Origin of the sequence: Halomonas sp. G15 (genome assembly GCF_021282295.1) — a bacterium.
GTDB lineage: Bacteria > Pseudomonadota > Gammaproteobacteria > Pseudomonadales > Halomonadaceae > Halomonas > Halomonas alimentaria.
In genome coordinates, this window is sequence record NZ_JAJSPA010000030.1 from 1 (window position 1) to 44,184 (window position 44,184).

Here is a 44,184-nt window from a genome sequence, read left to right on the forward strand (position 1 = left end):
ATTGCGAGGCGGGGTGGCGGGAGTGGCGTCGCTTCGACATGGGAACTGATTCTCCGTCGGTGGATGACGGGATCAGCGTAGGGGGGCAGGCCACCTCGGGAAACCACGCGCCAGAATGGCCGCTTACAGCGCCAGCGCCCTATGGGTCTCCACCATCGGCGCAATAACCGGCTTCCTGTTCATCAACTACCTGATCATCAACGCCCTTCGCCAGCCCGCCATCTTCTCGGGGCTGAGTGCCGAAGAAGCCCTCCTCGCCCAAGGAGAGGAGGACCGGAATTCGTCAGACAGAGGCGTCGATGCCGCACTGCTCCGTCGACTCGAGATCCACATGGCCGAAGCCAAGCCCTATCTAGACGCCAACCTGACGGTGGAGCAACTGGCCCGGCAACTCGGCATGCCCACCCGCGAACTGTCACGAACCATCAATCAGGGGCTTGAGAAGAACTTCTTCGAGTTCGTCTGCGACTTCCGCATCGCGGAGGCCCGCCGTCAGCTGAAAACCACCGAAGCCGGCACCACCATCCTCCAGGTGATGTATGACTCGGGCTTCAACTCCAAGTCGGTCTTCAACACGGCATTCAAGAAAGCCACCGGGATGACCCCCAGCGCCTATCGCGCCCGCTCATGACCGCCCGACGCGCTCATCGAGCTGGCCTCGAAGTTCGACTTTCCGAAATACGCCGCAAGAACCATCAAAATATTGATATCAAAGGACTTATGACGAGGTTCGACCGCAGGCCTTCGAACGACCCCGGCGTCTTCACTCCCTAATATGGAAGCACAGTCGATCAGTACCTCGACTGGCCCATCCACGATTTCGGAGCAAGACACCATGACCCTGCCACTTCGCAAACACCTTCTGGCCATCGCTACCACTTCCGCCCTCGCCCTGCCGCTGGCCACCCCCGCATTCGCCCACTGCGATGCCTTGGACGGCCCGGTGATCTCGGAAGCACGACTCGCGCTGGAGTCGGGCGATATCACGCCGGTTCTCAAGTGGATCCCCGCCGACGATGAGGCAGAGCTCGCGTCCATGTTCGACAAGACCCTCGAGGTGCGCGCGCTCGGTGACAATGCCCGGGAGCTGGCTGACCAGCAGTTCTTCGCCAAGTTGGTAGCAACTCACCGCGCCTATGAAGGCGCGCCTTTCACCGGCATCAAGCCGGCCGGTGAGATTGACCCTGCGGTTCAGCTCGCCGACAGGGCGTTGGAAGAGGGCGAGATCGATACCTTTCTGGCCCGCCTCGTCGAGAAGTTCGAACAGGAGACACGCTCGGCCTTCGAGACCACCCTGGCAGCCAGGCAGCGAGCCGGTGATAACCCCGAGCTGGGACGAGAGTTCGTCGATCACTATGTGCACTACGTCCACTATCTGGAGGATGTACACAATGTGATCGCGGGCAACGCCAGTGCTCATGATCACTGAGCGCCAGCCCCCAGAAACGCCATCGCCCCGGGCCACTCTCGTGACCCGGGGCGGTGCGCTCTAACGGCTGACGGCCAGCGGTGCACTCAGCGTTTTTTCAGTTCTCCTTATTTTTCCCTTCCCCATGGCCCATCACGAACGATCAGAGATCATGCAGCGTGACACCGAGCCCCCGCGACCATTCCTGCAGCTTGTTGCGGTGCTCAGTGACGGCGTTCTGCGGTAGCCGGGACATGGGCTCAGGGGAAGACGACGTGGCCTTCACGACGGGCGCTGGCGCAGCCGCCAGGGGCAGCGTGACGCCCAACCCCCTGGACCACTCCTGAAGCTTGTCGTGATGCTCCATGAAGGCGACCTGCGGTATTCGGGGCGTGGTCTCCCAGGAAGCCTGCTCTGCTGCCGCGGGGACGACAACGCCAGCCAGGAGCATTACACCGCTAACGAGACCAATGATATGACGACGGCTCATGATGTTATCCTCCTTCCTCATCGATCGAGGAAGTTTGACTGCCGAGCGGAGGGTTCCACCCGGCTCATCAACAGTCTGGCAAGGCAGGCTTACACGGCGCTGAAAGAACCCAAATATCGATGCATTTTTTCGGCTCGCGCCATGCGCAGTGTCTACCGGATGGAATCGCGACTGCCTATCAGGCCATAGGCTTGCGAACATGCGGGACACTGCCAGCGCCGAGCGCTCCTTGAGCCATGAAGCGACCATAGCAGGTCCATACCGCCGCCCTTAAGGAAGACGTCGTGCATGATGATCAGGTGTCGGGTTTCCATCAGCATACCTTTGACACTTGTCAAGGCTCACGGCGGTAACCGCAGACTCGCCTCGAAACCATCCTTTCGTCCTGACGCAGGGGCGAGGAGCGTCAAGGTGACACCAGCCCCCTCGGCGATCGCCTGGGCGATGGCGAGTCCCAGGCCGGAGCCGCCGGCCCGGGTATTGCCCCGGGTGAAGCGGTCCGTCAGCCGAGCGAGCACCTCCGCCGGAATCACCGGTCCCGCGTTGACCACCCGCAACACGCCTTCGCTCGACAGGGCGACCTCGACGGGCCGATCGTCCTGCCCATGCTTCAGGGCATTTTCGATCAGATTACGCAGCAGAATCGCCAAGGCATCCGGATCGATCGATGAAAGGATTCGCGCTTCCTTGGGCAGTGAAAGTTCGAGGCGCACCGCGGAAACACGGCGAAAGTCGTCGACGACATGAGCGATGATCGGCCGGACGTCCTGGGGTGTTTCGGCCAGGAGGTCACTGCCCTCCGCCTTGGCCAGCTGCATCAGCTTCTCCGACAGCCGCGAAAGCTGGCGCAGCGACGCCTCGATGCGAGCCGCCCGATCCTGCAGCCGCCCCGGCGGCGCTTCATGGCGCAGACGCTGCACCTGGGCCAGGGTCGCCGCCAGGGGCGTGCGCAGCTCATGGGCGCTGTTAGCCGTGAAGCTGCGTTCGGACTCCAGGGCGCGGCGCAATCGCTCCAGCAGATGGTTCACCGCCTCGGCGATGGGCACGAGTTCCGCCGGCAGGCGCTTGCCCTCTACCAGCGACAGATCCCCTGCTCCGCGCGCCTCGAGCGCATCACGATACGCTCTGACTCCACTCAAGGCATGACGCACGAACCACCAGATGCCCATCAGGCTCAGGGGAATCAGACCCGCCAAGGGCAAGAGCAGCATCACGATCGCTTGCCCTTTTGCCTGGCGTCGAGAGGCAAGCGGCTCGGCGACCTCGATGAAAAGGGTATCGCTGATCGCGGTGGTGCCGTAGAGCCGATGCGTTGCCGTGCTGCGCAGCCCCGCCTGAGGCGTCTCCGGGAAAGTGGACGGATCGATGTCATGCGAGGCGAGCAACGGCGTGCCATCCATTCCCCGAACCAGGTAGGTAATGTACTCCTCGTGAGGGCGCAGGGCGGCCACCTGCTGGAGCAGGCCGGCATCTTCACGGTTGTAGATTTCGACGACGGCCAGGGACAGGATGCGTTGCGCGGTCTCTTCCAGGGAACTATCGAGGGTCCTGTCGATGGTATGTTCGACGATCAGCGCCGTGACCGTGGTGGCGACCAGCCAGAATAGCGTCACCCCGAGGGTCAAGCCGAGGCCGAGACGACGCTGCAGGCTAATCGGCCGGCTCATCTCCGCCCCAGCCGATAGCCCATGCCACGTACGGTCTCGATGCTGGCATGTCCCAACTTCTTGCGCATGCGGCTGATATGAACCTCTACGGTATTGCTTTCGATCTCCGCGCCGAAGGCATACAGGTGATCCTCGAGTTGAGCCCGGGACAACAGCGCTCCGGGATGTTGCACGAGCGACTCGAGCAGCGCCCATTCCCGTGCCGTCAGCTCGACGCCGTGTCCGGCCCGGAGCACCGAATGATTGACCAGATCGATCTCCAACTCACCCACGCGGATCAGCGGATTGGGATTGCCACTGTAACGCCGCGCCACGGCGGCGATCCGAGCGGACAGCTCCGACAGGTCAAAGGGCTTGACCAGGTAGTCGTCCGCGCCGGCGTTCAGCCCTTCAATACGGTCAGATATCTGATCCCGTGCGGTCAAGATAATCACCGGCGTGGTATCGCCTGCCTTGCGTCGGCGCCTCAGAAAATCGAGTCCTCGGCCATCGGGCAGCATCAAGTCAAGCAGAATCAGATCGTAGGCGGTCGTCGCGACGCTCGCTTCAGCGTGCTTCAAGCACTGCATCCAGTCCACGGCATGGCCATCTTCGCTGATCTGTTCGCGCACCGCCTCGCCCAGAGAGGGCGCATCCTCGATCAGTAATATGCGCATATCCCATTTTCTCCTGAGGTCACAGACACCCTGAGCCTAACGGGTCTGCCAGACGGCAACCTGAACGGGACCGACTCGCCCATACATCGAAGCAGTCGTATCCACGTCAGATTCCTGTCAGGTGATCCGCTTACAGTGACAAGGTGAACATCATCTGGAGAAAACCATGAAAACGCCACTGTTTGTCACCACCACGCTGGCCACCATCCTGGCGAGTGGAATGACCCTAGCCGATGACGACTGTCGTGATCCGGTCGCCGACTGGCAGCCTCACGACGCCCTGCGCCAGCAGCTCGAGGCCAAGGGCTGGGAGGTACGCCGCATCAAGGTCGATGACGGCTGCTACGAGGTCAAGGGCCTCGATCAGGAGGGCAACGAGGTCGAGGCGGAGTACGCCCCGGCATCGCTGCGCCTGCGCAAGCTGGAAATCGAATACGACTACGACGACAAGGAATATGACCGCTCCGACGACGACGACGACGACGACGACGACGACGACGACAGCGAAGTTACCAGCCGGCGCTCGGAGTCTCGCACCGGCCCCGACAGCGGCATCGTCAGCGGCAAGCCGTCCGTCCGCATCGAGTGATGCGTTGTTTCATACGGACGCTAGATGGCCCGATACCAACATGTGACGGAGACAGACGATGAAAAGACTCACCCTTGCTCTTGCCTTCGGCCTTGCCGTTGCCATCGCGCTGCCGGCCCTCGCCCAGGCGCGGGAGGTGACCTTCAATACCGAGCTGAAAAACTACGGAGGCGACGGCGCCTATGTGGCGCTCTACCTTACCGACGCCGACGGCCAATACCAGGGTACGCTCTGGATCGCCGGAGAGAAGTCGAAATACTACAAGCACCTGCGCGACTGGGCGCGAGGCAGCGGTCAGCGCAGCAGTGAATATGACGGACTGACCGGAGCCAGCGTCGGCAGCGGACGCTCCCTGACCATCACCCTGGATCTTGCCGATGAGCTGATCGACGCCGGGTATGAGGTGCGGGTCGACACCGCCGTCGAGGACATGCGCGACAATCGCGCCGACGTCGTCGTCCCGCTGACCACCGAGGGTGCAGGCAAGCCGGTCTCGGGCCGTGGCTACGTCCAGTCATTCAGCTACACCCTCTGACCGCACAAGGAGCACAGAATCCATGCTACGCCAGTTTCATTCGCTACCCGGCCTGATCGCGGCGCTGTTCGTCATCGTTCTCTCGGTGACCGGGGCGATCCTATCGCTCGATCCGGCCCTCGAGCGGTCGGGAGCCGTGGTGCCCGCCGCCGGGCAGGTCAGCGTCGCCGAGCTGGCGGGCAAGGTAGCGGAGCATTACCCGGGGGCCGAGCAGATCGAGCGCACGCCCTCGGGCACCCTGATCGTCTATTACACCCAAGACGGACAGGTGGGCGCCGATCGGGTGGATCCACGCACCGGGCAGGGTATCGCTCCTCATGAGCCGTCGTCGTTCTCGCGCTGGGTGAAGAACCTGCACCGTTCCTTGCTGCTCGATATGCCCGGTCGCGCGGTGGCCGGCATCACGGCGCTAATGATGGTCGTGCTGGCGGTCTCCGGCGCCATGCTGCTGGCCGCTCGCCTGGGCGGATGGCGCCAGTTGCTGCACCCGGTGCGCGGCACGCTGAGCCAACGGCTGCATATCGAGCTCGGCCGGGTAGCGATTCTCGGCCTGCTGCTGTCGGGGCTGACCGGGGCCTACCTCTCCGCGACCACCTTCGGCCTGGCCTCGGAGGGCGTGGCGGCCGAGCCCGAATTCCCGCTGGAGGTCGATGGTGGCCCTCCCGCCGCCATCGATGCCCTGCCGGCCTTGAAGGCAACGGACGTAAGCGACCTGCGAGAGCTGGTCTACCCCTACCCAAACGATCCCATGGACATGTACTCCCTGAGTACCCATCAGGGTGCCGGCTATATCGACCAGGCCAGCGGCGAGTGGCTCTCCTATCAGTCCCATGACGCCACTCACCAGTTTTATGAGTTCATCTACATGCTACACACTGGCGAAGGCCTCTGGTGGCTTGGCCTGATCCTCGGCCTGGCCGCCCTGATGGTGCCGGTGATGGCTGTGACCGGCCCGATCATCTGGTGGAAGCGTCAGCGGTCCAAGCCGAAACTCGCCGCCAACAGCGGGCCGAACACCGCGGATAGCGTGATCCTGGTCGGCAGCGAAAGCAACACGACCTGGGGCTTCGCCAGGACCCTGCACGACAGCCTGGTTCGAGAGGGCCACCGCGTGCATACCGCCCCCATGAACCAGCTGGCCTCTCGCTATCGCGGCGCGAAACGGCTGTTCATCCTCACCGCGACCTACGGGGATGGCACGGCACCGTCCTCGGCCAACCGTTTCCTGGCGCGGCTAGAGAAGATCACCAGGACCCCGGAGCTCCCGGTAGCCGTGCTGGGCTTCGGTGATCGACAGTTCCCGCAGTTCTGCGGGTTCGCGAAGAAGGTCGAGACGGCGCTCACCGCCAAGGGCTGGCCGCAGCTGCTGCCGCTCGACACCATCGACCGACAGTCAACCCAGGAGTTCGCCCGCTGGGGCAACGCGGTGGGCAAGGTACTCGGCATCGAGCTGACGCTGGTCCATACTCCAGTGCGACCACGCACCACCCCCCTGGAACTCGCCGAGCGGGTGGATTACGGCGCCGACGTGCAGGCCCCCACCGCCGTGCTGCGCTTCAAGGCGCCTGAAGGTGGTGGCAGGAGCGGCCTGCTTAGTCGTCTGTTGGGGCGCACCGGCCTGCCGCCTTTCGAGGCCGGCGACCTGGTCGGCATCCTGCCACCGAACAGCCCGGTGCCGCGCTTCTATTCGCTGGCCTCGGCCTCAAAAGATGGCACCCTGGAGATCTGCGTGCGCCAGCATCCCAGCGGCCTATGTTCAGGCTTCCTTCATGCGCTGCCGATAGGCGGCACCATCGACGCCTTTATCCAGCCCAACCCGAACTTCCGCCCCGCCTCCGGCAAGGCGCCGATCGTGCTGATTGGCGCGGGTACCGGCATCGGACCGCTGGTCGGTTTCATCCGCCACAACAAGGCGCATCAAGCCATGCACCTCTATTGGGGCGGCCGCAATCCGCAGTCCGACTTCCTCTATGAGCCCGAACTGAACGTCTATCTCGAGGACAGGCGGCTGACGAAGCTGAACACGACCTTTTCCCGCGTCGATGAGCGCGCCTATGTACAGGACAAGCTCATCGCGAATGGCCCCGAACTGCGCTGGCTGATCGAGAAGGGCGCGCAGATCTTGGTTTGCGGCGGCCGGGATATGGCAAAAAACGTCATGGCGGCGCTGAATGACATAGTCGCACCGCTGGGCATGGACGTGGCGACGCTCAAGGCTCAGGGGCGCTATCGTGAGGACGTTTATTGACCTAAGCCCCTGAGCCACCATGGTGGCATGGCCGCCAATAAAGACGCCCCAGGTCGCTTGCGTCCCGGGGCGTAAGCAAGGCCATGAGGGCAGTTCAGGTCGTCCGGACTGCGTTATCTTCACTCGGAACAGCCTCAGGCCGGAGTGACGGTTTCGAAGCCTGGATTCATAGAGACATTTAAGGCTGGTGTCAGGTTAAGGCTTCAGAATTTAAACAAACTTAAGCCGGAGTTTGTTTTATGCCTAACATACGTACCAGCATCACCCTTTGCCTGCTTTTGGCAACTCAAATCAGCTTCTGGGCCCCGGGGCTGAGCTATGAGCAGTTACTGACACTCAGTGGATACCTTGCCATCAATTTCATGTCCATCACCATGGTGCTGGCTACCCGGCCTGGATGGCTGGAGTCGCCGTTGGGTGGTCTGGACAGCATGTATCAGCTGCATAAATGGACCGGTATTCTGTCCGTAAGTTTTGCGCTGACACACTGGCTGACCGAAATGGCGGATGATGGTCTCGAAGCGCTGTTTGGCTCGGATCGGAGCTTGCAGGAAGCACACTTTTCGGGCCTGCTGGACGGCCTCCAGGATGGCGCTGAAGACTTGGGCGAACCCGGCCTGTATCTGTTGCTGTTTCTGGTTGTCATTACCCTGACCCGGTTGGTGCCCTACTATTACTGGCGTTACCTGCACCGGGTGATGCCGCTGATTTATCTGGCACTGGCAGCCCATGCAGTGTTGTTGGCTCCGCTGAAGTGGTGGCAACAACCCACCGGCTGGCTGATGGCACTGTTGATTGTGGGTGGTGCCGCCGCAAGCCTGCAATCGCTGACCGGGCAAATTGGAAGGACCCGCCGCTACAAAGGACTGGTTCAGGCCATCAAGCAGACATCATCCAACATCACGGAAGTCGTCTGTGACATGGGCAGGCGGTGGCCAGGGCATCAAGCCGGACAATTCGCCTTGGTGACCTTCGACCGGATTGAAGGGGCGCATCCTTTTAGTCTGTCCAGCGCTGACAACGGCAGCGGGCAGCTCAGTTTCCACATCAAGGCACTGGGAGACTACACCCGCGATATTCCGCAACGGCTCAGCAGTGGCCAGGCAGTTACGATCGAAGGCCCTTATGGTCGTTTTGATCCCGCCAGCGGCAGAAAAAACGCCCAGCAGATCTGGGTGGCCGGTGGCATAGGGGTCACGCCGTTTCTGGCGGCGCTGGAGAAACGCCTGTTCGATGCCGACCCCGCACGCCCGGCGATCACGCTGCACTACTGCACCGCCGGCGCCGTGGATGATCCGATGGTGGCTCGCCTGCAACGGCTGACGGAACAACTGCCGGATGTCTCGCTGCATCTCCACGACAGCCGGCAGGGACAGCGATTGACCGCGGATCGACTGCGTCTCCACGACCGCCGAGTGGATCTCTGGTTCTGCGGACCCAAGGGCCTGGCCAGCACCCTGCGCAGTGGCCTGAAGCAGCGCTCGCTTTCCCTACGTTTTCATCAGGAAAGCTACCAGTTCCGCTGAACGGCCGGGGCGCGGCCACGACGCGCTACACTGCGGCCAGCCACAGCCGGAGTCGCCGCCGGGGCAGCCATCCAGCATGCTCGGTTCGGCGTTGCATTCCGAGCAGTGGCGAGCACGGGAGGCGTCGCCGCCAGCCGGCGATGCTCGCCTCGTCCCGCGAGGCTGTGGAAGGGCTGGCGCGACTGAGCGTAGAGGAAGCGGAGAAGCAATATGTACCTGACATTGGTCGATATCCTGCTGATCACCAGTATCGTGCAGTCTCTGGCCCTGTCTGCTTTCCTGCTGCTGCCGGAGACGTTCCGCGTGGTCAGCAACCGCCTGCTGGCAGCCAGCGTTCTCACCTTTGCCGCGGGCCTCGCCGAGGTCTTCCTCTATTCCACCGGGCTCGCCCTCGAGCATCCAAACCTGGCCTATCTGGGCACCCTGATCGGCCTGCTCCAGGTGAGCCTGCTCTATCTCTACGCGAAGTCGCTGATGTATCGTGACTTCCGGCTCGTTCCTGGGCACGCCATCCACAGCCTGCTGTTCTGGGTGATCTCAGCCATCTTCGTGGTGGAGTACTACCTGCAGCCCGGCGAGGTGAAGCTGCAGATCCTGATGAGCCGCGACCACCCGGGAGTCCTCGCCTCACCACTGCTGGCGGTCGCCATCCATCTGGTATTTCTCGGCTACCTGTGGGCCACCATCCGTGAGCTCGGCAGCTTCGGCACCACGCTACGACAGCTCTTCTCCAATCTCGAAAGCAAGCAGCTGGCCTGGCTGCGCACGCTGTTGATCGGCTACGCCTGTGTCTGGACCGTCAGCCTGTTCTACTGCCTCTTTGCGCATATCTACAAGGATCTTGTGAGTGCCACGGCGGTATCCGCCGCCGGAGCCATTTCCGGCTTCCTGTTCATCAACTATCTGCTGATAAACGCCCTCCGCCAGCCGAGCATCTTCTCGGGGTTGAGCACCGACGAGGTGCAGCTGGCGGAAAGTGAAGCGCCGGGCCGCCCTGGTCAGCGCGGAGAACGCCGCGCTGCTGCGCCACCTTGATCGCCACATGGCCGAGGCCCGACCCTACCTGGATGCCAACCTCAGCGTGGACCAGCTGGCCCGCCAGCTCGGCGTCCCCTCCCGGGAGCTGTCGCGGGCCATCAACGAGGGGCTCGGCAAGAACTTCTTCGAGCTCGTCAGCGACTACCGCATCGCCGAGGCCCGCCGTCAGCTGGAAGCCGCCGAAGCCGGCACCACCATCCTCCAGGTGATGTATGACTCGGGCTTCAACTCCAAGTCGGTCTTCAACACGGCATTCAAGAAAGCCACCGGGATGACCCCCAGCGCCTATCAAGCGCAGCACTCCGCCTAGCCAGCCCTCCCCCCTCCCTCTTTCCGGTTCGACTTTCATCAAACTGAACCTAGAACTCATATCCCATTGATATATAAGAAGTTTTCAGCAACAAAGAAAAAGGTTCGAGTCCGCACTACCGAACGACCCGACAGGGTCCGCTCGCTATGATGGAGTCAACGCTGAGCAGCCAACTTCTGGCCTGGCTCATGACTTCACCATGACGGAGCAGACGACCATGACGACTTCCACTCTGAAAACCACCACCCTGCGTTCCGACGAGTTCTCCTGCCCCAGCTGTGTCGACAAGATCGAAACCCGGCTCAAGGGGCTCGAGGGCGTCGAGTCCGCCGAGGTGAAATTCGCTTCCGGCCGGGTACTCGTCAGCCACGATCCGGCAAAGGCCTCGGTGCGCGCCCTGGTCGATGCCGTGGCCGAGGTCGGCTTCAACGTCAAGCCTTCGGCCATCTGATCGGAGCGTTCGCGCAGGCAGGGGGCACTCCCGCCCCCCGCCAATCGTCCAGGAGAGACTCATGAAACAATGGAACACCTGGGGCGTGGTCATCGCCTCTGGCCTGTTGATCATCGCGTCCTGGCTCACCGGCTCGGACCTGCTGATGATCGCCGCCGCCGCGGTGGCGGGCTACCGGATTGCCATCTCCGCCTACCAGGCCCTGCGCATCAAGACCATCTCCATCGACCTGCTGGTCATCGTCGCCGCGGTCGGCGCCCTGTTCATTCACAACTACTGGGAATCCGCCGCGGTGACCTTTCTCTTCGCCCTCGGCGGCGCCCTGGAAAGGGCCACCCTCAACAGGACCCGCCAGGCCCTGTCGGACCTGGTGGACGCCGCCCCCGAAACGGCGACCGTGCTGCGCGACGGTGAGCCGCAAACCGTCGAGGTGTGGGAGCTGGTGCCCGGCGATACCGTGCTGATCAGGAACGGCGAGCAGGTGCCCGTGGATGGCACCGTCGTCTCCGGCCATGGCGGGGTGGACGAAGCCAGTATCACCGGCGAGTCGGTGCCTGCCGAGAAGGCCGAGGGCGTGGAGGTATTTGCCGGCACCTGGCTACGCTCCGGCGTGCTGCGCGTCAAGGCCGTCGGCATCGGAGCCGACACTGCCCTGGCCAGAATCATCCATCGCGTCGAGGACGCCCAGGATGCCAAGGCCAGGACCCAGACCTTCATGGAGAAGTTCTCCCGATACTACACGCCCGGGGTGATGCTCACTGCGCTGATCATCGGCCTGCTGACGCGCAACGTGGAGCTGGCCCTGACCCTGCTGGTCATCGGCTGTCCGGGCGCACTGGTCATTTCCATCCCGGTGTCCATCGTCGCTGGCATTGGCCGCTCGGCCCGGGACGGTGTGCTGATCAAGGGCGGTGAATACCTTGAAACTGCCGCCCGGGTCAGCGCCGTGGTCATGGACAAGACCGGGACCCTGACCAACGGACGGCCCGAGCTGACCGATGTAGTGGTGCTGGATGACGCCTGGAGCGAGGATCAGGTACTCGCCCTGGCCGCCCGAGCGGAAACCGCCTCGGAACACCCCCTGGCAGAGGCGATCATTCGCGGCGCCGAACAGCGCCAGCTGGCCGTGGCGATGGTCGAGCGCGCCGAGCCGGTGACCGGCAAGGGCATCCGCGCCGACGTCGATGGCCATACCGTCACCGTGGGCTCCGCCGACCTGCTCGACCACACTCCCGACAACGAACGCATCCTGGCACTGAATGCCGCCGGCAAGACCGCCATGTTCGTCGGCGTGGACGGCCGCGCCGTGGGGATCGTGGCGGTTGCCGACACCATCCGCGACGACGCCCCAGCCGCCATCCAGGCCCTGCATGACAGCGGCATCAAGGTGGTCATGGCCACCGGTGACGCCCGGCGTGTCGCCGAAAGCGTGGCGACGGAGCTTGGCGTGGACGAAGTGCACGCCGAGCTGCTGCCCGAGGACAAGCTGACGCTGGTCGAGGCGCTGCAGCGCCAGGGACATACCGTGGCCATGGTGGGCGACGGCGTCAACGACACCCCGGCGCTCGCCCAGGCCGACATCGGAGTGGCCATGGGCGCCGCCGGCTCACCCGCCGCCATCGAAACCGCCGATATCGCGCTGATGGCCGACCGCCTGCCCCGCCTGCCCTATGCCCTGGGCCTGGCCAGGCGGACGGTGAACACCATGCGACTCAATATCGCCATCGCCCTGCTGACCGTGGCCGTGCTGCTGGCCGGGGTGCTCTTCGGCGGCGTGACCATGGCCATCGGCATGCTGGTTCATGAAGCGTCGGTACTGCTGGTCATCCTCATCGCCATGCTGCTGCTGCGTCCCACCCTCAAGGAGAACAGACAGACAACAACGCAGCACCATGAACCCGCGGATGCCCTGGCGTCATGATCACCGGCAGCATCCTTCCTTACCACCACCAATCCATCCATACCGAGAACGGGAGATTCAAGATGTCGATCAAGGTTTCCACTGCCCTCATCCCCTTTACCCTGGCGGCCGCACTGGCGGTTTCCGGAGCCGGCCTGGCGGCCGATACGGCGGTGCACGACCATGACCATGGTGACACCCCCTTCGAACTGCAGCTCAACGACGGCGAAAAGTGGGCAATCGACGCCCCGCTGGCTAAGGCCATGGGCGATATCAGCCTGGTGATGCGCGGTTCCATCGACGCCATCCATGAGGACCAGCTGCCGGCAACGGAGTACGTCCCCCTGGCCGAGCAGATCAATGACAGCGTCGCTTACATGGTGGAGAACTGTGAACTTCAGCCCGAGGCCGACGCCCAGCTGCACATGATCATCGCCCAGCTGGTGACCGGCGCTGACAAGATGGCCGGCAACAATGTCGACGCCACACCCCGGGGGGGAGCGGTTCAAGTGCTGGGGGCACTAGAGGGCTATGAGCGCTATTTCGATGACCCGGACTTTGTGGCTGTCATTCACTGAGTCACACCCCGGCAACAACGAAATCCGGCGTGCCTTGCACGCCGGATTTTCTGGTTGCTGCCTGTCAGGAAAGGCGACTCACCCGCCGAGCCGATGGCTCAGCCGCACTTCGACCAGCCGCAGCCGGAGTAGCAGGTGGGGCAGCCGTCCATCATGATCAGCTCGCCGTTGCACTCGGGGCAGTGGCCGACCACGGTGGGGCCGTCGCCCTTGGCATGGGCGGCCTCCTCGGCCTTGCGCTCGGCCTGCTCGATCTCCTCGGCGGTGGGCGGCACCCACAGGTGGCCGCTGGCTTGGCGCTGGGCGTAGCGGGCGACCAGCTCCTCCACCGGCACCTGGTTGCCGTCCTGATCGAGGAAGCCGCGGCGGTAGAGGATCTGCTGGATCGACCAGGCGATGGCCGCCACCTCGGAGTCGTGGAACACCGGCTTGCCCCAGCGGTTCATGCCGCAGCGCACCAGTCCCTTGTCCCAGGCTACCTTGCGCAGGTCGGCCACCGCCTGGGTGACGTAGCCGCCGCGGGCGGCCAGCGACAGGCTGCGCATGGTGGCGGTGATCCACTGGTGCTCGCTGGAGAGCTGGCCGGAGGGGAAGAAGAACTCCACCGGACGCTCGATCACCACCCGCTTGCCGTTGAGCACGCCCTCCACGGGCATGAAGGAGACCAGCAGGTAGACCTTCTTGCGGCCCTCGGCGCCGACGTAGGAGATCTTCTCCGACACGGCCTCCAGGGTGCCCTCGGGACGCGACGGTATGCGCACCGTGAGCGGGTTCTCCTCGGGCAGCGGCGGCTCTTCCACCGCCTTCTTGACACTGTAGGAAACGATCTTGGAATTGATCTCGACGGCCATCAGGGGGCTCCTCCGGAAAGTTGTTGGGTGGCACTGGGCATCCATCGCTCGGGGCTGATCCGGCGAAGAGCCTGCGAGGAGGCGCTGTAAACCCATCCCTGGGCGCTACCGACGCCATCCCTGGCGTAGGACCTCCTCTTCGGCTCTTCCCCGGCGCCCCTTGCTAAAGGCAACCAGGGAAACAATGGCTTACCACTTGCCATAGGTGCCTTCCTTCAGCGCGTCATAGAGGTTCGCCGCGTTGTGCTCCTCGCCGTCGTAGATGACCTTCTCGTCACCGGCCAGCTCCACGCTCTCGCCATTCTCCAGCTCGAAGACGTAGGTGGTGTTCTTGAGGTCGTCCTCGCGCACCAGCACGCCCTGGAAGGCCTCCGGATTGAAGCGGAAGGTGGTACAGCCCTTGAGCTTGCTCTGGTAGGCGTCGAGGTAGAGGTCCTTGAACTCCTCGAAGGGGAACTCGGTGGGCACGTTCACCGTCTTGGAGATCGCCGAGTCGACCCAGGCCTGGGCGGCGGCCTGCACCGCCACGTGCTGCTTGGGGCTCACCGCGTCGGCGGTGATGAAGTAGTCGGGCAGGTCACTCTCCACGGCGTCGGCGGCGATGAAGTGGCGGTAGGCCGCCAGCTCGAAGGAGACCACCTCGACCTGCTCCTTGGTCTTCTTGCCCGACTGGATGACGTTGCGGAAGTAGCGGTGCGAGAACGACGGCTCGATCCCGTTGGAGGCGTTGTTGCCCAGCGACAGCGAGATGGTGCCGGTCGGCGCGATGGAGCTGTGGTGGGTGAAGCGCGCACCATGCTCGGCGAGCTGGGCCACCAGCTCAGGCTCCACCTCGGCGACCTTCTGCATGTAGCGGCTATAGCGCGCATGCAGGATGCGACCGGGCACCTTGTCGCCGATCTCGTAGCCGTCCTTCTTGAGCTCCGGGCGCTCGCGCAGCATCTTCGGAGTGATCTCGTAGTCCTCGGCCAGTGCCGGGGCCATGCCCTTCTCGCGGGAGAGTTCCAGCGCCTGCTTCCAGCCCTCGATGGCCAGGTTGCGGCTCACCTCCTCGGTGAAGGCCAGCGACTCCGGCGAGCCGTAGGGGATCTTGAGCATGGTCAGGGTGGAGCCCAGGCCCAGGAAGCCCATGCCGTGGCGGCGCTTGGCCTCGATCTCGCGACGCTGGCCTTCCAGCGGCAGTCCGCTGATCTCCACCACGTTGTCGAGCATGCGGGTGAAGATCGCCACCACCTGGCGATAGCGCTCCCAGTCGAAGCGCGGCTTCTTGCCGAAGGGGTCGATCACGAAGCGCGTCAGGTTCACCGAGCCCAGCAGGCAGGCGCCCTCGGGCGGCAGCGGCTGCTCGCCGCAGGGGTTGGTGGCGCGGATCTCCTCGCAGAACCAGTTGTTGTTCATCCGGTTGACCTGGTCGATCAGGATGAAGCCCGGCTCAGCGTAATCGTAGGTGGAACGCATGATGGTGTCCCACAGCTCACGGGCTTTAATCACCTCGACGATGCGGCAGGCCACGCGGCCCTCGGCGTCGACGGTGTAGCCCTCTTCCACCACCGGCCAGTCGCGGTAGATCAGCTCGCTCTCCTCGACGTCATCCTTCTCGCCGGCGTGCAGCGGGAAGGCCAGCGGCCAGTCGGTGTCCTTCTTCACCGCTTCCATGAACTCGTCGGTGATCAGCAGGCTCAGGTTGAACTGGCGCAGGCGACCCGACTCGCGCTTGGCCTCGATGAACTGACGCACGTCGGGGTGGCCGACGTCGAAGGTGCCCATCTGGGCGCCGCGGCGGCCACCGGCGGAGGCCACCGTGAAGCACATCTTGTCGTAGATATCCATGAACGCCAGGGGGCCGTTGGTGCCGGCACCGGCGCCGAACACGAAGGCACCCTTGTGACGCAGGGTGGAGAAGTCGTAGCCGATGCCACAACCCGCCTTGAGGGTCATGCCGGCGTCCACCACGGAGTCGAGGATATCGTGCATGGAGTCGCGGATGGTGCGCGACACCGTGCAGTTGATCAGGCTCACCGCCGGCTTGTAGGCCTCGGCACCGGCATTGGACATGATGCGCCCGGCGGGAATGGCGCCGTTCTCCAGCGCCCAGCGAAACTTCGGCAGCCAGGCGTCGGCCTGCTTGTCTTCCACCGCGGCCAGCGCCCGGGCCACACGATCCCAGGTGGCAGCCACGTCCTGGTCCACGGCCTTGCCGTGACGGTCCTTGAGGCGGTACTTGGAGTCCCAGATGTCGCGGGACGGCCCCTGCAGGGGCACCTCGTTGGATGACTTCACTGCCTTGGTGGAAGTGCTCATTCGGATGGCTCCGGAAGAAGTTCGTTAATCGAAAAAATTCAGTTCGTACGTCTCGCCAGTCGCTCCAGGCGAACCAGCAGTTCACCGAAGGGCCCCTGGGCCAAGCCCTCCTCGCGACCGTCGAGCAGGTTCTTGACCATCAGGCCCAGTTCGGTGTCGCCCTCGATCAGCAGCCGGCGCTGAAAGAACAGCGCATCGGGGTCCTCGCGCCGGGTGGCCAGGCAGAGAAACTCCCGCCAGCCACCGCGGATGGTGGCCTCGCCAGGCTCGGTGCACACCGTCAGGCACTCGCCCTCCAGGGTGAGGGTCAGCGCCACGCCGATATCCTCGATGGCCAGGGTGATGCGACGCCCCTCCAGGGCGTCGAACTCCCCCTCGGCCAGGGGCTCGGCGAAGGTGCGGTTGAGCAGCGGTTCCACCAGGCGGCGCTTGAGACCGACCGGCACGCGCGGATCGAGGGCGCGAATCAGGCGGGCGGGTGCGGGAGGACGCGGCAGGGCGTGTAACGGTAAAGGCAACAACGGCAGGGACATGACAGCTCTCCTGAAGGGTAACCATGCGGCCAGGGCCGCCGAACCGTTCATCCTAGGCCGGTGCTCCCGGGGCTGCACTGACATGCATCATGTCGGTGTCAGGCCCTCTGTTCACCCGCGGCCCGACTACCATATATAGACCATATCTCGCCGGCAAGCCCCATATCTGGTGCAAGCCGGCGAACATCATGATCCATTTTCATTTGACAGCCTAACCGCTTGAAGCGGCGGCAGAATCACCCGACGCGGCGGTAGATGAGATCCCAGACGCCGTGGCCGAGCTTCTCGCCGCGGGCCTCGAACTTGGTCAGCGGACGGAACGCCGGGCGCGGCACGTAGGGCGCGGTCTCGGGCTCGGCGGTATTGGCGAAGCCGGGGGCGGCGTCCATCACCTCGGCCATCCACTCGGCGTAGGCCTCCCAGTCGGTGGCCAGGTGGAAGGTGCCGCCGACCTTCAGCCGCGAGCGCACCAGCTCGACGAAGGCGGGCTGCACGATGCGCCGCTTGTGGTGCTTCTTCTTGGGCCAGGGATCGGGGAAGAACAGCTGCACGGTATCCAGGCTCGCCTCGGGCAGGCACTCCTCGAGCACACGCAGGGCGTCCTCGCGGTAGACGCGCAGGTTGCCGAGGCCGCGCTTGTCGGCCTCGTCGAGCAGCTTTCCGACACCCGGCGCATGCACCTCGATGCCGATGAAGTCGGTATCGGGGTGGGTCGCGGCCTGCTCAACCAGCGAGGCGCCCATGCCGAAGCCGATCTCCACCACACAGGGCGCGCGGCGCCCGAACAGCATCTCGAGATCCTGGCGACCGTCGGCCAGGGTCAGTCCGAGACGCGGCCACACCTCCTCGAGCCCGCGGGTCTGGGCCTGGGTCATACGACCGGCGCGCAGCACATAGCTCTTGATGCCGCGGCGGTGCAGCGGGGCGTCCGCCCCCTCCGGGCCGGTGGTCTTGTCGTCGTGTCGGGGATCGGTCATGGCGCGGGGCAACCCTTCTCTTGGCTTGAATCTTCTGGGCTTGAATAAACCGGGGGCGCGTATTGTAGCGGCTGAGGCTCGCCCGGGGTACGGTAGCGGCCGATTCTACCGGCACGGAGGAGACCGATATGCAGGACAGGGGATGGTGGCTGGGGGCGGCGCTCTCCGGCGCCCTGGTGGTGATCGCCGGCGCCTTCGGGGCCCACGCCCTGGAGGGGCAACTGGCCCCTCGGCTGGCAGCCGCCTTCGAGACCGGGGTGCGCTACCAGGCGTGGCACACCCTGGCACTGCTGGCGATGCTGGCCTGGCGTGCCTCCCAGCCGCTGACCGGCCAGCGGCTGGCCATGGCGCTGTGGGCGGCAGGCATCACGCTGTTCTCCGGTTCGCTCTATGCCATGGCGCTCACCGGCGTGACGGGGCTGGGGATGATCACGCCCATGGGCGGGGTACTGATGATCGGCGGCTGGTTGGCCCTGGCCGCCGCCATATTGCGCGCCCGCTGAGGCGCTTCAGTCGTCGCGATCGGGCAGGGCGTAGGTGGCGGTGACCAGCGCCACCGGCTCCTCCTGCCCGGCTGAGAACAGCTGGACCTCGCCCACCGCCAGGCGGCGGCCCAGCTTGAGGATACGCGCGGTGGCGATGATATCGCGGTCGCCCCGGGGACGACGCAGGAAGCGGCAGTGCAGGTCGCTGGTGACCGCCATGGGTTCGGGGCCGATCTCGGCGAGGATCGCCACGTAGAGGCAGACGTCGGCGAGCCCCATCAGGGTGGGGCCGGAGACGCTGGCGCCGGGGCGCAGGTGCTCGTCGTCGATGGCCAGGCTCATGGTGGCCCTCATGTGATCGACGGCCTCGATGGTGCCGAAACGCTGGGGGAACACCTCGTCGAGGAAATCCTCGATGGCGGCGGCGGTCATCACGGGCATGGCAAGCCTCCCTGCTGTGGCGAACGAAAACCACCACCTTAGCCGACCCGCGCCGACGCCGACAGTGCCCGAACGTCGAGCACTCACGAAAGCGCCCCCGCGGCATGTCCGCGGGGGCGCTCCCCGACGCCTTTCGTTGTTTTCCTTACTTCGCCTTGTGCACGGCGCGCCAGTGATGCAGCAGCGGCTCGGTGTAGCCGGCAGGCTGCACGCGGCCCTTGAAGATCAGGTCGCTGGCGGCCTGGAATGCGCTGGAGCCCTGGAAGTTCGCGCTCATCGGCGTGTACTCCGGGTCATCGGCGTTCTGCTTGTCGACCACCTTTGCCATGCGCTCCAGGGTCTCCTGGACGCGGGCGGCATCGACCACACCGTGGTGCAGCCAGTTGGCGATGTGCTGGCTGGAGATGCGCAGGGTGGCACGGTCTTCCATCAGGCCCACGTCGTGGATGTCCGGCACCTTGGAGCAGCCCACGCCATGCTCGACCCAGCGCACCACGTAGCCGAGGATGCCCTGGCAGTTGTTGTCGAGCTCCTGCTGGCGCTCCTCGTCGCTCCAGTCGGCGCTCTCGGCCACCGGCACGCTGAGCAGGTCATCCAGGACGTCCGGTTCGCCCTGCCCCTCCAGCTCACGCTGGATGGCGGCGACGTCCACCTGGTGGTAGTGCAGGGCGTGCAGGGTAGCGGCAGTGGGTGAGGGCACCCAGGCGGTGTTGGCGCCGGCCTTGGGGTGGCCGATCTTCTGCTCCAGCATGCCGGCCATCAGGTCGGGCATGGCCCACATGCCCTTGCCGATCTGGGCGCGGCCGCGCAGGCCGCAGGCCAGGCCGACCTGGACGTTGTTCTTCTCGTAGGCCTGGATCCAGGCGGCACCCTTCATGTCGCCCTTGCGGATCATCGGGCCCGCCTCCATGGCGGTGTGCATCTCGTCGCCGGTGCGATCGAGGAAGCCGGTGTTGATAAACACCACACGCGAGGCCGCCTCGGCGATACACGCCTTGAGGTTCACCGTGGTGCGGCGCTCCTCGTCCATGATGCCCATCTTGAGGGTGTCGCGGGCCATGCCCAGCAGATCCTCGATGCGGCCGAACAGCTCGTTGGCAAACGCCACCTCCTTCGGCCCGTGCATCTTGGGCTTGACGATGTAGACCGAGCCCTCGCGGGAGTTGCGCGCCTCGCCCTCGCCCTTCTTCAGGTCGTGCAGGGCGATCAGGCTGGTGACGATGCCGTCGAGGATGCCCTCGGGCAGCTCGTTGCCCTCGGCGTCGAGCACCGCCGGCGTGGTCATCAGGTGACCGACGTTGCGCACGAACATCAGCGAGCGACCCGGCAGGGTCACGCTGCCGCCAGCGGTATTCTGCCAGGTGCGGTCGGCGTTGAGGCGACGGGTGAAGGTCTTGCCACCCTTCTCGACCTCTTCTGTCAGGTCGCCCTTCATCAGGCCCAGCCAGCTGGCGTAGACACCTACCTTGTCCTCGGCGTCCACCGCGGCCACGGAGTCCTCGCAGTCCATGATGGTGGTCACCGCCGCCTCGACCACCACATCCTTGACGCCAGCCGGGTCGGTCTTGCCGATCGGGTTGCTCGGATCGATCTGGATCTCCAGATGCAGGCCATGGTTACTCAGCAGGATGGTATCGGGGCTCTCGGCCGGGCCGTTGAAGCCCACCAGCTTGCCGGCATCCTTGAGGCCGGTCTCGCGACCACCCTCCAGGGTAACCACCAGATGGCCGTCACGCAGGGCATACTTCACGGCGTCACGGTGGGAGCCGGTGGCCAGCGGTGCGGCGCGGTCAAGCACGCCACGGGCGTAGGCGATGACCTTCTCGCCACGCTTGGGATTGAAGCTCGTGCCCTTCTCGGCGCCGTCCTCCTCGGAGATGGCATCGGTGCCGTAGAGGGCATCATAGAGGCTGCCCCAGCGGGCATTGGCGGCATTCAGCGCATAGCGGGCGTTGTTGACCGGCACTACCAGCTGGGGGCCGGCCTGGACGGCAATCTCGCGATCGACGCTGGCGGTGGTCACCTTGACCGAGCTCGGCGCCTCGGCCAGGTAGCCGATCTCCTCGAGGAAGGCGCGGTAGCCAGGCATGTCCCGCACCGGGCCGGGATTCTCGCGATGCCAGCTATCGAGCTTCTCCTGCAGGCGATCGCGCTCGGCGAGCAGTTCACGGTTCTTCGGGGTCAGATCATGGAAGAGCGCATCGACGCCGGCCCAGAAGGCCTCGGCGTCGATGCCGGTGCCCGGGAGCGCCTGTTCGGTGATGAAGCGGTCCAGTTCGGCGGCCACCTGGAGGCGGTGACGCGTGACACGTTGAGTCATGGTGAATCTCCTCGCACGGGGCAGGCGGCGGGTGCACACCGGACTGCCATCAACAGGGTTGGGTGACTGCGTAGCTTCGATTTTGTGGAAAACCGTTCCATATGTAAAGCCGGAATAGCCTTGCCTCCCCCGGGACTCGACCAAAAGATAAGGCAGCGAGGCCCGCCCGTCCGACAAGCATGGTGCCGCCTCCTGCTTGCCGCTAGCATGGTGGAGCACCGTGGAGAATGCGATGAGCGATTTCACCCCCCTGCAGGCACTCGGCCCCTTCCGCTGGATCGATCCAGCCGACGAGTTGCCCGGCGGCGACCACCTGGAACGCTATCTGGGCCACTACGGCCTCGCGCCCCTGCTCGCCGAGCATGTGGGGCTGCACCTGGGGTTCCTGGACGCCGGGGGCTTCCGCCTGTGGGCCTCGGTCTGGAGTCCTGCCGAGCCCATCGGCACCGCCTTCGTGGTGCACGGCTACTTCGACCACCTGGGGCTCTATCGTCACCTGCTCGAACGCCTGCTGGAGCGCGGCTGGCGCGTGGTGCTGTGGGACCTGCCCGGCCACGGGCTCTCCAGCGGCCAGCGCGCCTCCATTGCCGACTTCGACGACTATGGTGGCTGCCTGCACGCCCTGCAGGACCACCTGGAAGCCGAGGGGCTGGCCCCGCACCCCTGGCTGGGCATCGGCCAGAGTACCGGCGCGGCGATACTCGCCACCGATGCCCTGACCCGCGGAGAGGACGGCAGCTGGGCCGGCCTGGCCCTGCTGGCGCCGCTGGTGAGGCCCTGGGGTTGGCGCCAGTCAAGCTGGCTGCATCTGCTGGTGGGCCCCTTCGTGCGCTCCATTCCGCGCAAGTTTCGCGACAACTCCACCGACGCCGATTTCGCCGCCTTCCTGCGCGACCAGGACCCGCTGCAGGCCGACCGCGTGGCGGTGGACTGGGTCAGCGCCATGCGCCGCTGGATGCCGCGGCTGCTGGCACTGCCCCCCAACCCGGTGCCGACCCTGATCCTGCAGGGCGAGCAGGACCTGACCGTGGACTGGGAGTGGAACCTGGAGGTACTCAAGGAGAAGTTTCCCAATGCCGAGGTGCATCTGCATCCCGAGGCCCGGCACCACCTGGTCAACGAGGCGGAGCCCATCCGCCAGGCGCTGTTCGAGAGCCTGGATCGCTTTATCGATGCTCTGGCGCCCGGCGCCACTGTGGAGAAAACGACATCATGAAGACCGCGCCCTCCCGTCTGGTCGCCCTCCTGGCGCTGACCCTGCTTGCCGGCTGCGCCGGCGCTCCCGAGCGTCCCGACAGCAGCATCCGCCAGGCGCTCTTCAACCTGGGCGAGCGCGCCGCCGCCCTGGTGATGACGGCCCCAGACCTGCCGCAGCCACCCAGCGACCAGGTGCTGCTACTGTCTCGCCCCGAGGTCAACGCCGGCCTCGGCATCGAGAACGAGCGCTTCAACGAGAGTCTGGTACGCGCCCTGCTGGCAATCAGCGATGGTCCCCAGGTCCTCGACTGGAACACCAACCTGACCGACAGCGGCGATAACCAGTGGCGCCTGGAGAGCCGACTGATGGCCGACGGCCCACGCCTCTCGCTATCCGACCGCGAACTGCTTCCCTACCGCCTGACGCTGACCCTGCGCCGCCCCGGCGAGGAGGCAGCACGCTGGGAGCAGAGCCTGCAGGGCGCTCTGGACAGCACGGCGCTATAGCGAAAGGCGCCGCTCACCCCTTGAGGAGTCGATCGAGCTGGCGATAGCCCACCGCCTCGATCAGCTGATCGCGCTCGGGGCGCGAGACGCCGGCGAGATCGGCCAGGGTCAGTGCCACCCGCAGCACGCGATGATAGGCCCGGGCCGACAGCTTGAGTCGCTCCAGCACCGCCGCCAGCCAGGCGCGGTCCGCCGCCGAGAGGCCGCAGGCCGCCTCCAGCTCGCGCCCTGCCAGGTGAGCGTTCAACGCACCCCGGGCCAGCTGGCGCTCGCGGGCCGCCAGCACCCGCTTGCGCACCGTGGCGGAGTCCTCGCCGGGCTGGTTGGCGGTAAGCTGCTCCGGGGGGAGTGCCGGCACCTCCACCTGCAGGTCGATGCGGTCAAGTAGCGGCCCGGAGAGCCGCGCCTGGTAGCGCTGGATCTGCGCCGCGGTGCAGTGACAGGCCTGGCGCGGATCGCCCAGGTGGCCGCAAGGACAGGGATTCATCGCCGCCACCAGTTGGAAACGCGCCGGGTAGCGACGCTCATGGCTGGCCCGGGCGATATGGATGCGCCCGCTCTCCATGGGCTCGCGCATCACCTCCAGCACATGGCGCGGGAACTCCGGCAGCTCGTCGAGGAACAGCACCCCGTGGTGGGCCAGGGAGATCTCGCCGGGGCGCGGCCGCGCGCCACCACCCACCAGGGCCACCGCGCTGGCGGTATGGTGCGGGGCACGGAAGGGTCGGCGTCCCCACTCAGCGCGCAGTGGCAGGCCGCTGACCGAGCGCACCGCCGCCACCTCCAGCGCCTCGTCGTCGGTGAGCGGCGGCAGGATGCCCGGCAGGCGGCTGGCCAGCATGGTCTTGCCGGTACCGGGTGGGCCGGCGAAGAGCAGGTTGTGGGCACCCGCGGCGGCGACCTCCAGGGCACGGCGGGCCTGGAACTGGCCGCGCACCTCGGCGAGATCGGGCAGCGGCTGGGTGGCTGCGGGCGGGCGCGTCAGACGATGGGGAGCAATGGGGGCCTGGCCCAGCAGGTGGGCGACCACCTCCAGCAGGTGAACGGCGGGCAACACCTCGAGCTCACCGGCCAGGGCCGCCTCGTCGGCGTTGGCCCGGGGCACGATCAGTTGCCGCCCGACACGCCGCGCGGCCAGGGCCAGCGGCAGCACGCCCTCCACCGGGCGCAAGGCACCGTCCAGCGCCAGTTCACCGACACTCTCGGTCGCTTCCAGGCAACCGGGCGGCAGCTGACCGGAAGCGAGCAGCAGCCCCAGGGCGATGGGCAGGTCGAAGCGGCCACCCTCCTTGGGCAGGTCGGCGGGGGCCAGGTTGAGGGTGATGCGCCGCAGCGGGTACTCGAAGCCGGCGTTGACCAGGGCGCTACGCACCCGCTCCCGGCTCTCCTTGACCGCCGTCTCCGGCAACCCGACCAGCGTCATGCTGGGCAGGCCATTGGAGAGGTGCACCTCCACCTGCACCTCGGGTGCCTCCAGGCCGAGCCCGGCCCGGGTGTGCACGATCGCCAGCGTCATGGGCGCTCCCTCGCGAATGGACTGCTCTCAGGCTAGTCCAGAGCGCGGCGAGGCGCCCGACGCGACCTCAGGAGGCGGCGCCCTCGCCCTTGTGCTCGTCGCGCTTGCCTTCACCGCTCGGGGCGCTCGCCGCCGGGGCGTCGGCGCCCTCGGCCGCTGCGGCGGTGCCGCCGGCCTGGGCTTCCACCAGCGCCTCCAGGGAGGCGACCTGCTTCTCCAGAGCCTCGACCCGTGACCGGGTGCGCTGCAGTACGTCCATCAGGATGTCGAAGTCCTCGCGGGAGACCAGTTCGAGACGGTCGAAGGCTCCCCTTACCACCTGCTGGATACCCTTCTGCACCTCTTCGGGGGCCTGGGAGGCGCCCTGCAGGCGCTCGCCGATCTGCTGGGCCAGCCGACCGATTCTATCGTGGGTCACCATGACGCTTCTCCTGGTTGGGGATGACGACCTACAGGATACGCGTGGCACCCATGAGACGCATGCCCTCTTGCAGGGCGCGTGGGACGTGCACAGGCACCATCGGAGTGCATGGGGCCTGACAGCAAGCCGATGCAGGAGCTTCCCTCATCCAGTAAAAGTGGCTCAAGCCTCAGATATAAAAGGATTTTTCTCCTCACTGGCACGCCGCGCGCATTGTACAGGTCAGCCGCCCCATCGGGTCGCCTCCCATCGCAACGAGGAGACAGGACATGAAGCTGATCACCGCCATCATCAAGCCCTTCAAGCTGGACGACGTCCGCGAGGCGCTGGCCGACAACGGCGTGCAGGGCATCACCGTCACCGAGGTCAAGGGTTTCGGCCGCCAGAAGGGCCACACCGAGCTCTACCGCGGCGCCGAGTACGTCGTCGACTTCCTGCCCAAGGTCAAGGTCGAGATCGCCGTGGACGACGGCCGCCTGGAGAGCGTGCTCGACGCCATCTGCGAAGCCGCCGGTAGCGGCAAGATCGGCGACGGCAAGGTATTCGTCACGGCCCTCGAGGACGTGATCCGTATCCGCACCGGCGAGCGCGGCGCCGATGCCGTCTGAGCCATGACCGACTGCCGCTTCCCCGACTGGAGACTCCACCATGAGTGAACTGACCGAACTGAGCTATGCGCTCGATACCTTCTACTTCCTGATCTGCGGCGTACTGGTGATGTGGATGGCCGCCGGCTTCGCCATGCTCGAGGCCGGCCTGGTGCGCGCCAAGAACACCGCCGAGATCCTCACCAAGAACATCGCCCTGTTCGCCATCGCCTGCACCATGTACCTGCTGGTGGGCTACTACCTGATGTACTCGAGCCCCGAGGGCGGCATCCTGCCCAACCTCGGCGTGCTGCTGGGCAGCGAGAACGGCATCGACGCCGTGCTGGCCGGCGGTGATGACGCCCCCTACTACTCCATGCGCGCCGACTACTTCTTCCAGGTGGTGTTCGTGGCGACCGCCATGTCCATCGTCTCCGGGGCGGTGGCCGAGCGCATGAAGCTGTGGGCCTTCCTCGCCTTCGCGGTGGTGATGACCGGCCTGATCTACCCGGTCTCCGGCTACTGGACCTGGGGCGGCGGCTGGCTCTCCGCGGCCGGCTTCTCCGACTACGCCGGCTCCGGCATCGTACACATGGCCGGTGCGGCCGCGGCACTCGCCGGCGTGCTGGTCCTCGGCCCACGCAAGGGCAAGTACGGCAAGGACGGCAGCATCTACGCCATCCCCGGCGCCAACCTGCCGCTGGCGACCCTGGGCACCTTCATCCTGTGGATGGGCTGGTTCGGCTTCAACGGCGGCTCAGAGCTCAAGGTCTCCGACGTCGCCTCCGCCAACAACATGGCCCAGGTGCTGGTCAACACCAATGCCGCCGCCGCCGGCGGGGTAATCGCCGCCCTGGTGATTGCCAAGCTGTGGTTCCGCAAGGCCGACCTGACCATGACCCTCAACGGCGCCCTGGCCGGCCTGGTGGCGATCACCGCCGACCCGCTCTCTCCCTCCGCCCCGGGCGCGGCGCTGATCGGCGCCGTGGGTGGTGTCATCGTGGTGGCCGCCATCGTCGGCCTGGACAAGCTGAAGATCGATGACCCGGTGGGTGCCATCTCGGTGCACGGTGTGGTCGGTATCTGGGGCCTGCTGGCGGTGCCGCTGACCAACGGCGACGCTACCTTCGGCGCCCAGCTCCTCGGCATCGTCGGCATCTTCGCCTGGGTCTTCCTGGCCAGCCTGATCGTCTGGGGCATCCTCAAGGCGGTGATGGGCGTCCGCGTCAGCGAGGAGGAGGAGTACGAGGGCGTCGACCTGACCGAATGCGGCATGGAGGCCTACCCCGAGTTCAGCGTCGCCAAGAAATGAAGGCAACGCGTAACGAGTGAGCTGGCGTGCTCCACTTGGCCCCCGCAAGGGGGCCTTTTTTCTTCCCCGCCGGCGGGGTGTATCCTAGGGACAATCCGCCTATCGCCGGCGGCATGCCCGCCCCAGAATCGACGAGGAACCGACCATGAAACTGGTGACCGCCATCATCAAGCCCTTCAAGCTCGACGACGTGAGGGAGTCCCTCTCGGAGATCGGCGTGCAGGGTATCACCGTGACCGAGGTGAAGGGCTTCGGCCGTCAGAAGGGCCACACCGAGCTCTACCGTGGCGCCGAGTATGTAGTGGACTTCCTGCCCAAGGTGAAGCTCGAGGTCGCCGTGGACGACGAGATGGCCGAGAAGGTGATCGATGCCATCACCAGCGTCGCCAATACCGGCAAGATCGGTGACGGCAAGATCTTCGTCACCCCGCTGGAGCAGGTGATCCGCATCCGCACCGGCGAGACCGGCAAGGACGCGGTCTGACAGCTGGAAGCTGGAAGCTGGAAGCTGGAAGCTGGAAGCTGGAAGCTGGAAGCCAGTTAGCGTGTTGCCAGCTCTTCCCTACTGAAAACCCCCGTGGTCTAGACCACGGGGGTTTTCTCTTCCAGCTTCCAGCCGCGAAGCGGCGCTCTTCAAGCTTCCAGCTTATTTCTCGACGAACGCCCGCTCGATCACATAGTCCCCGGGCTCGCCCATGCGCGGCGAGATCTTGAAGCCCAGTTCGTCGAGCAGTTCGCTGGTGCTCTCCAGCATGGCCGGGCTGCCGCAGATCATGGCGCGATCCTGCTTGGGATCCAGCGCCGGCAGGCCGGTGTCCTCGGCGAGCTTGCCGCTGCGGATATGGTCGGTCAGGCGGCCCATGGTGTGGAACTCCTCACGGGTCACGGTGGGGTAGTAGACCAGCTTCTCGCTGATCTCCTCGCCCAGGTACTCATGGGCCGGCAGCTCCGTCTGGATGAAGTCGGCATAGGCCAGCTCGCTGACGTTGCGCACGCCGTGCACCAGCACCACCTTCTCGAAGCGCTCGTAGACCTCGGGGTCCTGGATCAGGCTCATGAAGGGCGCCAGGCCCGTGCCGGTGGAGAGCAGGTAGAGGTTGCGCCCCGGCAGCAGGTCGTCGGTGACCAGGGTGCCGGTGGGCTTGCGACTGACCATGATCTGGTCGCCCACCTGGAGATGCTGCAGACGCGAGGTCAGGGGGCCATCGGGCACCTTGATGCTGAAGAACTCAAGGTGATCCTCGTAGTTGGGGCTGGCGATAGAGTAGGCACGCATCAGCGGCTTGCCGTTCACCTCGAGGCCGATCATCACGAACTGGCCGTTCTTGAAGCGCAGGCTGCGCTCGCGGGTGGTGCGGAAACTGAACAGGGTATCGTTCCAGTGGTGGACGCTGAGCACCTCTTCCAGGGCAAACTTGCTCATGCCGGCTCCTCTATGCGGTCGAAGGCTTTATATGCCTATAAAGAATAAAAGCGATTCCAAGATTTGCATTGAATTCTAAGGCAGGAGGCGTTATCTGTTAAATGGATTGTATGGATAACCTTTATCCATAACCTTGATATACGTCATCGGAGTTTGCCCTCATGCGCTTCACCCTGCGCCAGCTGGAGGTCTTCGTGGCGGTGGCCCAGCACGAGAGCGTATCGCGGGCGGCTCGCGCCCTGGCACTCTCCCAGTCGGCCACCAGCAGCGCCCTGGCCGAACTGGAGAAGCAGTTCGACTGCCAGCTGCTGGACCGCCACGGCAAGCGACTGCGCCTCAACGCCCTGGGCTTCCAGCTGCTGCCCAAGGCGGTGGCACTGCTCGACCGCGCCGAGGAGGTGGAGGAGCTGCTCCACGGCCAGCAGGGCATCGGGGTGCTGGACGTCGGCGCCACCCTGACCATCGGCAACTATCTGGCCACCCTGCTGATCAGCGACTTCATGCAGCGCTACCCCGGCAGCCGGGTACGCCTGGCGGTACGCAATACGCGCACCATCATCGACAGTGTGCGCCACCATCGGCTGGACCTGGGATTGATCGAGGGGCAGTGCGAGGAGGAGGACGTGGTCACCCAGCCCTGGGTGGAGGACGAGCTGGTGGTGTTCTGCTCGCCCCGCCACCCCCTGGCCGGAGCCGGCGAGGTGGAGCTCAGCCGCCTGCTGCGCGAGGCGTGGATCATGCGCGAGGAGGGCTCGGGCACGCGACTGACCCTGGAGCAGGCAGCACGCCACCGTCGCGGGCGTTTCAACGTGCTGCTGGAGCTGGAGCACACCGAGGGGATCAAGCGCGCGGTGGAGTCGGGGCTGGGCATCGGCTGCGTCTCGCGCCTGGCACTGCGTGACGCCTTCCGCCGCGGCAGCCTGGTGCCCATCGCCACCCCGGAACTGGACCTGAGCCGTCAGTTCACCTTCATCTGGCACCGCCACAAGTATCTCGCCACCGGCATGCGCGAGTTCCTCAAGCTGTGTCGGCAGATGACCGAGGGCGTGACCCGCAGCGACCAGATCGACCTGCCGCCGGTGCCCTGACGACGTGGCACGAGGCTGGCTCCGAACGGCATCGGGCCCGGCAGTGCCGGGCCCGATGCCGAAGGGAAAGCCAACCCATCAGCGCATATCGCTGACCGCCTCCTGGATCTCCTCGAGGCTCGCCTTGGTGAGGTCCTTGGTCAGGGAGTGGATCACCAGCTTCGCGGTGGGGCCATCGAGCTTGTCGCGCAGCTGGCCGAGGAAGCGGGCCGGGGCGACCAGGATCAGCTTCTCCATGCTGTTGTCGATGCGGGCCTGATAGAGACGATCGGTCACCTCCTTGGCGAACACCTGCTCCTCATGGGTGCGCGCCGTGCTCTCGCCACCGGAGGAGCGCGAGCTGTTCGACGTCGACTCATGCACGTCGGAACCGCGATCCGTCACCAGGTCGCCCTCGTGCAGCCGACTCGCCGAATGCACCAGGCTATCCTGTTCGACCAGCTTGAGTGCGTCGCGGGTGAAGATCCGCGCCCGCGCCGCATCCGCCACCACGATATAGGTTGTCATAGCCACTCCTCGATACCGGTGGTACGGCGGCCGGCGATGCGCCGGCCGCTTCTGGATCAACCATGGCAAGTGCCTTGACGCGGGTCAACCCGCCACCGACGTCGATCGGCGACAACTGCAGGGAAGCTTGATCTGGGGTAGCATCCCAGCTGGCCGGCAGGGATGTCGGCACGTCTCATCTCCACGATGTGCCCCCGGGAGGACCCCGATGCGTCAGTTACTGTTTCCCCGCCGCCCGTTATCACGCGGCACCCTGCTCACCTGCCACCTGCTGCTGCAGGTCGGCCTCGCGGCTGGTGCGGCACTATGGCTTGCTCCGCGCACGCCATGGCTGGCGGCCACCACCTGGCAGGTGGCCTGGCCCAGCCTGGCACTGGGCGGTGGCCTGTGGCTGCTGGCCGCCATGCTGCTGCGCCTGATGGCCGAGCTGTGGCTGCTGCCCCACCACCTGGCCGGCCAGCTGGGCGCCGGGCCGGTGATCACCCGCTCCTGGGAGCGCCGCCCGGCGGTGCATGACCCCCAGGCCGCCTGGACCAGCGAGGCACGTCCCCTGTCCAGCGAGGGCGAGGCGGTAGGCAGCGCCCGGGTAACTCGTCCCGCCGAACCGCTGCGCTCCCGCGGCGGCCGCGAGCCCTCCCTGGACCTCGCCGGCGCCTCCCCTGCCGAACCGAGGGCCGGGGAGCCACGCCTCTAGGAGACTGTCCCTTCGCGGCGGAGAAACCTGGCGTCAGGTGCGACGAGGGAAACGCATGAGCCGACGCAGGCCGGCCAGCATCAGCACGGCGGAGCCGGCGCCGAGGCCGTTGGCCAGGATATCGGCCCAGTCACCGCCACTGCGCCCCGGCACCAGAACCTGGGCGAACTCGACCATGCCGCCGTAGCCCGCCGCGAGCAGGAAGGCCAGCGGCAGGCGGACTCCGGCCAGGCCGATCAGGCCGCCGAGGCCGGCATAGCCGACGAAGTGATTGAGCTTGTCCCAGGGCAGCTGGCTGGGCATCTCATCGCCCGGGGTCAGACTGCCCAGGGCGATGACCAGGGCCGCCACAACGGCCAGCGCCGCCCACAGGCGGCGCCGGTCGTGCAGGCGTTGCAGCCAAGCGAGCCCCAGCCATTCAGGCATGGGCGATATTGCGGTGATAGGCCGGGCTCAGGTCATGCAGCGCCTCCATGAAGGCAGTGACGTGATCGGGATCGGTGAACTGGCTGATACCGTGCCCCAGGTTGAAGACGTGACCGGGGCCCTCGCCATAGCTTTCCAGGATGCGCGCCACCTCGGCACGAATCGCAGCCGGGCGGGCGAACAGCACGTTGGGGTCGAGGTTGCCCTGCAGCGCCACCTTGTGACCCACCCGGGCACGGGCATCGGACAGCTCGGTGCTCCAGTCCAGTCCCACGGCGTCGGAACCCGCCAGGGCGATGTCCTCGAGCCACTGGCCGCCGTTCTTGGTGAACAGGATCACCGGCACACGGCGCCCCTCGTGCTCGCGGATCAGGCCGGCGACGATCTGCTCCATGTAGCGCAGCGAGAACTCCAGGTAGGCCGGCGTGGAGAGGGCGCCACCCCAGGTGTCGAAGATCTGCACCGCCTGGGCGCCGGCGCGGATCTGGGCGTTCAGGTAGTCGGTTACCGCCGCGGCCAGGGTGTCGAGCAGGTCATGCATCACGCTGGGCGTGTCGTAGAGCATGGTCTTGATATGCCGGAAGTCCTTGCTGGAGCTGCCCTCGACCATGTAGGTCGCCAGCGTCCAGGGGCTGCCGGAGAAGCCGATCAGCGGCACGCGTCCGTTCAGCTCGCGGCGGATCGTCGAGACCGCGCGCATCACGTAGTCGAGGTCGCGCTCGGCATCGGGAGCACTCAGCGCCGCCACCTCCTCGGCCGTGCGCACCGGCTTGCGGAACTTGGGCCCCTCGCCGGTCTCGAAGTAGAGCCCCAGCCCCATGGCATCGGGGATGGTGAGGATATCCGAGAACAGGATCGCCGCATCCAGCGGATAGCGCTCCAGGGGCTGCAGGGTCACCTCGCACGCCAGCTCCTGGTTGCGACACAGGTCCATGAAGTTGCCGGCCACGGCGCGGGTGGCGCGATACTCCGGCAGGTAGCGTCCGGCCTGGCGCATCATCCAGACCGGGGTGCGGTCCACCGGCTGACGCGCCAGGGCGCGCAGAAAGCGATCGTTCTTGAGTTCCATGCAGGCGGTCATCCATGGGAAATGTGTCCGCCATTGTACCCGATGCTTGCGTCCCGGTCGTGAGCCTCGCCGGCCTTCCTGATAGAATACCGCCCACTCCTGCGGCGCCGCCCGCGGCCTGATACCGAGGTAACCCGTGACGATTCGCTTTATCGCCGCCTCCCGTCTGCCCACCCCCTGGGCCACCTTCACCATGCACGGCTTCGAGGACGAGGCCACCGGCAAGGACCATATCGCCCTGACCCTGGGCGACGTGGCCGACGGCGAGCCAGTACTGGGACGGGTGCACTCGGAGTGCCTGACCGGCGATGCGCTCTTTTCGATGCGCTGCGACTGCGGCTATCAGCTCCAGGAGGCTCTCAAGCGTATCGCCGAGGAGGGCCGCGGGGTGCTGCTCTACCTGCGCCAGGAGGGGCGCGGCATCGGGCTGCTCAACAAGATCCGCGCCTATCACCTCCAGGATCAGGGCGCCGATACCGTGGAGGCCAACGAACAGCTGGGCTTCGCCGCCGACCTTCGCCGCTACGACCTCTGCGTGCCGATGCTCGAGCACCTGGGCATCGCGGGCCTGCGCCTGATGACCAATAACCCGCGCAAGGTCGACGCCCTGACCCAGGCCGGCGTCAATGTCGTGGAACGCGTACCGCTGACCACCGGTCTCAATCCTCATAACGAGCACTATCTGTCCACCAAGGCCGGCAAGCTCGGCCACATGATGGTGCTGGGCGATTTCACCCAGGCCGACGATGTGGATATCGAACGCAAGCCCTGAGGACGGGAGCCCCCATCCCTCGATCGGGGAGGCTCCTGGACAGGGGAGAGACCCGATGACCCAACCATCCCACGACAGGGAAAGCTTCAGTGCCACCGAGGAGTGGCTGCACAGCATCAGCCACGGAATCGGTGTGCTGCTGAGCCTGGCCGGGGTCACGGTACTACTGGTGATGGCCAGCCTGGCGCCCCACCTCGACCCCTGGAAGCTGGCCGGGGTCGGCCTCTACGGCACCAGCCTGGTGCTGCTCTATACCGCCTCGACGCTCTACCACGGCGTGCGCGACTCGCGCCTCAAGCGCCTGTTCCAGCTGCTGGATCACTGCGCGATCTACCTGCTGATCGCCGGTACCTACACGCCCTTCCTGCTGGTCAACCTGCGCGGCCCCACCGGCTGGGCGCTGTTCGTCACCGTCTGGGGGCTGGCGCTGGTGGGTATCGCCTGCAAGCTGGCCTGGCCCCACCGCTTCGCGGCGTTACGCGTCGGCATCTACCTGCTGATGGGCTGGCTGATCCTCTTCGCCGGCGGCGAGATGGTCGAGCGGCTGTCGCCCGCGGGGCTTACCCTGCTGGTGGCCGGCGGCCTCACCTACACCCTCGGCGTGCTCTTCTATGCCGTGCGCGCAATTCCCTTCAACCACGTCATCTGGCACCTGTTCGTGCTGGGCGGCAGCATCCTCCACTACTTCGCCGTCTACAGCGCCGTGCTGCCCTTCGCGGCCTGATCCCGAGGCTTGCACCAGCCCCGGGTCAGGTATCACGCGCCTTGCGGATGCGCTCGTAGGCGTTGCCGATCTCGCTGGTGCGCTCGCGGGCGACCTCGCGCATGCTCTCGGGAAGCCCCTTGGCGGCCAGCTTGTCGGGGTGATTCTGGCTCATCAGGCGCCGATAGGCCTTCTTGATCTCGGCATCGCTGGCGTCCTCCTCGACCCCCAGCACCCGGTAGGCATCGGCCAGGGAGGGGCCGCTGGCCACACCACCCCCGGCCTGCTCTCCGCCACCGTGCAGCATGGCCTCGACCTGGGCGATCTCCGCCTCGGAGCAGCCCAGTCCGCGCACCACCCGCATCAGCATCTCACGCTCGGCAGGGTGCAGCTGGCCGTCGGCAGCGATCGCCGCTAGTTGCACCTGCAGGAAGACCTGGCGCAGGGCGGGCTGCGGGCCCAGCAGCGGGCGCAGTCTGGCAAGCTCCGCGTCCAGGTCGAAGTCCGGCGCCTTGCCGCGGTTGAAGTCGGCCCGGGCCCGGGCGCGCTGGGCCTCGTTGAGGCGCAGGCGGTCCCACAGCATGCGCGAGGCGTCCAGCTCATCCTCGGTGACCTGGCCATCGGCCTTGCACAGACACCCCATGACCGCGAAGGTCGATTCGAGGAATTGCGTCTGGGATGCGGCCAGCTTGCCCAGCAGGCTGCGGCGCAGGCGCTTGACGAGCCAGTAACCGAGCCCGCCACCGACCAGCGCGCCCACGGGCCCGCCGATCATGAACCCCAGGCCGGCGCCGATCAGTACGACGATCCACATCAGCGAGCCTCCCCTGTCATCGCGGCATCGTCGCCACCCTCCAGGCGGCGACGGATGGCGGCCTCGATGCCATCCGCATCCAGGCCGCACTCGGCGAGCAGCTCGGCGGGCTTGCCGTGCTCGACGAAGGCGTCGGGCAGCCCCAGATTGAGCACCGCCCCCCGCACACCCTCGGTGGCCAGCAGCTCGTTGACCGCGCTGCCGGCACCACCGGCCACCACGTTCTCCTCCAGGGTCACCAGCAGGTCGTGGTCGGCCGCCGCGGCCAGCACCGCATCACGATCCAGGGGCTTTACCGAACGCATGTTGAGGTGGCTGGCATCGAGCCGCTCCGCCACCTCGGCGGCCGGCGTGTTGAGGCTGCCGAAGGCCAGCAGGGCGACGCGCCGCCCTGCCTCGGCGCCGCTCTCGCGACGCACCTGCGCCCGCCCGATGGGGGCCGGCTCGAGATGCGCGGGAATCTCGACACCCGGCCCGCTGCCCCGCGGATAGCGCACCGCGGCGGGGCCCGGGTGGTGGTAGGCGGCGCTCAGCATGGCGCGGCACTCCGCCTCGTCGGCCGGCGCCAGCACCACCATGCCGGGCACGCAGCGCAGGTAGGAGAGGTCGAGGCTGCCGTGGTGGGTGGGGCCGTCCTCGCCCACCAGGCCGGCGCGGTCGATGGCGAAGGTGACGTCGAGGTCCTGCACCGCCACGTCATGGATCAGCTGGTCATAGCCGCGCTGCAGGAAGGTGGAGTAGATCGCCACCACCGGCTTCATGGCCTCGCAGGCCATGCCCGCGGCCAGGGTCACCGCATGCTGCTCGGCGATGGCCACATCGAAGTAGCGCTCGGGATACTGCTGCGAGAAGCGCACCAGGTCGGAGCCCTCGCGCATCGCCGGCGTGATGCCGATCAGCCGTTCATCGGTGGCGGCCATGTCGCACAGCCAGTCGCCGAAGACATTGCAGTACTTCTTCTTCGCCGGCGCAGGCGTGGCCGGCTTGAGCGGCGGCGGGGCGCCGTTCTTCTCCAGCTTGGTGATGGCATGGTAGCCGATGGGGTCGGCCTCGGCGGGCAGGAAGCCCTTGCCCTTGCAGGTCTTGACGTGGAGGAACTGCGGCCCCTCCAGGTCACGCATGTTGCGCAGGGTCTGTACCAGCAGCGGCAGGTCATGACCGTCGATGGGGCCGATATAGTTGAAGCCCATCTCCTCGAACAGGGTGGCCGGGCTGACCATGCCCTTCATGTGCTCCTCGGTGCGCCGAGCCAGCTCCAGCGCCCCGGGCAGATGGGAGAGCACCTTCTTGCCGCTCTCGCGCATGGTGGTATAGGGCTTGCTGGTCAGGATGCGCGCCAGGTAGCTGGCCATGCCGCCGACATTCTCGGAGATCGACATCTCGTTGTCGTTGAGCACCACCAGCAGGTTGGCGTCGACGTGACCGGCATGGGCCAGGGCCTCGAAGGCCATCCCGGCGGTCAGGGCACCATCGCCGATCACCGCACAGACACGCCGCTGCTCGCCTCGGGTGCGGGCGGCCAGCGCCATGCCCAGCGCCGCCGAGATCGAGGTGCTGGAGTGGCCCACGCCGAAGGTGTCGTACTCCGACTCGGCACGCCGCGGGAAGGCCGCCAGCCCGCCATGGTGACGGATATTGGGCATCGCCTCGCGGCGCCCGGTGAGGATCTTGTGGGGGTAGGCCTGGTGGCCGACATCCCACACCAGGCGATCATGGGGGGTCTCCAACGCCTGGTGCAGGGCCACGGTGAGCTCCACGACGCCGAGGCCGGCTCCGAAGTGCCCCCCGGAGACCCCCACGCTGTAGAGCAGGTAGGCGCGCAGCTCGTCGGCCACCTGCGCCAGCTGCGCGGTGGTCATGGCGCGCAGCGCGGCCGGGGTATCCAGGGTGTCGAGCAGCGGCGTGGCCGGACGCTCGACGGGAATGTCATCGAACAGCTTCATGTGGGCATCTGTCGTGTCAGTGGTCACGCTCGATCATGTATCGGGCCAGCGCCGCCAGCGGCAATCCGGCCTCGCCCAGCGGCGCCAGGGCGGCGACGGCCTCCTCGACCAGCCCCGCCGCCCGGGAGCGGGCGCCCTCGAGACCCAGCAGGGTCGGATAGGTGGGCTTGTCGCGGGCGGCGTCGGCCCCCGAGGCCTTGCCCAGGACGGCAGTGTCACCGATCACATCGAGTACGTCGTCGTGGATCTGGAAGGCCAGGCCGATGGCCCGGGCATAGGCATCCAGGGCGGCCAGGCGGGCATCGTCCTCGGCCACCGCGGCCAGCCCGCCCAGGCGCACCGCGGCACGGATCAGCGCCCCGGTCTTGTGGGCGTGCATGGTGGCCAGGGCATTCACATCGGGGTGGCCGCCCACGGCATCGAGGTCCAGCGCCTGTCCGGCCACCATGCCGTCGCGCCCCGCCGCCTCGGCGAGGCTGGCGATCATCGCCGCCAGGCGGGGATGTCGGGCACGGGCAACCACCTCGAAGGCCAGCGACTGCAGCGCATCACCGGCGAGGATCGCGGTGGCCTCGTCGTAGGCGCGGTGCACGGTGGGCTGACCGCGGCGCAGGTCGTCGTCGTCCATGGCCGGCAGGTCATCGTGGACCAGCGAGTAGGCGTGGATCAGCTCGATGGCCATGGCCGGGGCGTCGAGGGTAGCCTCCTCGGCCCCCAGGGCGCGGCCGGCGGCATAGACCAACAACGGGCGCAACCGCTTGCCCCCCACCAGTACGCCGTGACGCATGGCGGCCTCGAGGCGCGGTGCGGGAGCGGTGCGCTCGACAAACAGCGCCTCGAGGCGGGCATCTACCCGCGCGCGATCGGCGGCCAGCAGGGTGGTCAGGGTGTCAGCGTTCACCATCGCCCTCCGACGGCGGCACGAAGGGCTCGAGCTCGATACCGCCCTGGGTGCCTTCGGTCAGGGTGCGCACCTTGAGCTCCGCCTCGTCGAGGCGACGCTGGGCATCACGGGTCAGCCTCACTCCCTCCTCGAAGGCGGCAAGCGAGTCCTCCAGCGACAGCTCGCCGGACTCCAGTCGTGCCACCAGGCCCTCGAGCCGCTCGACGGTGGCGGCGAAGTCACCGCTCGCGGTGTCGTCGGCCTGCGGCTCACGGGACCGCTCGTTGCGCTCTGCCATGCTGCTCCTTTAAACCGCCCCGAAAGTCAGAAAGAGATCATCCAAGGGGCGACAGTATACACGCTCCCCCCGGGGGGTCGTCTGCCCCGCCGCCTGCTGGCCTCTGTGACGCCGTAAACTTGCATCTGGCTCATATGAGCAGCGCAGCATTTTCATCCTGGCTCATTTTCCGCTGTGATAAGATGGTGGCCTCACCAGTTTCTGACACTGCATGCGGCTCGCGCCGGAAGGGGTTGATTCGACCATGGCAAAGACGTCCCTGGACAAGAGCAAGATCAAGATCCTGCTGCTCGAGGGCATCCACCAGACCGCGGTGGACAATCTTCGCAACGCCGGGTACTCGAACATCGAGCACCTGCCCACCTCGCTGGATGAAGCCGCGCTGATCGAGAAGATCCGCGACGTCCACTTCATCGGCATCCGCTCGCGGACCCAGCTCAACGAGCGGGTATTCGATGCCGCAGAGAAGCTGGTGGCCGTGGGCTGCTTCTGCATCGGCACCAACCAGGTCGACCTCGACGCCGCCCTGGTTCGCGGCATCCCGGTGTTCAATGCGCCCTACTCCAACACCCGCTCGGTGGCCGAACTGGTGCTGGCCGAGGCGATCATGCTGCTGCGCGGCATTCCCGAGAAGAACGCCCGCGCCCACCAGGGCGGCTGGCTGAAGAGCGCCAAGAATTCCCACGAGGCCCGCGGCAAGACCCTGGGGATCGTCGGCTACGGCAGCATCGGCTCGCAGCTCTCGGTGCTCGCCGAGTCGCTGGGCTTCGACGTCATCTACTATGACGTGGTCGCCAAGCTAGGCATGGGCAACGCCCGCCAGGTGGGCAGCCTCGACGAGCTTCTCGGCCGCGCCGACGTGGTCAGCCTGCACGTTCCCGATCTGCCGTCGACACGCTGGATGATCGGCGCCGAGCAGATCGCGCGAATGAAGCCGGGCGCCATCCTGATCAATGCCTCCCGCGGCAGCGTGGTGGTGATCGAGCCCCTGGCCGAGGCGATCCGCGAGGGGCGCCTCAACGGCGCCGCGGTGGACGTCTTCCCGGTGGAGCCCAAGGGCAACGACGAGGAGTTCGAGAGCCCGCTGCGCGGCCTGGAGAACGTCATCCTCACCCCCCACATCGGCGGCTCCACCCTGGAGGCCCAGGAGAACATCGGCATCGAGGTCTCCGAGAAGCTGGCCACCTACTCCGACAACGGCACCACCGTCACCTCGGTCAACTTCCCCGAAGTGGCACTGCCGTCCCACCCGGGCAAGCACCGCCTGCTGCACATCCACGAGAACGTGCCGGGGGTGCTCTCCGAGATCAACCGGGTGCTCTCCGAGAACGGCATCAACATCGCCGGCCAGTACCTGCAGACCAACGAGAAGGTCGGCTACGTGGTGATCGACGTCGACAAGGCCTATGGCCCCCAGGCGCTGGACGCCCTGCGCCAGGTGACGCACACCCTCAAGGTGCGCGTGCTCTACTCCGACGGTGGCCAGGACGCCTGATCCCGCCACCCCGGTGCCGTACTGAAAGCCCCGCCGCCGCGTCTCTCCGACGCGGCGGCTTGCGTTCGGGAGCCGGCAGGGCGAGCGCCCCCTTGGTCGCAGTGCACGGAGATGGCCTGGCGCGCTAGGCTGTGGCCTCGATGAGACAAGGCCTGAACGCCTGAACAACAACCAGGAGCCCCAGATGAGCGAGACCACCCCACCGGTACGGCGCCATGACGCCGACGGCGTGACCACCCTGACCCTGAACCGCCCGGCGAGCTTCAACGCCCTCTCCGAGGAGATGCTCGAGGCGCTGGGCGCCGAGCTCGCGAGACTCGCCGACGACGGCAACGTGCGCTGCGTGGTGCTCGCCGCCGAGGGTCGCGCCTTCTGCGCCGGCCACGACCTCAAGCAGATGCGCGCCCATGACGACGACCGCGACTACTTCCAGGCACTCTTCGCCCGCTGCGCCGGGGTGATGCAGGCCATCGTCGAGCTGCCGGTGCCGGTGATCGCCCGGGTCCAGGGCATCGCCACCGCCGCCGGTTGCCAGCTGGTGGCCAGCTGCGATCTGGCGGTGGCGGCCCGTTCGGCGCGCTTCGCCGTCTCCGGCATCAACGCAGGCCTGTTCTGCTCCACCCCGGCGGTGGCGCTGTCACGCAACGTGGCCCGCAAGCGCGCCATGGAGATGCTGTTCACCGGCGAGTTCATCGATGCCGATACCGCCCGCGACTGGGGACTGGTCAACCGCGTTGCCGACGACGAGCAGCTGGACGAGGCGGTGGCCGAGCTCGCTGCCAGCATCTGCGCCAAGAGCGCGGTGGCGGTGCGCACCGGCAAGGCGATGTTCCAGCGCCAGCTGCGCATGCCGCTGGACGAGGCCTACGCCTTCGCCGGCGAGGTGATGGCGGGCAACATGCTGGCCGAGGACGTGGCCGAGGGCATCGACGCCTTCATCGAGAAGCGTCGCCCAGTATGGAAAGACCGTTGAGGGGGGAAGGACCGCTGAGCACCCAAGGAGCCGCGCAAATGGGTTAGTGGAAGTGATTTCCGCAGACGCGACAGGCGCGCGCCGACAAGGTATCCTGTGCCAGCGAAGCCAAGGCATAAGGAGTTTCAGGGTGAGTGAAGTCAAGCGCAGGACGGCGGGGCGCCCCGCGGGATCGGGCAAGGCCAGCGGCGGCCACAGCCAGTCGCTGGTGCGCGGCCTCAACCTGCTGGAGCGCCTGGCCGGCCACCCCGGCGGCCTGGCCCTTTCCGAGCTCGCTGAGCAGGCCGACCTGGCCCCCTCCACCACCCACCGCCTGCTGCAGGCGCTGCAGAGCCAGGGCTTCGTCACCCAGGACAGCGAGCTAGGTGTCTGGAAAATCGACGTCAAGACCTTCCGGATCGGCAACAGCTTCCTCGAGGCCCGTGATTTCGTGGGCACCAGCCGTCCCTTCCTGCGCCGCCTTACCGCCCAGACCGGCGAGACCGCCAACCTCGGCATCCGCGATGACGGCACCGCGGTGTTCCTGGCACAGAGCGAATCGCCGCAGATGATGCGCATGATCACCCGGCTGGGCTCTCGTGCCCCGCTGCACGCCTCCGGCGTAGGCAAGGCACTGATGGCCTGGCTACCCGAGGACGAGCTCGAGCGCATCCTCGCCGAGCAGGGGCTTTCTCGCGTCACCGAAAACACCCTGCACACCCCCGAGACGCTGCGCGAGGGGCTGGCCGAGATCCGCCGCCAGGGCTTCGCCTGCGATCGCGAGGAGCACGCCATCGGCCTGCACTGCGTGGCCGCCTGCATCCACGACGAGCACGGCACCCCACTGGCCGCCATCTCGGTCTCCGGCCCGGTGGCACGCATCCCCGAGACGCGCCTGCTGGAACTCGGCGAGCTGGTGCGCGATACCGCTGCCGAGATCACCGCCCGGCTGGGGGGGCGCACCCCGGAGGTGTGGTAGCGGCGCCGGGCCGTGAAGCCATCAGCGCGACGGAGTACACTGGCGGCCGTCCATTCGCCCCAGCCGAGGCCACGCCGATGAGTCACCACCTGCTCTCCGTCGATTCCCTGTCCCGCGACGATGTCGATCACCTGATGCGGGTCGCCGCCCGCATGGAGCCCATCGCCCAGCGGCGCCAGGTCACCCGGGTGCTGGAAGGGGCGGTGCTCGGCAACCTCTTCTTCGAGGCCAGTACCCGCACCCGGGTCAGCTTCAACGCCGCCTTCTGCCGGCTGGGCGGCAGTGTCTGCGACACCACCGGCTTTACCTTCTCCTCCATGGCCAAGGGCGAGTCGCTCTACGACACCAGCCGGGTGATGAGTGGCTACTGCGACGCCATCGTGATGCGCCACCCGGAGCTCGGGTCGGTGGCAGAGTTCGCCGCCGCCACCCATGTGCCGGTGATCAATGGCGGCGACGGCCCCGGCGAGCACCCCAGCCAGGCATTGCTCGACTTCTACACCATCGACAAGGAGTTCAGCCGCCTGGGCAAGGGACTGGCCGGCGCCCACGTGCTGATGACCGGCGACCTCAAGTACGGGCGCACCGTGCACTCGCTGATCAAGCTGCTGTCGCTCTATGCCCCCATGCGCATCACCCTGGTGGCGCCGCCGGGGCTGGAGATGCCCAGCCACCTGGTCGACCTGGTCGCCTCCCGGGGGCATCGCATCGAGCAGCGCGACAGCCTGGCCCAGGACTATGCCGACGTGGACGTGGTCTACACCACGCGCATCCAGAAGGAGCGCTTCACCGCCGAGATGAGCGAGGGCTTCAGCCTCTCCCGGGACTTCACCGTGGACCGCGCCTTCCTCGACGCCCGCTGCGGGCGCGACACCCTGGTCATGCACCCGCTGCCCCGCGACAGCCGACCCGAGGCCAACGACCTCGACATCGACCTCAACGGCGACCCGCGCCTGGCGATCTTCCGCCAGACCGACAACGGCATCCCGGTGCGCATGGCGATCTTCGCCACCCTGCTGGAGGTAGACAACCTGATCGAGCAGGAGCTGCGCCCGGTACGCTGGTTCGTGCCGCCGCGCGTGGGCGTTGACGACCCGGCACTGTAAGCAACGCGCAGTTTCGCCGCTCTCGCCTATGCTGAGGGGTGATCCTTCCCCTTGGCGGCAAGAGGCACCACGACATGAACCTGCACCGCGCCTATCGGCTCCTGGCACTCTTCTACACCGTGCTGCTGCTGGTCGGGGCCATCGCCCTGCTGGCCGGCGGCGGCACCGCGCTGTCGCTGGCTCAGCTGGCCCTGGGGGCCATGGCGGTGGTGGGGTTGTGGGGCTATATCCTCAAGCGCGGCTTCATGAACCCACGCATGTGGCGACCTCTGGCGGCGCTGCTGGCGGTGGCGGCCGTGGTGCAGCTGTGGGCGGTGCTCAACCTGTCGCTCTCCGGCGAGCTGCTCACCTGGATGCTGGCCAGCGCGATCTTCTCGGCACTGCTGGTGGTGATCCTGTATCGCTACGGCGACCGCGACCAGGCCCTCTGGGCCACGCCCGAGGAGCTCGAGGCCGCCCGGCGGCTGGAGGCGCTGCTGGAGGAGGGTGACGGCCCGCTGCAGGCCGAGGCAAGTGACGGGCAGCGCGAGTCGCGAGTCACGGTGACCCGAGACGGCGACGGGTTCCACGCCAGCGTGACTCGCCGCCGCCACGCCGAGCGCGAGAGCTTCGAGGAGCGCTTCCACCACCCCGCCACCCTGGTGTTCTTCCTGGAGAAGTTCGCCGGCGTCTCGGTGCAGGACTTCACGCGTCCCGACGCCGCCTGAGGCGTCAGCGCTGCACCGGCCCTTGGCCGGGCAGCCCCTCCCGGGCGGCAAACCAGCGCTCGACGATCAGCACTGCGCTGATGCCATCGACCCCCTCATCGCGCCAGCTGCCGCGATGGCCGCGTTCCCGGGCGATCAGCTTGGCCTCGCCGGTGGAGCCGCGCTCGTCGACCATCTCGCAGGGTACCCCGTAGCGGCCGAACAGGCGCTTGCCGAACTTGCGGGCGCGCGTGCTCATCTCCTGCTCCTCGCCCGCCGCGGTGAGCGGCAGGCCCACCACGAAGAGGTCCGGCTGCCACTCCTCCACCAGCCGCCCGACCCGCGACCAGTCGGGAATTCCCTCCCGGGCCGGCAGCGGGTCCAGCTCCCGGGCACTGCCCAGCAGTTCGTTGCCGACCGCCACGCCGATGCGCCGGGTGCCGAAGTCGAAGCCCAGGATCAACCGCTCGCCCTGCCTGGCCATCAACGCCCTCCTGCCATCCGTCGCGTCCGGTTCACGAATGCCCCGCCTCGCGGGTCATCAGGTTGAGGTCGATGCCGAGGATCCCGGCGGCGGCACCCAGGCGCTGCTCCGGCGGCACCTCGAAGAGGATGTCGCCGCGCCCCTCCACGGTGAGCCAGGCGTTGTCGAGCAGCTCGGCCTCGAGCTGGCCCGACTCCCAGCCGGCACAGCCCAGGCACACCAGGAAGTGCTCGGGGCCGCGGCCGGCGGCCAGCGCCTGGAGCATGTCCATGGAGGTGGTCAGGGCGATCTCCTCGGTGACCTGGATGCTGGAATCCCAGTCGGCGCTAGAGCCGCGGTGCAGGATGAAGCCGCGGTCCTTGTGCACCGGACCACCGTAGTAGACCGGCGCGTTGCGGTGCGGGCTCTCCTCGCCGCCCAGCTCCAGTTGTTCGAAGAGTGCCTCCAGGGTCAGCTCGAGGGGGCGGTTGATGATCACCCCCATGGTGCCCTTCTCGTCATGGTCGCACAGGTAGGCGAGGCTGCCGGCGAAGTTGGGATCTTCCAGGTGCGGCATCGCCAGCAGGAAGTGATCTTTCAGGCCGAAGTTTTCCACGGATTGCATGAGACTCCCCGGCGGTCCTAACGCACGCCGAAATTGTTGCCTTGGCCGAACCGCCAGACGCGGGTGATGGAGAGCGAGTCCAGGTTGCCCATGCCCGCATCGAAGGGACGATAGGGGCCGGCACCGTTAACGGTATCCAACGCCGCCTGGTCGAGTTCGGAATGTCCCGACGATTGTATCACCTCCGCCTGGCGCAACTCGCCGTCGCGGCCGATCACCACCCGAATGCGCAGCTGCCCCTGGAGATGACGCGGCGCCGGATGCACGCGATTGCCGTAGGCCTCGACGCGACGGGTCCAGTCGTCGATATAGCGCGCCTCGGCGGCACGCTGGGCGGCCTGGCGGGGGGCACCGGTCTCGCCGGGCGACTCCGGAGCGAGACCCTGCTCACGGATGCTGCGAGTGGCGTCGGCA

At 66.7% G+C, this 44,184-nt stretch carries 48 protein-coding genes; 26 read left to right on the forward strand and 22 right to left on the reverse strand.

Features of this window, described 5'->3' with window-relative positions; translation table 11 throughout:
• Positions 1–115: 115 nt before the first annotated feature.
• A complete protein-coding gene (locus LWH48_RS13250; protein WP_232912945.1) occupies positions 116–631 on the forward strand; it encodes a helix-turn-helix domain-containing protein in 516 nt (171 codons plus the stop codon).
• 204 nt (positions 632–835) lie between these two features.
• Positions 836–1,429 (forward strand): DUF6448 family protein, encoded by a 594-nt coding sequence (locus tag LWH48_RS13255; protein WP_169956377.1) that lies wholly within the window; start codon positions 836–838, stop codon positions 1,427–1,429.
• A gap of 142 nt (positions 1,430–1,571) precedes the next feature.
• On the opposite strand, the gene LWH48_RS13260 is transcribed toward LWH48_RS13255, so the two are convergent.
• The 3 genes from LWH48_RS13260 to LWH48_RS13270 all read right to left on the reverse strand — a co-directional run bounded on the left by LWH48_RS13260 (position 1,572) and on the right by LWH48_RS13270 (position 4,221).
• Positions 1,572–1,898: a hypothetical protein gene (locus tag LWH48_RS13260; protein ID WP_232912946.1), complete on the reverse strand. Its 327-nt coding sequence runs from the start codon at positions 1,896–1,898 to the stop codon at positions 1,572–1,574.
• A gap of 341 nt (positions 1,899–2,239) precedes the next feature.
• Complete coding sequence (locus LWH48_RS13265; protein WP_232912947.1) at positions 2,240–3,523, reverse strand: sensor histidine kinase; 1,284 nt, start codon at positions 3,521–3,523, stop codon at positions 2,240–2,242.
• A gap of 38 nt (positions 3,524–3,561) precedes the next feature.
• A complete protein-coding gene (locus LWH48_RS13270) occupies positions 3,562–4,221 on the reverse strand; it encodes a response regulator (protein WP_169956371.1) in 660 nt (219 codons plus the stop codon).
• Between the two features lie 166 nt (positions 4,222–4,387).
• On the opposite strand from LWH48_RS13270, the gene LWH48_RS13275 reads away from it, so the two are divergent.
• The 9 genes from LWH48_RS13275 to LWH48_RS13315 all read left to right on the forward strand — a co-directional run bounded on the left by LWH48_RS13275 (position 4,388) and on the right by LWH48_RS13315 (position 13,396).
• The gene (locus LWH48_RS13275) at positions 4,388–4,810 is read left to right on the forward strand and encodes a PepSY domain-containing protein (RefSeq protein ID WP_169956369.1); all 423 of its coding nucleotides are present in this window, start codon (positions 4,388–4,390) and stop codon (positions 4,808–4,810) included.
• 58 nt (positions 4,811–4,868) lie between these two features.
• Positions 4,869–5,345 (forward strand): DUF2271 domain-containing protein, encoded by a 477-nt coding sequence (locus tag LWH48_RS13280; RefSeq protein ID WP_169956367.1) that lies wholly within the window; start codon positions 4,869–4,871, stop codon positions 5,343–5,345.
• Positions 5,346–5,367: 22 nt separating this feature from the next.
• A complete protein-coding gene (locus LWH48_RS13285) occupies positions 5,368–7,593 on the forward strand; it encodes a PepSY domain-containing protein (RefSeq protein ID WP_232912948.1) in 2,226 nt (741 codons plus the stop codon).
• Between the two features lie 239 nt (positions 7,594–7,832).
• Positions 7,833–9,119 carry a ferredoxin reductase family protein gene (locus tag LWH48_RS13290; protein ID WP_169956360.1) on the forward strand — a complete coding sequence of 429 codons (1,287 nt, stop codon included), beginning with the start codon at positions 7,833–7,835 and terminating at the stop codon, positions 9,117–9,119.
• A 210-nt stretch (positions 9,120–9,329) separates the two neighbouring features.
• Positions 9,330–10,154, forward strand: a complete 825-nt coding sequence (locus tag LWH48_RS13295; protein WP_232912949.1) for a hypothetical protein — start codon at positions 9,330–9,332, stop codon at positions 10,152–10,154.
• A 7-nt stretch (positions 10,155–10,161) separates the two neighbouring features.
• Positions 10,162–10,467 carry a helix-turn-helix domain-containing protein gene (locus LWH48_RS13300; protein ID WP_232912950.1) on the forward strand — a complete coding sequence of 102 codons (306 nt, stop codon included), beginning with the start codon at positions 10,162–10,164 and terminating at the stop codon, positions 10,465–10,467.
• Positions 10,468–10,684: 217 nt separating this feature from the next.
• A complete protein-coding gene (locus LWH48_RS13305) occupies positions 10,685–10,918 on the forward strand; it encodes a heavy-metal-associated domain-containing protein (RefSeq protein WP_169956356.1) in 234 nt (77 codons plus the stop codon).
• A gap of 61 nt (positions 10,919–10,979) precedes the next feature.
• Positions 10,980–12,839, forward strand: a complete 1,860-nt coding sequence (locus LWH48_RS13310) for a heavy metal translocating P-type ATPase (protein ID WP_232912951.1) — start codon at positions 10,980–10,982, stop codon at positions 12,837–12,839.
• Between the two features lie 62 nt (positions 12,840–12,901).
• Positions 12,902–13,396 carry a hypothetical protein gene (locus LWH48_RS13315; protein ID WP_232912952.1) on the forward strand — a complete coding sequence of 165 codons (495 nt, stop codon included), beginning with the start codon at positions 12,902–12,904 and terminating at the stop codon, positions 13,394–13,396.
• 98 nt (positions 13,397–13,494) lie between these two features.
• Here LWH48_RS13315 and LWH48_RS13320 read toward each other — a convergent pair whose 3' ends face one another.
• The 4 genes from LWH48_RS13320 to trmB form a co-directional block, all read right to left on the reverse strand.
• Positions 13,495–14,247: a ribonucleoside-diphosphate reductase gene (locus tag LWH48_RS13320; protein WP_089677259.1), complete on the reverse strand. Its 753-nt coding sequence runs from the start codon at positions 14,245–14,247 to the stop codon at positions 13,495–13,497.
• 189 nt (positions 14,248–14,436) lie between these two features.
• Entirely contained in the window at positions 14,437–16,548 is a 2,112-nt protein-coding gene (locus LWH48_RS13325) for an adenosylcobalamin-dependent ribonucleoside-diphosphate reductase (protein WP_213311772.1), read from the reverse strand.
• A gap of 38 nt (positions 16,549–16,586) precedes the next feature.
• The gene (gene ubiT / locus LWH48_RS13330; protein WP_232912953.1) at positions 16,587–17,081 is read right to left on the reverse strand and encodes a ubiquinone anaerobic biosynthesis accessory factor UbiT; all 495 of its coding nucleotides are present in this window, start codon (positions 17,079–17,081) and stop codon (positions 16,587–16,589) included.
• 236 nt (positions 17,082–17,317) lie between these two features.
• Positions 17,318–18,058 (reverse strand): tRNA (guanosine(46)-N7)-methyltransferase TrmB, encoded by a 741-nt coding sequence (gene trmB / locus LWH48_RS13335; RefSeq protein ID WP_232912954.1) that lies wholly within the window; start codon positions 18,056–18,058, stop codon positions 17,318–17,320.
• A gap of 128 nt (positions 18,059–18,186) precedes the next feature.
• Between trmB and LWH48_RS13340 the strand changes: the two genes are divergently transcribed.
• Positions 18,187–18,561, forward strand: coding sequence for a DUF423 domain-containing protein (locus LWH48_RS13340; protein WP_232912955.1), 375 nt, complete (start codon positions 18,187–18,189; stop codon positions 18,559–18,561).
• A gap of 6 nt (positions 18,562–18,567) precedes the next feature.
• Here the strand turns inward: LWH48_RS13340 and LWH48_RS13345 are convergent, their stop codons facing one another.
• Both LWH48_RS13345 and LWH48_RS13350 read right to left on the reverse strand, forming a co-directional pair.
• A complete protein-coding gene (locus tag LWH48_RS13345) occupies positions 18,568–18,984 on the reverse strand; it encodes a PaaI family thioesterase (RefSeq protein ID WP_232912956.1) in 417 nt (138 codons plus the stop codon).
• Between the two features lie 145 nt (positions 18,985–19,129).
• Positions 19,130–21,304 carry a malate synthase G gene (locus LWH48_RS13350; RefSeq protein WP_232912957.1) on the reverse strand — a complete coding sequence of 725 codons (2,175 nt, stop codon included), beginning with the start codon at positions 21,302–21,304 and terminating at the stop codon, positions 19,130–19,132.
• A 232-nt stretch (positions 21,305–21,536) separates the two neighbouring features.
• Here LWH48_RS13350 and LWH48_RS13355 point away from each other — a divergent pair, with 232 nt between their 5' ends.
• Together LWH48_RS13355 and LWH48_RS13360 are read left to right on the forward strand one after the other, a co-directional pair.
• Positions 21,537–22,520 (forward strand): alpha/beta hydrolase, encoded by a 984-nt coding sequence (locus tag LWH48_RS13355; RefSeq protein WP_232912958.1) that lies wholly within the window; start codon positions 21,537–21,539, stop codon positions 22,518–22,520.
• The gene (locus tag LWH48_RS13360; protein ID WP_161431710.1) at positions 22,517–23,008 is read left to right on the forward strand and encodes a hypothetical protein; all 492 of its coding nucleotides are present in this window, start codon (positions 22,517–22,519) and stop codon (positions 23,006–23,008) included. Before LWH48_RS13355 ends, LWH48_RS13360 begins: the two co-directional genes overlap by 4 nt.
• 13 nt (positions 23,009–23,021) lie before the next feature.
• Here LWH48_RS13360 and LWH48_RS13365 read toward each other — a convergent pair whose 3' ends face one another.
• The gene (locus LWH48_RS13365; protein WP_232912959.1) at positions 23,022–24,524 is read right to left on the reverse strand and encodes a YifB family Mg chelatase-like AAA ATPase; all 1,503 of its coding nucleotides are present in this window, start codon (positions 24,522–24,524) and stop codon (positions 23,022–23,024) included.
• Between the two features lie 67 nt (positions 24,525–24,591).
• On the reverse strand, positions 24,592–24,945 hold the full coding sequence (locus tag LWH48_RS13370) for an accessory factor UbiK family protein (RefSeq protein ID WP_232912960.1): 354 nt from the start codon (positions 24,943–24,945) through the stop codon (positions 24,592–24,594).
• A gap of 269 nt (positions 24,946–25,214) precedes the next feature.
• On the opposite strand from LWH48_RS13370, the gene LWH48_RS13375 reads away from it, so the two are divergent.
• The 3 genes from LWH48_RS13375 (at position 25,215) to glnK (ending at position 27,328) form a co-directional block, all read left to right on the forward strand.
• On the forward strand, positions 25,215–25,553 hold the full coding sequence (locus LWH48_RS13375) for a P-II family nitrogen regulator (RefSeq protein ID WP_161431713.1): 339 nt from the start codon (positions 25,215–25,217) through the stop codon (positions 25,551–25,553).
• Positions 25,554–25,593: 40 nt separating this feature from the next.
• Positions 25,594–26,844 (forward strand): ammonium transporter, encoded by a 1,251-nt coding sequence (locus LWH48_RS13380; protein WP_232912961.1) that lies wholly within the window; start codon positions 25,594–25,596, stop codon positions 26,842–26,844.
• A gap of 145 nt (positions 26,845–26,989) precedes the next feature.
• Positions 26,990–27,328, forward strand: a complete 339-nt coding sequence (gene glnK / locus LWH48_RS13385; protein WP_023004277.1) for a P-II family nitrogen regulator — start codon at positions 26,990–26,992, stop codon at positions 27,326–27,328.
• 162 nt (positions 27,329–27,490) lie between these two features.
• Here glnK and LWH48_RS13390 read toward each other — a convergent pair whose 3' ends face one another.
• Entirely contained in the window at positions 27,491–28,267 is a 777-nt protein-coding gene (locus LWH48_RS13390) for a ferredoxin--NADP reductase (RefSeq protein WP_161431715.1), read from the reverse strand.
• Positions 28,268–28,428: 161 nt separating this feature from the next.
• Between LWH48_RS13390 and LWH48_RS13395 the strand changes: the two genes are divergently transcribed.
• Complete coding sequence (locus LWH48_RS13395) at positions 28,429–29,355, forward strand: LysR family transcriptional regulator (protein WP_232912962.1); 927 nt, start codon at positions 28,429–28,431, stop codon at positions 29,353–29,355.
• 78 nt (positions 29,356–29,433) lie between these two features.
• On the opposite strand, the gene LWH48_RS13400 is transcribed toward LWH48_RS13395, so the two are convergent.
• Positions 29,434–29,862: a host attachment protein gene (locus LWH48_RS13400; RefSeq protein WP_161431717.1), complete on the reverse strand. Its 429-nt coding sequence runs from the start codon at positions 29,860–29,862 to the stop codon at positions 29,434–29,436.
• A 208-nt stretch (positions 29,863–30,070) separates the two neighbouring features.
• Here LWH48_RS13400 and LWH48_RS13405 point away from each other — a divergent pair, with 208 nt between their 5' ends.
• Positions 30,071–30,556: a hypothetical protein gene (locus LWH48_RS13405; protein ID WP_232912963.1), complete on the forward strand. Its 486-nt coding sequence runs from the start codon at positions 30,071–30,073 to the stop codon at positions 30,554–30,556.
• Between the two features lie 33 nt (positions 30,557–30,589).
• Here LWH48_RS13405 and LWH48_RS13410 read toward each other — a convergent pair whose 3' ends face one another.
• Together LWH48_RS13410 and hemE are read right to left on the reverse strand one after the other, a co-directional pair.
• On the reverse strand, positions 30,590–30,982 hold the full coding sequence (locus LWH48_RS13410; RefSeq protein WP_232912964.1) for a VanZ family protein: 393 nt from the start codon (positions 30,980–30,982) through the stop codon (positions 30,590–30,592).
• The gene (gene hemE, locus LWH48_RS13415) at positions 30,975–32,051 is read right to left on the reverse strand and encodes a uroporphyrinogen decarboxylase (RefSeq protein ID WP_232912965.1); all 1,077 of its coding nucleotides are present in this window, start codon (positions 32,049–32,051) and stop codon (positions 30,975–30,977) included. Before hemE ends, LWH48_RS13410 begins: the two co-directional genes overlap by 8 nt.
• Positions 32,052–32,187: 136 nt before the next feature.
• Here hemE and ribA point away from each other — a divergent pair, with 136 nt between their 5' ends.
• Positions 32,188–32,823: a GTP cyclohydrolase II gene (gene ribA / locus LWH48_RS13420; protein ID WP_161431721.1), complete on the forward strand. Its 636-nt coding sequence runs from the start codon at positions 32,188–32,190 to the stop codon at positions 32,821–32,823.
• A gap of 55 nt (positions 32,824–32,878) precedes the next feature.
• Complete coding sequence (trhA, locus tag LWH48_RS13425; protein WP_232912966.1) at positions 32,879–33,547, forward strand: PAQR family membrane homeostasis protein TrhA; 669 nt, start codon at positions 32,879–32,881, stop codon at positions 33,545–33,547.
• Between the two features lie 25 nt (positions 33,548–33,572).
• Here the strand turns inward: trhA and djlA are convergent, their stop codons facing one another.
• The 4 genes from djlA to LWH48_RS13445 are packed head-to-tail and all read right to left on the reverse strand — an operon-like array spanning position 33,573 to position 37,464.
• Positions 33,573–34,340 (reverse strand): co-chaperone DjlA, encoded by a 768-nt coding sequence (gene djlA / locus LWH48_RS13430; protein ID WP_232912967.1) that lies wholly within the window; start codon positions 34,338–34,340, stop codon positions 33,573–33,575.
• Positions 34,340–36,283 (reverse strand): 1-deoxy-D-xylulose-5-phosphate synthase, encoded by a 1,944-nt coding sequence (dxs, locus tag LWH48_RS13435; protein WP_232912968.1) that lies wholly within the window; start codon positions 36,281–36,283, stop codon positions 34,340–34,342. The genes djlA and dxs overlap by 1 nt, the downstream gene beginning before the upstream one ends.
• A gap of 16 nt (positions 36,284–36,299) precedes the next feature.
• A complete protein-coding gene (gene ispA, locus LWH48_RS13440; protein ID WP_232912969.1) occupies positions 36,300–37,187 on the reverse strand; it encodes a (2E,6E)-farnesyl diphosphate synthase in 888 nt (295 codons plus the stop codon).
• Positions 37,174–37,464 (reverse strand): exodeoxyribonuclease VII small subunit, encoded by a 291-nt coding sequence (locus LWH48_RS13445; RefSeq protein WP_213311750.1) that lies wholly within the window; start codon positions 37,462–37,464, stop codon positions 37,174–37,176. Before LWH48_RS13445 ends, ispA begins: the two co-directional genes overlap by 14 nt.
• A gap of 244 nt (positions 37,465–37,708) precedes the next feature.
• Between LWH48_RS13445 and serA the strand changes: the two genes are divergently transcribed.
• From serA to LWH48_RS13470, 5 genes are all read left to right on the forward strand, one after another.
• Positions 37,709–38,959 (forward strand): phosphoglycerate dehydrogenase, encoded by a 1,251-nt coding sequence (serA, locus tag LWH48_RS13450; protein WP_232912970.1) that lies wholly within the window; start codon positions 37,709–37,711, stop codon positions 38,957–38,959.
• Positions 38,960–39,143: 184 nt separating this feature from the next.
• Positions 39,144–39,932 carry an enoyl-CoA hydratase gene (locus LWH48_RS13455; protein WP_161431728.1) on the forward strand — a complete coding sequence of 263 codons (789 nt, stop codon included), beginning with the start codon at positions 39,144–39,146 and terminating at the stop codon, positions 39,930–39,932.
• Between the two features lie 130 nt (positions 39,933–40,062).
• Positions 40,063–40,890 (forward strand): HTH-type transcriptional regulator BhcR, encoded by an 828-nt coding sequence (gene bhcR / locus LWH48_RS13460; protein WP_232912971.1) that lies wholly within the window; start codon positions 40,063–40,065, stop codon positions 40,888–40,890.
• Positions 40,891–40,967: 77 nt separating this feature from the next.
• A complete protein-coding gene (locus LWH48_RS13465; RefSeq protein ID WP_232912972.1) occupies positions 40,968–41,996 on the forward strand; it encodes an aspartate carbamoyltransferase in 1,029 nt (342 codons plus the stop codon).
• A 74-nt stretch (positions 41,997–42,070) separates the two neighbouring features.
• A complete protein-coding gene (locus LWH48_RS13470; RefSeq protein ID WP_232912973.1) occupies positions 42,071–42,703 on the forward strand; it encodes a hypothetical protein in 633 nt (210 codons plus the stop codon).
• Between the two features lie 4 nt (positions 42,704–42,707).
• On the opposite strand, the gene ruvX is transcribed toward LWH48_RS13470, so the two are convergent.
• The 3 genes from ruvX to LWH48_RS13485 all read right to left on the reverse strand — a co-directional run.
• A complete protein-coding gene (gene ruvX / locus LWH48_RS13475; protein ID WP_232912974.1) occupies positions 42,708–43,166 on the reverse strand; it encodes a Holliday junction resolvase RuvX in 459 nt (152 codons plus the stop codon).
• 31 nt (positions 43,167–43,197) lie between these two features.
• Complete coding sequence (locus LWH48_RS13480) at positions 43,198–43,770, reverse strand: YqgE/AlgH family protein (RefSeq protein WP_232912975.1); 573 nt, start codon at positions 43,768–43,770, stop codon at positions 43,198–43,200.
• Between the two features lie 17 nt (positions 43,771–43,787).
• The coding region (locus tag LWH48_RS13485; protein WP_232912976.1) for an energy transducer TonB at positions 43,788–44,184 on the reverse strand (397 nt) is incomplete at its 5' end.

Bases quoted from the DNA above. Each gene is read 5' to 3' on its own strand.
- LWH48_RS13300 (WP_232912950.1), top strand. From the start codon at position 10,162: ATGGCCGAGGCCCGACCCTACCTGGATGCCAACCTCAGCGTGGACCAG.
- LWH48_RS13350 (WP_232912957.1), bottom strand. From the start codon at position 21,304: ATGACTCAACGTGTCACGCGTCACCGCCTCCAGGTGGCCGCCGAACTG.
- dxs (WP_232912968.1), bottom strand. From the start codon at position 36,283: ATGAAGCTGTTCGATGACATTCCCGTCGAGCGTCCGGCCACGCCGCTG.
- LWH48_RS13345 (WP_232912956.1), bottom strand. From the start codon at position 18,984: ATGCCCGTGATGACCGCCGCCGCCATCGAGGATTTCCTCGACGAGGTG.
- LWH48_RS13320 (WP_089677259.1), bottom strand. From the start codon at position 14,247: ATGGCCGTCGAGATCAATTCCAAGATCGTTTCCTACAGTGTCAAGAAG.
- LWH48_RS13360 (WP_161431710.1), top strand. From the start codon at position 22,517: ATGAAGACCGCGCCCTCCCGTCTGGTCGCCCTCCTGGCGCTGACCCTG.
- LWH48_RS13365 (WP_232912959.1), bottom strand. From the start codon at position 24,524: ATGACGCTGGCGATCGTGCACACCCGGGCCGGGCTCGGCCTGGAGGCA.
- LWH48_RS13340 (WP_232912955.1), top strand. From the start codon at position 18,187: ATGCAGGACAGGGGATGGTGGCTGGGGGCGGCGCTCTCCGGCGCCCTG.
- LWH48_RS13255 (WP_169956377.1), top strand. From the start codon at position 836: ATGACCCTGCCACTTCGCAAACACCTTCTGGCCATCGCTACCACTTCC.
- ispA (WP_232912969.1), bottom strand. From the start codon at position 37,187: ATGGTGAACGCTGACACCCTGACCACCCTGCTGGCCGCCGATCGCGCG.
- trmB (WP_232912954.1), bottom strand. From the start codon at position 18,058: ATGACCGATCCCCGACACGACGACAAGACCACCGGCCCGGAGGGGGCG.
- glnK (WP_023004277.1), top strand. From the start codon at position 26,990: ATGAAACTGGTGACCGCCATCATCAAGCCCTTCAAGCTCGACGACGTG.
- LWH48_RS13285 (WP_232912948.1), top strand. From the start codon at position 5,368: ATGCTACGCCAGTTTCATTCGCTACCCGGCCTGATCGCGGCGCTGTTC.
- LWH48_RS13305 (WP_169956356.1), top strand. From the start codon at position 10,685: ATGACGACTTCCACTCTGAAAACCACCACCCTGCGTTCCGACGAGTTC.
- djlA (WP_232912967.1), bottom strand. From the start codon at position 34,340: ATGTGGATCGTCGTACTGATCGGCGCCGGCCTGGGGTTCATGATCGGC.
- LWH48_RS13270 (WP_169956371.1), bottom strand. From the start codon at position 4,221: ATGCGCATATTACTGATCGAGGATGCGCCCTCTCTGGGCGAGGCGGTG.
- LWH48_RS13410 (WP_232912964.1), bottom strand. From the start codon at position 30,982: ATGCCTGAATGGCTGGGGCTCGCTTGGCTGCAACGCCTGCACGACCGG.
- LWH48_RS13310 (WP_232912951.1), top strand. From the start codon at position 10,980: ATGAAACAATGGAACACCTGGGGCGTGGTCATCGCCTCTGGCCTGTTG.
- LWH48_RS13355 (WP_232912958.1), top strand. From the start codon at position 21,537: ATGAGCGATTTCACCCCCCTGCAGGCACTCGGCCCCTTCCGCTGGATC.
- LWH48_RS13325 (WP_213311772.1), bottom strand. From the start codon at position 16,548: ATGAGCACTTCCACCAAGGCAGTGAAGTCATCCAACGAGGTGCCCCTG.
- LWH48_RS13405 (WP_232912963.1), top strand. From the start codon at position 30,071: ATGCGTCAGTTACTGTTTCCCCGCCGCCCGTTATCACGCGGCACCCTG.
- LWH48_RS13445 (WP_213311750.1), bottom strand. From the start codon at position 37,464: ATGGCAGAGCGCAACGAGCGGTCCCGTGAGCCGCAGGCCGACGACACC.
- LWH48_RS13290 (WP_169956360.1), top strand. From the start codon at position 7,833: ATGCCTAACATACGTACCAGCATCACCCTTTGCCTGCTTTTGGCAACT.
- LWH48_RS13465 (WP_232912972.1), top strand. From the start codon at position 40,968: ATGAGTCACCACCTGCTCTCCGTCGATTCCCTGTCCCGCGACGATGTC.
- ubiT (WP_232912953.1), bottom strand. From the start codon at position 17,081: ATGTCCCTGCCGTTGTTGCCTTTACCGTTACACGCCCTGCCGCGTCCT.
- LWH48_RS13260 (WP_232912946.1), bottom strand. From the start codon at position 1,898: ATGAGCCGTCGTCATATCATTGGTCTCGTTAGCGGTGTAATGCTCCTG.
- LWH48_RS13275 (WP_169956369.1), top strand. From the start codon at position 4,388: ATGAAAACGCCACTGTTTGTCACCACCACGCTGGCCACCATCCTGGCG.
- LWH48_RS13480 (WP_232912975.1), bottom strand. From the start codon at position 43,770: ATGCAATCCGTGGAAAACTTCGGCCTGAAAGATCACTTCCTGCTGGCG.
- LWH48_RS13470 (WP_232912973.1), top strand. From the start codon at position 42,071: ATGAACCTGCACCGCGCCTATCGGCTCCTGGCACTCTTCTACACCGTG.
- LWH48_RS13375 (WP_161431713.1), top strand. From the start codon at position 25,215: ATGAAGCTGATCACCGCCATCATCAAGCCCTTCAAGCTGGACGACGTC.
- LWH48_RS13390 (WP_161431715.1), bottom strand. From the start codon at position 28,267: ATGAGCAAGTTTGCCCTGGAAGAGGTGCTCAGCGTCCACCACTGGAAC.
- LWH48_RS13395 (WP_232912962.1), top strand. From the start codon at position 28,429: ATGCGCTTCACCCTGCGCCAGCTGGAGGTCTTCGTGGCGGTGGCCCAG.
- LWH48_RS13315 (WP_232912952.1), top strand. From the start codon at position 12,902: ATGTCGATCAAGGTTTCCACTGCCCTCATCCCCTTTACCCTGGCGGCC.
- serA (WP_232912970.1), top strand. From the start codon at position 37,709: ATGGCAAAGACGTCCCTGGACAAGAGCAAGATCAAGATCCTGCTGCTC.
- hemE (WP_232912965.1), bottom strand. From the start codon at position 32,051: ATGGAACTCAAGAACGATCGCTTTCTGCGCGCCCTGGCGCGTCAGCCG.
- LWH48_RS13380 (WP_232912961.1), top strand. From the start codon at position 25,594: ATGAGTGAACTGACCGAACTGAGCTATGCGCTCGATACCTTCTACTTC.
- LWH48_RS13295 (WP_232912949.1), top strand. From the start codon at position 9,330: ATGTACCTGACATTGGTCGATATCCTGCTGATCACCAGTATCGTGCAG.
- ruvX (WP_232912974.1), bottom strand. From the start codon at position 43,166: ATGGCCAGGCAGGGCGAGCGGTTGATCCTGGGCTTCGACTTCGGCACC.
- LWH48_RS13400 (WP_161431717.1), bottom strand. From the start codon at position 29,862: ATGACAACCTATATCGTGGTGGCGGATGCGGCGCGGGCGCGGATCTTC.
- LWH48_RS13250 (WP_232912945.1), top strand. From the start codon at position 116: ATGGCCGCTTACAGCGCCAGCGCCCTATGGGTCTCCACCATCGGCGCA.
- LWH48_RS13370 (WP_232912960.1), bottom strand. From the start codon at position 24,945: ATGGTGACCCACGATAGAATCGGTCGGCTGGCCCAGCAGATCGGCGAG.
- trhA (WP_232912966.1), top strand. From the start codon at position 32,879: ATGACCCAACCATCCCACGACAGGGAAAGCTTCAGTGCCACCGAGGAG.
- LWH48_RS13455 (WP_161431728.1), top strand. From the start codon at position 39,144: ATGAGCGAGACCACCCCACCGGTACGGCGCCATGACGCCGACGGCGTG.
- LWH48_RS13280 (WP_169956367.1), top strand. From the start codon at position 4,869: ATGAAAAGACTCACCCTTGCTCTTGCCTTCGGCCTTGCCGTTGCCATC.